This window comes from Thermoanaerobaculum aquaticum (assembly GCF_000687145.1).
GTDB lineage: Bacteria > Acidobacteriota > Thermoanaerobaculia > Thermoanaerobaculales > Thermoanaerobaculaceae > Thermoanaerobaculum > Thermoanaerobaculum aquaticum.
Genome location: NZ_JMFG01000009.1, coordinates 1 through 43,784, shown reverse-complemented (window position 1 = coordinate 43,784; position 43,784 = coordinate 1). Strand labels below are relative to the sequence as shown.

The following is a 43,784-nucleotide window of genomic DNA, read 5'->3' as shown; positions in this document are numbered from 1 at the left end:
CGCTCCTGCGGCGGCGGGGGTGGGCAAGAAAAGCGAGCATCCGGCTTTGCTGGTGCGAGCGGTGGGGGTTGCGGGGGGCCAAGCGAGCGGAGCTGTGGGCGGAGCGCGAGCGGCCCCCCGCGTGAGATATTGGGCCGCCGCTCCGCGGCGGCGGGGGTGGGCAAGAAAAGCGAGTATCCGGCTTTGCCGGTGCGAGCGGTGGGGGTTGCGGGGGGCCAAGCGAGCGGAGCTGTGGGCGGAGTGCGAGCGGCCCCCCGCGTGGGATGTGGGGCCGGCGCTCCCGCGCCGGCGAAAAAAGACCCGCGCAGGAGCGCGGGTCCCACATTCAAAAAAAGAGGAAGTGCTTAGCCCGGTACGCCTGCGTTAGAAGAACAGGCCAGGAAAGAACACGCTCGCGGCTGGTTAAACCTCCACGCCCAGGAGCTTTCGGGCCACAAAGCCGATGCCGAAAGATATGGCCGCCACCGAAAAGGAAAGCAGCGCCATTTCCGCAAAGCGGCGGCCAAAGGGCTCGTCCTTGGCCACCGAAATGTAAAAGTTGAAAACCGCAATGATGAGCACCGCCACCGAAAGGGTCAAGGCCAAATCCAGGTAGTAGTTGGCAAAAAGCAAGTACGGCAGAACCAGCAAAAGCACCGTCACGATATAAGCGATGCCGGTGTACACGGCGGCCCGAAGCGGGTGTTTCTCGGTGCCCTCCGAACGGGTGGACAGGTACTCAGAGGCCGCCATGGAAAGGGAAGCGGCAATGCCGGTGATAAGGCCAGAAAGGGCAATGAGCTTGGTGTTCTGCAGGGCGAGAGTGAGACCGGCCAGGGCACCGGTCAGTTCCACCAAAGCGTCGTTGAGCCCCAGGACCACCGAGCCGGCGTAGTGCAGCCGTTCCTCTTCCAGCATGCCCAAGAGCTGGTGTTCGTGGTCTTCTTCGTCCTGCAGCCAAGCTTCCACGTTGGGGATCACCCCCAAGAGCTCTTTGTAACCCCCTTGCGCCCGTTCCTCGCCTCGCTCCATGAGCTTTAAGCCAAAGGTAAGGCCAAAGATGCGGGCAACCCAGGTGTACAGGACCACCCACAGCCGTTTGGGTTTTACCTCCTGGCCGGTTAAAGCTTGCCAATCGCGGGCGTGGCGCAGCTCATCGGCGGCAATGCGCTCCAAAATGCGGCGGTTCTCCCCTTCGGGAAGACCTTGGGCCAAACGGGCGTAAATTTCGTGCTCGGTGAGCTCCAACTGCTGAAAGGTCAACAGGCGCTCACGAAGGCTTGGGCTTAGTTCCATGGGCACCTCCGCACGCGGAAAGGCTAGCTCTTTTGGTCCGCCAAAGCCGCGGCCAAAACGCGAGCCAGCTTTTCCATGGTAAAGGGCTTTTGCAAGAAATGAACCTGTCCCCGGCTCACCTGCTCTTTGAACGCTTGATCTTCGGCATAGCCGGACATAACGATTACCTTCAGGTTTGGCCAGCGCTCCACCAGGCCCGCCGCCAGTTGCGCGCCGCTGGCGCCGGGGAGCAGGAAATCCGTAAGCAGCACATCAAAAGCTGGATCTGCGGGTAGCTTCCCCGCTTCTTCCGCGCTTCCCACTGCCACCACCTGGTAGCCCAAAGCCTGTAGTACATCTGCCAGGGTTTGGCGGGCGGCCTCTTCATCTTCCACCACCAGCACCCGCTGACCGCTCCCCACCGGCGGAACCGAACCGGAAATGACCTTTGTTTGGGGAGCTAACGGCGCTGAAGCGGTAGGTAGAACCACCGTAAACGTGCTTCCCCTGCCCACGGTGCTTGTCACCTCCACGCGGCCCCCGTGCTGGGTGACGATGCCGTGTACCACCGCCAAGCCCAAACCGGTGCCCTTTTCGGGGCCTTTGGTGGAGAAAAACGGCTCAAAAATCCGGGGAAGAACGTCTTCGGGAATGCCGCAGCCGTTGTCGCTGACAGCCAAAAGAGCCTCATCCCCCCGCTGCTCGACGCGAAGCTCCAGCTTGCCGCCCTCCGGCATGGCGTCTTTGGCGTTCACCACCAAGTTCAGGAGCACCTGGTTCAACTGGTTGGGGTCGGCTTCCACCACCACCGGATCCGCAGCAAGTTTGAGTTCCAGGGAAATGTTGGCGGGCAAGAGGCGGCGGAGCAGCTCCTCCATTTGTTTTACGAGCTCGTTGAGGTCGAGTGCTTCGCGCCGGGAAATTTCCCTGCGGGCAAACAACAGGAGTTGGCGGGCCAGGGAAGCACCCCGCTGCACCAGGCCTTCTAGGGTCTGCAGCTCTTGACCCACGGAAGCGCCAGCTAGCTTGCCTTTCAGCGAAAAAAGCAGTGCGGAAAACGCTTGGAGCAGGTTATTAAAATCGTGGGCAATGCCCCCGGCCAGGGCGCCGATGGCCTCCATCTTTTGAGCTTCCCGCAAGAGAGCCTCGGTTTTTTCCCGTTCGGAAACATCGCGAATTACCACTTCGATGGCCGGCCGACCTTGGAATGTGATGGGGGTGGCCGATGCCTCACCCCGAAAAGTGGTGCCGTCAACCCGCAGAAACTCCTCCACCAACGGCGGGGCCATTTGGCCGCTCTCAAGGCTCCTCCGCACTCTTTCCTTGACGGTTTCCCGAAAGCTGGGCGCCACCAGATCCAACGCGGGACGCCCCACAAGGTCAGCAGGGTCCTTGGCACCCCACAGCCGAGCGGCCGCCCGGTTGGCAAACTTAATGACACCATCCTGGTGAATGAGGATGGCATCGGGGGAAAGATCCACCAGCGTTTGGAACTTGGCCGCGGTTTCTGCCAGCTGTTGCTGAAGCTCGAAGCGATGAAGCACCTGCGCCACCTCCCTGGCGGCCAAGGAAAGCACCTCCAGGTCCTCCGGAAAGTACCGCACGTTCGGGTCGTAGGACTGCACCACCATGCAACCCAGGGTCTTTCCGGCCACCTGCAACGGCGCCCCCATCCACGAAACTGCCGGGCTGCCAATGAGCTCCACCTCACCGGCGGCCACCAGCTGGGAGTCCTCTTCCGGCCCCAAAAGCAACGGCTTTCCAGTGCGGATCACGTATTCGGTAAGCCCCCGCCCGGGAGGTCCAGGTGCGGGCGGCGCATCCTTTTGATCTGCGAAATAAGGAAACCGAACCACCGGCCCGATGCCATCCCAAAGCGCCACGTAAAAGTTTTCTGCCGGCAGCAGAACCCGGAGCTCGCGGTGGACCTGAGCCAGCAGCGCTTCCACGCTTTCCGCTTCTCCCACGGCCTGGGTCACGCGCACAAAAAACTGCTGGAGGAGCTCCCCCCGCCGGCGGGTGGTCACGTCGTGAGCAACACCCTGGATCCCTTCAAAACCTCTCGGCCCGTGGAGAGGGGCTTCAAACGCCTCCAGCAAGACCCGCCGACCCGAGGGGTGCAGGATCTCCACCAGGATCGGCTTGCCATCGAACTCTCCCGCCAGATGCTTGCGGGTTTTCCGCCGAGCCTCCTCGTTGATGGGGTTATCGGTGGTCCACCAATGAGTGTGCTTGAGCCACTCGGAAACCGGCCGACCGGTAATGGCCTCCACACTTGGGGACACGTAGGTGACGTTACCCTCCCGGTCTTGGGTGTAGAAGAAAAAGTGCGGGTTTGCCTCCACCAGCAGCTTCAAGCGCTCATGGACACGGAGGAGTTCCTCAGAAACCTGCCTCTCTTTTCCGGTTGCACGGACCACCATCCGCAAGATGGCGTACAGGGCCACCGCCGTAAGCAAGACAAAAACCCAACCCTTGAGGATTTCCAGGCGGTGGAGAAGGGCCGCATCCTGCCCCGAAATCGCCTTGACCGCATGCCCGGAAACCCATATGTACGCGCCCGCTAACACCAGGTAAACGACGGCAAGCAAAAAAGCGCCCCTTTTTCGCAGGAGGATGCGCGTTAACAACGTTGGTACGCCCCGGTTCTCGACGTTCACCGAACCTATTCTACAGCCGCGCCTGCGGCCCCCCTTTCCGGTCCAGCTAAACCCCGAGGGGCCTCGAGCTGGGGGCTGTCACTGGCTCGTTTTGGTTAATTCAGCCGACAAGCAGGTCTTGCAGGGCAGCGGGTCGTAGCGTCTTTAAAAAACTAGCCCACCAGGAAGGGTGCTTTCCCGCTGAAGGCCAACGCGACTTACGACGGGTTGACGCCCGCAAACTCCCGCTGGAACTGGCTGAAGGCCGCTTCGTCCAGGGCCAGGGCTGCACCCACCACCGGCCGGGCACCGTCGGCCAACGCCACACCTAAAGCCTTCGGTGTCAAGCGGGCCGCCAGGAACTCGCTGAACCTCTGCATTTCTCCTTTCAGCCACTGCACTGCGCGGTCCCCAACCTTCAGGGACGCCAGGGCCTCGGTGTGCTCCATGGGCACAGCGGTTACGAACCAAAAAGCCCCGTACGGGTCGGCATCCAGCGGGACAGGACCGCGGGCCACGGTCTCATTGACCGCGACCACCGTGCCGTCCACCGGGGAAGGTACAGTAAGGGTGCGGGACAGGCGGTGGATTTTGGCCATGGGCTCCCCTTTCCGCAGGGTCGTTCCCGGCTTGGGCAGCTCGACCCGGTCGGCCCCGCCCAACGCTTGGGCCAGCAGCTCGTCCACTCCCAGCCGTAGCTCTCCGGTTTGCGTAAGGAACGCCCAGCTGTGCCCTGGACTCAAGAACACACCCTTGGGTGCATGCACCGGTGCAAAAGCCCGGATTTTCTCGGTTGCCGTTTCCACCCGACGACGGCGCAGCAGCACACCGATGGCCTCAATGGAGACAAACAAGAGGATCGAAATGGCAACGATGATGACGGTCATGGCTTCCTCCCTGGAGGCGGAGAGGGTTTGTGCAGCAACGGGCCTTTTCGCTTACGGCCTTTTTTGCTGCTCCTGCCGCCGTTTGCTGCTTCATCTTCGCCTCCGCCTTTCGCACTTGCATCGTTCGTGCCAAGCAGTTAAAAAGTGCGTAACTGACTGATTAATAATGAGATAGGTATACGCTTCATAACGCACACTAAAAGCGCATGTAAAAAGGCTCAACAGGTTCCACACCTAACGGCCGGCTAACTCGCCGAAAACATGCTTAAAACAGTTGGCTTTGCGGCTCACTGCTGTAAACCTCAACAGCAGACCAAACCTTCAACACTACCCGCGGGCCTCTGCCATTGAAAAAAGAAGCAACCCCAAGGGGTTGCCTCCCAGGAGCCACCTAGCCGGCGTTGGCAGCTCAGGGGAACTGCTTTTTTCCGTTGCTGTTTCCAGGCCTTTGCAGCTTGCTCACGAACAAAACCAAGGTAATGAGAAAGCAAATAACCAGGATGTACTCCAGCCCCTTGGTTTCAAAGATATTGACGTAGTGGTAGTACTCCATGGCCCTTTCCTCCTCAGTGGGTCGCCGATGACAACACCGGCATACGGTTCACCACCCAACGGAACACCAGGATTTCCATAAACACCACCATGAGCGAAACCCACACCTCCCAAACCGTGGGGTAGTAGGTGGCGGGGCTGTTCCAGTTAAAGGCAATGACCGACACGTTAAGGCGGTTGAGAAGAATGCCCACCAGCGTCATCCCCGCGGCAATGCGCACCAGGTCCAAACGCTGCTGCCGGTACCCGTGGGTAAACAGGGCGCAGGGGATCAGGGTAAATACCACCACCTCCACCAAAAACCACGCCCCCCATTTTGTGGCCACGTAGTTCCAATGTTGACCGTGAACGAAGATCAAGAACTTCATGAACAAGTACACGTACATGCTCACCGCAGCCCCTTTGGAGAGGGAAAAAACAATGTCCTCAAAAGAAGCGTGGTGTTGGGGGTCAATCCTGTCGCGAAAGACCCGGTGGCTGATGGTGCCCTCAAAGATGATCATGGCAATGCCGGCAAACACACTGGAAGCCAAAAACAACACCGGAAGGAACTCCGAGTACCAAAGAGGATGTAATTTGGGCTTGGCAAAAAGGTACAAAGCACCTAAACCCGACTGATGTAACGTGGACAAGGTTACCCCAAAGATAACCGCGCCCAGGGTCAGCCGGGAAAGCCATCGCTTGGCTTTTTCGGCGTTGAGCCATTCCGCCACCACCGGGGAAAACTCCAAAAGCTCGGCCAACATGTAAAGCAAAAAGTGCCAAGAAACCAAGAACAGCACCGAGTTGTAGCCAAACTTGTTGCCAATGATGGGGTTGGCGATATGCCAGGGACGCCCCAAGTCCAAGACCAAAGCACCGGCATAAAAGACGTAGCTTAGAAAGCCGTTGAGCACCGTGGGCCGGACAATGGGATGGAATTTTTCGGCGTGGAGCACGTAAACCGAAAGCGTCACCAGGTAAGCGCCGCCAGCAAAAGCAACGCCGGTGATGACGTCAAACCCAATCCACAAGCCCCAAGGGTAGGTTTGGTTGAGGTTGGTGACCGCCCCCAAACCTTTGGCAAAGCGGATGGCGGTGATGATGAGGCCACCAACAATCACAAAGGCGGCCAGCATGTTAAACGGGGTCCACAACGGACCTTTGGGCTTAAGCTCTTGCTTTATGAACTGCCACCGCGATGGTGCCGACCACGTTTGCGCCCCCAGCATGTCACTCCCCTCCCTTCTTTTTGGTCATTTCCGAAAGGCCGTAAAGCAACGTGGGAAGGCCCAAAAGGACCAACGGGACGGCGTAAAGGAACTCGCGGGTGTAGTCCGGGAAGGTCATGGTGCCTAAATCGGTGCGAAAGCCCAGTTGCTCAAAGGGAACGCTGGAAAGGTAAAGCCAGCCCGTTCCGCCCGCTTCAAACTCCCCGTAAATGTGGTGCACATAGCTGTCGGGGTTTTGATAAATGCGGCTGCGGGCAATCTCCATGAGCTCGCGCTTCTTGCCGAACTGCAGCGCATCCATGGGACAAGCGGCCACGCAGGCGGGAATTTTGCCTTCCTCCAATCGCGAAAAGCACATGGTGCACTTGCGAATTCGCGGGTTGGCGCTGAAGTACTCAAACCTTGGGATTTCAAACGGGCAAGCCAACATGCAGTAGCGGCAACCCAAGCAGCGATCGGGGTGCCAAATGACCGGCCCCTGCGGGGTTTTTTCCATGGCGTTGGTGGGACAGGCCGCCGCACAGGCGGGCTGCCAACAGTGGAGGCATTGCTTCTTAACGAACACCTTGCCCTTTTCAGTTTCGTAAGCGTTGACCACCGTAAACCGATCGGGTGTTGTGTCGCGGCGCTCAGCCAGGCCGTTGTCTTCCGCTGGCTTGGGGACCGGCAAATCGTTGACCTCGGCGCACGCAACCTCGCACTGCCGGCAGCCAATGCAGCGCGTGGTGTCCATCAAAACCCCGACGAATTCTTGCTCTTCCCTTTCTTCCCGTTGAAAGGTCACCGCTCCGGCAGTCCTGCTGGCCGCTGCGGCCGCAGCAGAAGCAGCAAGCGTCAGAAACGTTCTTCGGTTCATGCTCCCTCCCTTGGTCACCAGGGCGCCTTTTCCCCGGCGTGGCAGCTCACACAGGCCTTGCTGGCATCCTTCCCTTGGCCCATCTCGTGGCAGAGGCCACAGGCCAGGTGGATCGCCACCTTGCGGCTGGGGATCACCGTGTGGCCGGCAGGCAGCGTTTGGCTGTGACAGCCACCGCACCCGTAACTTTTGCCCAAGGTTTCCTTTTTTCCGTGGCACGCCAGGCACTGATGGCCTGCCTTGGGAAGCCACTGCGGGTGGGGAGTGTTGAGCGCCGGAGCAGCCGCAGGGTGGTGGCAGTCCGTGCAGGCCGCTCCCAGGTCACTCACATGCAGGGCATGCGGAAAGCTGACGGTCCCAACAGGGGAGCGAAACAGCAACTCCTCGGGGGGTGCGTGGTTGGGCTGCTGGGTCTGGCCTTGCGCCAGGCTCCAGCCAGGGCTTAGCCCAAGCAAGAGCAAAAGCGCGGCCTCTAACAGTTTCACCAAGCGATTGTGTGTTCTTTCGCTCATAACCTCCCTCCTTTCCGCCCACATCCTCACGAAGCGCTCACGAAAGCAGCTCCATCACCAGATCTCGGGGAACCGGTATTACCCCCAGCTGCTTTGCACAGGTGGGACAAAACCAGGCGTCCTTGAGGTCCACCTCTTCAGCGTTGCGGGACGAAGCCATAACGCACCAAGGCACGGGACAATGCGTCAAACCAAACAGGTGCCCCAGCTCGTGGAGTGCTTCTTTGGCCAGGCGCAACCGTAGAAGCTGGGGATCCGGACGGCTGCCGTTGTTTTCGGGAAGCAAGCGGTACATGGAAACGATCCCGGCACCTCCGGAAGCCGAAGCCAAGCCAAAAAGGTACGTAAAGACCGGAAGAAAGATGTCCACATCGGTGATGCCCAAATACAAAAGCGGCTCTTCCGCGGGAGGGGGCTGGAGCAAATCCAGCAAGGCCAGGGCATCGTACTGGCGGCGAGCGGGGTTAAAGGCCGGGCTAGGGTCGAGCCTGCGGGGCACGATAGAAACCGAATGATGCAGCAGCCGATGTAAGTCCTCACGGAGGGTTCGCACAACGCTTAGCGGCACCGCACCCACGAGCACCAGCTCTAAGGCCCAAGACCTGGCCACCGCTACCGCTCCCGCTGATGCCAGTTGATGCCGTACCGCCGCATGCGGTTGTAAAGGGTCACCCGGTCAATGCCTAAAAGCTTGGCCGCCTGGGTGATGTTGTAGGAGCAGCGCTCCAGCACGTACTCGATATGGCGACGCTCCACCGCCTCCAGGGAAAGGTCATCGTCTTTGGGGAGAGAAACCGGCTTACTCGGGGTAATCGGCAAATGCTCGGGGAGCACAGGGCCTTCCCGGCAAACCACCAACGCCCGCTCCACAGCGTTGATGAGCTCGCGAATATTTCCCGGCCAGGGATAGGAAAGCAACAGCTCCTGCGCCTTGGGCGAGAAGCCGGTGACCTTACGGCCCATGGCGTCGGCAAACTTCTTAAGGTAGTGGTTGGCAATGGGCAAGATATCTTCCTTGCGCTCGCGCAGCGGCGGCAGGTCAATTCGGAAAACCGCAAGCCGGTAGTAGAGGTCCTCCCGGAACGTGCCTTCCCGCACCGCTTGCTCGAGATCGCGGTTGGTGGCGCACACCACGCGAAAATCCACCCGCACTGGCTGGGTGCCGCCCACCCGCACCAGCTGTTTTTCCTCCAGAACCCGAAGGAGCTCCACTTGGACTTTGGGAGAAATTTCCCCCACTTCGTCCAGGAAAAGCGTGCCGCCGTCTGCCAGCTCCAGCTTGCCCTTTCGCCGGGCCACAGCGCCGGTAAAGGCGCCCCTTTCGTGGCCAAAGAGCTCCGACTCCAAAACCCCCTCGGGAAGCGCCCCGCAGTTCACCGCCACCAGGGGGCCAAAGGCCCGGGGGCTGTTGGCGTGGATGAGGCGGGCAATAAGCTCCTTGCCGGTACCGGATTCGCCGCGAATCATGACCGTGGTTTCTGTGGGCGCCACCGTTTCCACGAGGCTCATGACCCGCTTCATGGCTTCGCTTTCGCCCACCACCAGCTCCCGGCCGGCGGCGGCCAGGCGCTCTTTCAAGGCAATGTTTTCCTGCTGTAAGCGGGCCCGCTCGCAGGCCCGCTCCACCACCCGCGAAAGCTCCTCCGGGTCGAAGGGCTTCACCAAGTAGTCGTAAGCGCCGGCCTTAAGCGCTTCCACCGCGGAAGCCACCGAAGCGTAAGCGGTGATGAGGATGATGGTGGCGTGGGGGTTTACCTCCTTAATTTGCTTCAAAAGCTCCAAGCCATCCATCCCCGGCATGCGAATGTCGGTGATGATGGCATCAAAGGTTTGCCGCCCCAGCAACGCGAGAGCTGCTTTGGCGTCGCCGGCGGTTTCCACCTCGTAGCCGTCTTCTAGAAACCAGCGGGCCAACGACTCCCGCATGTGGAGCTCGTCATCCACGATGAGCAAACGCGCATTTCTCGTGTTCATGACCCCTCCTTTCCCTCGTGGGAGGCCGGCACCAGCGGGAAGAACATGGTGACCCGGCACCCCTGGCCCGGGGCGGTTTGCAAATCAATGCGCCCGCCGTGCCGTTCCACAATCCCGTACACCACCGAAAGCCCAAGGCCCACACCACCTTGGGACTTGGTGGTAAAAAACGGCTCGAAAGCGCGGGCGGCCACCTCGGGGGTCATCCCGGGTCCGGTATCTTCCACGGTAACGAGAACCCCTCCGTCAGCTCGGGCGGTTATGACCTTCACTTGCCCGCCCGTGCTGGCCATGGCCTCGGCGGCGTTGATAAGCAAAGCCATAAGGGCTTGCTGGATCTGCCCGGCATCGGCGATCACCGATGGAAGGTCCGGCGCCAGCTCCATGACGGCCTTCACGTTGCTCAAGTCGAGCTTGTGCTGAACCAGAAAAACTGCCTTTTCCGCCACTTCGTTGAGGTTTGTGGGGCTAAAATCGCCATCCTTTTTGCGGGCAAAGGAAAGGAGCTGGTTGACAATGCGCCCACAGCGACTTGCCTCAGAAACAATGGCATCCAAATAGCGCAAGTTTTCCTTGCACTCTTCGCTGAGCTGATGGGTTTGCAGCCTGCGGATGAGAACCTTGGCGTAGGTCACCACGCTGGAAAGAGGGTTGTTGATTTCGTGAGCCACCACCGCTGCCAGCTTGCCCAGCGAGGCCATTTTTTCCACCTGCAAGATGTGATCCTTGGCCTTTTCCAGCTCCCGGGCTTTTTCCTCCACCCGCATTTCTAGCGTTCTGCCCCATTCCAAAAGCTCTTCCCGGGCGGCCTCCAAATCCCGGGCCATGCGGTTAAAATGCCTTGCCAAATCCGTTAGCTCGTCGTTTCCCACCTCCGGAACCCGAGCGGAAAGATCCCCAGAGGCAATCTTTTGCGTGTGGTCAATGAGCTTGCGCACCCGGAGGTGCACCAGCCGGCGCACCGCCAAGGCCGTAGCCCCAATGCCCAAAACGATGCCGAGGATGCTCACCAGCGTCATCCCCGCCGCGCTTTTGGTGCGGATTTCCTCATGGGGCGTCAGCCACACGTTCACATCCAGAATTCCCAAGAGCGTTTCGGTTTCCTGGTGGACGTGACAAGCGGCCTGGGCGCACTCCTTTTCGTTGAGGATGGTTTGGATTACCCCAAGAGCCCTTCCACCGCTTCCATGGAGCATGCGGGTTCGCTGCTCCGGCGGCAGTTCCCGCGGCGGGACCGAGCCGGTATGGCAAACCACGCACTGCTCGTCGTTGAGGCTCAGCCGCTGCCCAATTTCCCCGGGGAGGCTGGAGTACATGATCGTGCCGTCTTTCCGCATGATGCGGATGACGCCCATTTCCCCGCGGTGGGCGAGTGCCTCCACCGTTGCTTGAATCCGTTCGCGATCGTTATGGAGCATCCCGTCCCGCGTTGCCGCCACCACCATGTCGCCCAACTGCATGCCATTGAGCTGCAAGATCTTCAAAGTGGCACGTTCCTGCAGCCACAGGTTTAAGGCCGTCATGGTTCCAAAGACCACGATTAACCCCACCGCCACAATGGCTGTAAGCTTTGCCGCCAGCCTCACCTGTTGCTCCTCCTTGGGTCGCTCCCGCCCACCGCCCCTAACCCGCCCATACCCGTTCCCCCGACCCGTCCGCTGCAGAGGTTGTGCCATAAAGCACGCCTGTAGTACAAAGCAACAACCAAAGGCTCTGTTGCATAATTCAACGGTAACACAAGGGGGAAAAAGGGGGAAGCCCCAAAGCCCGATCCAACGTTCAAAAGCTGAGGGTCTTACCAGACGTTATGGGCTGACCGGGGCGCCGTTGAAGGCCTCAACGGCCCCCGTTGAAAACCACAACATCCAGCGTCGCCAAAGCCGCCATCTCCGCTGAGGGGTTATACACCGGCAAAAGCAGATGCCCCCCGCAAACGGGGGTTTCAGCGCCGTTGTCGCTGGCGATCTTCCCAGTTTGCAGCTAGCGAAGCTGGGGCGTTCTTTCCAGGGCAACCACCGGGGCGATGGGAAACCAATGCCTGGTTGCCAGACAGAACCGGCACACCGAGAGCATCACCGGTACCTCCACCAGCACCCCCACCACCGTGGCCAACGCCGCACCCGAGCCAGGCCCGTAGAGGGCAATGGCGGTAGCCACCGCTAGCTCAAAGAAATTGGACGCGCCAATCAGCGCCCCCGGAGCTGCTACCGGGTACTGCACCCGAAAGAGCTTCATAAGACCGTAGGTCAGAGACGAGTTGAAGTACACCTGGATGATCAAGGGCACCGCAATAAGCAGCACGTGAAACCAGCGGGTCGTGATGTTCTCGGCCTGAAACGCAAAAATCAGCACCAAGGTAGCCAACAGCGCTAAAACCGTGATGGGATGGAAAAACGCCACAAACTTTTCGGCAAACCATTCCGGCCCTTTGCTGCGAATGAACCACCAGCGGGTAAGCGAGCCGGCAGCCAGGGGAATCACCACAAAAACCAAAACCGAATAGAGCAACACCTTAAAGGGAACCTGCAGGTCTGTAGCTCCCGATACCAACAGCTTCACAATGGGCGCAAAGGCAACCAGCATGATGAGGTCGTTGACCGACACCTGGACCAGCGTGTATGCAGGATCTCCATCGGAAAGGTAGGACCACACAAAAACCATGGCAGTGCACGGCGCGGCCGCCAGGATAATGACCCCGGCGATGTACTGGCTCGCCAATTCGGGGCCAATAAGTGGTAAAAACACCTTTTTGAAGAACAGCCAGCCAATGACCGCCATGGAAAAAGGCTTCACCAACCAATTCACCACCATTGTGATCAAAAGGCCCCTGGGCTTGCGGCTTACCCGAGCTATGGAGCCGAAATCAATCTTCAACATCATCGGGTAAATCATGAGCCAAATCAGCACAGCAATGGGCACGTTAATTTGCGATCCCTCGCCGAATTCCAACCCCCGCAGCGAAGACGTCAAGCCCGGGAACAACTTGCCCAGGGCAACCCCCACCACCATGCACAGGGCCACCCAAAGGGTCAAATACCGTTCGAATACGTTCATCGTTTTGGTTTCCTGGCTCATAAGCCCCCCAGCACCTCCTGACCCTGCAATCCGCGTCGGCTCCACCCATGCTCTTCGCGAGTTCCCCGTGAACCGCTCCAGCGATTTCCCCGGGTCTAGACCCCCTTTGGGCAAACACTCGGGAGCCCGGTTAAAAGCGCTAGCGGCGAAGCAGTGAGGGAATGAAACAGCAAAAAAAGGCCACTTGCACGTTTTGTCCCCGCGCGAAATATAGACACATAGCTCTCTCGTGTCAACGGCCAAACTAACCTGTGGGATCAAACGGGGCGTAGGAGTCCGCGGAGCAAATCCCGACCATCTTGGTAGAATGCACCTGCGGATAAGGAAGGAGAAAAAACCATGGGGTGGGAAGGGCTTGTTTTCCTTTTCTTTGCAGTGTTGATCCTCGGTATACCGGTAACGGCGCTCATTGTGGCCTTGCAGGCTGCTGGCCGGGCCCGCCAAGCCATCCAGCACGTGCAACAGCTCAGCGAGCAGCTGGCCCGGTTGCAGCAAATGGGGCTTCCGGCGGAAAAGCCAAAACCAACCCCCAAGCCGGAAGAAGCGCCGGCTCCCTCCCAGCCCCCAGCTCCCGCGCCGGCGGTTTCCCCGACCACCCCATCGGCGCCCACGGTCACCCCGGCAACCCCGGTCACCCCATCGTCGCCACTACCGGCGCCACCGGAAACGCCGGGACCTAAGCCCAGCTTGGAGGAGCGCATCGGCGTGACCTGGTTTACCCGCTTAGGGGCGGCGGTTTTAATCTTGGGGGCCATGTACTTCTTCAAGTACGCGGTGGACAACAACTGGATTGGCCCCTGGGGCCGGGTGGCCCTGGGGGCAGGGCTGGGCGCGGCCGTTCTGATTTTTGCGGAAAAGCTCTCTGACCGCGTCCATCGTGGCTACCTCCAGGGCCTCTTGGGGGTTGGGCTTTCCCTGCTTTACGTGTCCTCTTTTGCAGCGTACGGCTTTTACCGGTTGGTCCCGGTGCTGGTGGCGTTCGTGGCGCTGACGGTGGTGGCCGGCTTGGGTGGGCTTTTGGCCTACCGGTACCGCTCCCAGGTCACCCTGGTGATGGCGCTTTTGGCGGCCTTGGCCAACCCGGTTTTGCTCTCCACCGGTGAGGACCGGCCCCTGGGGCTGGCGGCGTACCTTCTGCTGGTCACCACCGCGGCGTTCTTTGTGGCGGTGCCCTTGCGCTTTCGCTGGGCCGTTTGGCTTGCGGTCTTCGGGAGCGTGGTTCTGGGTGTGGCGTGGTTTGCCCGGTTTTTTGACGTTTCCCCACCAGCCCTGGATGCGGTAACCGGAATGCCTGTCCCCGGTTCCGCCGGGGCGTACTGGACGCTTTCCGCCCGCGCAGTGCCGCTTTTGGCGGTGGCGGCCTTTTGTGCCCAGTGGGTGATGGTGGCGGGCGCCGCTCGCCGGCGGGAGTGGACGTCTTTGGCGCCGCAGGCCCTGCTGTTGGCCGGCGTGGTTTACCTCCACTGGGGATGGGGGGCGCTTTTGGCGGACCGGCCACCGGCGCTAGCGGCGGCCATGGTGGTGGCGGCGGGTGTGGCGGTGAGCGTGCTGCGCGGCGGCGAAAACTTGCCTCTCTTAGGGCTCCCTTTGGCCGTTTCTTTCCTGATCCTCGCGGTTCGCACCAGCGGCGCCCGCAAGGAGCCCCTCATCATGCTGGTGCTGGCCGGTGCCTGGCTTTCGGTTTACGCCGTAAACCTCGTCCTTGCGGCACGCCGCACCGCTGGGAGCGCCACCGTCGGGGTGGCGTGGAAGATCCTGGCTGTGGCGGGGGGGCTTGCGCTGGCGGTCATGGTCCTGGTGAGCTTGCCGCACCACCCAGAATTGCTGGCGGGGGCCGCGGTGCTCACCTGTCTTGCTCTGGTGCTTTTGGGGGAGTGGGCAGAAAAAACGTGGTTGGCTTGGCCCGCAGGTCTAGTGGCCGCTTTCGGGTGGTTTTTGGGAGCGCCCAAGACCAAGCCGCCGGAGCCGGTGTTTCTGGCTTTGGCTGCCCTCTGGGCCGGCGTTTACCTGGCCGCTGCCGGCCGGGAGCTGCTGCGCCGGGGAGAGGAAGCGGCACGGGGGGTTGTTGTTGCGGCCGTAGCTGCCCCGGCGGCCTTTGTGGCGGTGCTGCTGCGGGCTACCCCGGCGGAAGCGGGAACAACCCGGGCCCTGGTGAGCGCCGCTGCTGCCCTGGCGGTGTTTGCAGTTGGCGTTTTCACCCTGCGCCGTCATCCCGAGGCCCGGGGCGCTGCCAGCGCGCTTTTGGGGGAAGGGGTGGCCCTGGCCGCCTTGGCGGTGGTGCTGGCCTTTAGCGGGGTCACGGTGACGCTGCTGTGGGCCCTGCTGGCGGCAGCGGTGGCGGTGCTGGCAGCCCGCGCCCGCGACCGACGCTGGCTTTTGGGGGCGGGGGTGCTGTTCCTTTTAAGCTTGGGCCGAGTGGTGTTCGTGGACGCTCAGGCCCCCCGCCGGGAGCTGGCTCGTTTTCTGGCCACAGCCGGCCGCGAAGGAGCGCTGCAGCCCACGCCGCTTTTGAACCCGAAAGCTTTGGCCCTGGCCGGGGTGGCTGTGGCGCTGCTGGTGGCTGCCCGCAGCCTGGGACGAGAGGAAGCGAGCGGTCCCTGGCGCTTGAGCGCCGGGATCTGTTTGGTGATTGCCCACGGGTTGCTTTTGGGGCTGGTCATCCGCGAAAGCCAGCGTTTGGTGACCCAGCTGCCCCGCTTGCCGGCCAAAGACGTGACTCGCGACGAGTTCGGGGTTTTCTGGGCGCAGGCCCAGAAAAGCCTGGCTGCCCAACGCACCAAGTTGGCGGTGACCGCCACCCTGGCCATGGGTGGGTATGGGGCGGTGCTCCTGGGTTTAGGCTTTGCCCTGCGGGAGCTGCTCCACCGCTGGTTGGGCCTGACCGTGCTGAGCTTGACCCTGGGCAAGCTGGTTTTCTGGGACATCTGGCGGCTGCCCCGCCTTTCCCAGGTTCTTGTGCTGGTGGCGGTGGGGGTGCTGCTTCTGGGAGCGGGCTTTTTGTACGCTCGGTTTGGCCCACGCCTCTTTGGCTTTTTGCGTACCGGGGCCGGGCTTTGGGTGCTTTTAGCGTGGCCGGCCGACCCCGGGGGCGCGGTGGAGGTCAGGCAGTTCGCCTTTAAGGCCACCGCCGTGGTGGCGGCACCGGGTCTCGCCACCGTTCCGGTGCCTCCGGAGCTATACCGGGCCAGCCGTTCCCCGGGGGACTTTGCAGACCTGCGCATCCTGGGGGCCGGTGGGCAAGAGGTGCCCTGGGTCCTGCGGAACATTCCGGCACCCCAGGCTGCCACTGACCTGCCGGTGGAGCTTTTGGACCCCGTGGTCTTCCCCGATGGAAGCAGCCAGGCCACCTTTGATGTGGGCGAAAGCCCCGCCCCCCACAACCAGTTGACCCTGCAGCTGGAGGGTAACGAGTTTCTCCGCCACTGGGTGGTGGAGGTCAGCGAGGACCGCCGCCAGTGGGGAAAGCTTTCGGAAGGCGTGGTGTTCCGGGTGACCAGCGATGGTGTGGTTTCCCAGCGGGTGGAGGTCGCATACCCCCGTTCTGCAGCCCGCTACCTGCGGGTAACCCTGAAAGGCGAAGCCGGCAAACCGCCGGTTCCGGTAACCGGCGGCGCACTCCATTTCCGCCCCCCGGAAAGCTCCGAGCCTTTGGGGCGCATCCCGCTGGTTTTGGTGCGAAGGGAGGAAAACCCCTCTTCCCGGCTCACCGCTTTTTACCTGGACGCCGGGGCAAGCGGCGTACCGCTCCACCAGCTCACCCTGGAGGTGGCCGACGCCCGCTTTGAGCGCCGGGTCACGGTGCAGGGCTCCGAGGGAGGCTCCCTCTGGGTGCCGGTGGGGGGCGGGGTTTTGTACCGGGCGGGAGGAGCCGAGGGGCTCCAGTTGCCCGTGACCACCTCCAAGCGCTACCTGCGGCTAATGGTGGAAAACGGGGACAACCCACCTTTGACCCTGCAGGCGGCGTGGGGGGAATACCGCCTCCAGCAGCTGCTCTTTGAAGCCAAGACCCCGGGCTCTTATGCCCTGTACCTGGGCGCCCCCGACCTGCAAGCGCCCAGCTACGACCTTGCCGCCAGCCTGTCCCGAATGCCAACGGTGGACTCCCACGAAGCGCCCCTGGGGCCGGTATTGCCCAACCCGGCCTTTGCTCCTGAGGCTCCCCTGCCTTTCCGGCCTTTCAGCGAGCGGTACCGGATGGTGAATGCCGGTGCCTTGCTGCTGCTGTTGGCTGGCCTGGCCTTTTGGGCCTGGCGCCTCCTCCGCCAGGTCCGGCCTGACGCGCAAGAGAGATAGTCACTCTCCAGACTTGCCCGGCGGGCGACCGGCAGAGGGGCGAAAGCCGACCTCCAGGGCGTGGGAGGGGCAGCCCTCCACGCAGCGCAAACAGTTGGTGCAGCCGTCAAAACGGCCCATGGAGCGGGGATCGATGCCCCAGGGGCAGTGGAGGTGACAGGGAGCGACCTTGGGGTCCACGCACAGGGAAGGGTCAAACCGCACTGCTAGTGTCCAGGGTGTGCGCAGGAAGTTCCACAGCGTCCCCACCGGGCAGAGGGCCCGGCAAACCCAGCGCCGGGGCAACAAAAGCTCGGCGACCAGCCAGAGCACCAGCAGGCTGCCGGTCACCCACGGCCGTACGCCCAGGTAAAAAAGCTCCTGCGGTAGCGCGGTGAGCAAGCGGGGGGGTGCCAGCAACGCAACGAGGGGGCTGGCCAAAAGGAAGGAAGCCAGCAGAAAGACAAATAGCCCTACCACCCGCAGCGGCCGCAGCTTGCGGTAACCCTCGGCGGTCCAGGTTCGGTGCAGGTGGAGCGTGCGGATCTTCAGGTTGTCCAACCCTTCCGACAGGAAGCCCCAGGGGCACACCCAGGAGCAAAACACCGGGCCCATCACCAGCGCCAGGGCCAACACCGGAAGCGCCGCCAGCAGGATTTGTCCGGTGACCTTCCCGGCAGCCAGGACCACCGAAAGGGCACTGGCGGGCTCGGCCAAATCCACCGGCCCTACCTTGAGGGAAGCCAGGTTGCCCATCAAGCCCCGAAAGCCCCAGCGGTTCAGCCAGGGCAAGGCAAAGTAAAAGAGGGCTACGAGAGCTTGAACGGTGCGCCGCAGAGGGGTCCACCGGTAGGGCCTTTTCATGCCCCCTCTCCCTCACCTCGCGGCCGCACCACGATGGCCACCTCGGGAGCTGGACAGACCTTTTCGCAAACCCCGCACCCCACGCATTTGTCGGTCACCACCGGCTTGAGCTCGCCGTTTTGGTAAATGGCCTCGCCTTCCAGGGGGCATTCGTCAACGCAGGTGCGGCAGAGGATACCCTGGTGGGCAAAGCAGGTTTGCGGGTCTACCACGGCCACGCCCATGCGCACGGCGCGTTTGTCGGTTATGGGCTCTAAGGCGCCGGTGGGACAAACCGGCGGGCAGGCCATGCACAGGTAGCAGGGGACCTCCCGCGCCACTACCAACGGCGTGCCAGCCCGCTCTCCGTAAATCCAGCCGGCTGGCTTGAGGGTCTTGTAGGGGCAGGCCGCCACGCAGCGGTTACAGCGGATGCAAAGCGCCGCAAACTCTTCCTCGGGCCTGGCGCCGGGGGGGCGAAGCGGTGGGCGAGCGAAGACGAAGGCAATAAGACCCCGACGGCTGCGCCTCATGCCCGATCGTCGCCTACAAAGGTGGGGTAGACCCCCAGGATGCGCTCGTCTTCGGCTAAAAGCTCTTCAGCCCAAGTTTCCAGGGCTTCTCCAGTTTCTCCGCTTACTACCGCGGCAATTTTTTCGTGACCATCCCCACCTACCAGCTTCAGGTTTGGCGAGGCGGCCAAAGCTGCGGCCACCAAAGGTGCTTGCCCAGGCTTGGTGGTAATGAGCACTCCGGCAATGACCATGGCTACCTCCTTGGGGCCCCGGGGAGGGGTGGCCTCCGCCGGGGCCCGATGTTTGCAGGTTAAGCCTTGTCCACTTTGACGCCGCAAATCTTGAACTCTGGCTGTTTGGAAATGGGGTCCAAGGCATCAATGGTGATGAGGTTGCACAGGTGCTGGTCGTCATGCATGTGGACGAACACCAGGTTTTCCCTGGAGGTGTCTGTGACCTTCACCTTAAACACCTCGCTGCCGCGACGGGAGCTGATCTTGACCTTGTCCCCGGTCTTGACCCCCAGCTTGGCGGCATCGGCGGGGTGCATTTCCGCCACCGCTTCAGCGTTGGCGTGCACCAACTCCTTGCAGGTACGGGTCATGGTGCCGGTGTGCCAGTGTTCGATAACCCGGCCCGTGGTGTAGTACATGGGGTAGTCGGCGTCGGGAGCCTCTTCCGGCCCCTTAAACGGACGCATCCACACCACTGCCCTGCTATCCGGGCGCCCGTAAAACTTGATGCGGTGGGGCCAGTCAGCGGGCACGAAAGGATCCTCGCCTTTCACGTAGCGGCGCTTAGTTCCCGGGTGATCGGCAGTGGGCGCTGGCCAAAGGATGCCGTGGGCTTGCCGCAACCGTTCCCGGGTCATGCCAGAAAAGTCATAAACGGTGCCCTTGCAAATGGTGAGGATTTCGTTCCAAACGTCGGTTGGAGTCTTAAACGGCACCAGGTGACCCAAGCCCAAACGACGGCCCAAATCACAGAGGATCTCGAAGTCAGGGCGAGACTCGCCGGAAGGCGGGATGGCTTGCTCCAAAAGCTGATAGCGTCGCTCCGAGCAGCCGTAAACACCTTCTTTTTCCGCCCAAGCGGCAGCGGGGAGCACCACATCCGCCAGCTCCGTGGTGCGGGTGGGGTGGAAGGCTTCCGCCACCACCACGAACACGTCTTCCCGCTGGAGGGCCTTGCGGTAGCGGCCCACGTTGGGCAGGGATTGGCCAGGGTTGGTGCACATGATGTAAACGCACTTGATTTCGCCAGCTTCGATCTTTTGGAACATTTCCACGGTAGAAGGGCCCGGTTTGGGCTTGAGGGTCCCCTCAGGGACGCCCCAAAGCTTTTCCATTTCCTTGCGATGGGCTTCGTTGGCAATGAGGCGACCGTAGGGCAAGAGGTGTGAGAGGGCGCCACCGTCGCGAACGCCGCCGCAGGCGTTAGGTTGGCCGGTGAGGGAGAAGGGGGTGGAACCAGGTGTGCCGATTTTGCCGGTAATGAGGTGGAGGTTGTGCACCAGGTTGTTGGCCCAAACACCCTTGGTGCGCTGGTTTAAGCCCATGGTCCACATGGACATGGATGCTTTTCCTTTTTCCCCAAACCAGCGCGCCGCCGTGACAATGTCTTCCGCTTTGCAACCAGCAATTTCCGCGGCTTTTTCCGGGGTGTATTGGGCAAGGAAAGCCTTGTAGTCCTCGAAGCTCTTGTTGGCTTCAGTACCTTCCCCAAAGGTCACGTGGTTTTTGATGAACTCCTCGTCAATGAGGCCTTCCTGCACCAACACGTACGCCATGGCGTTGAGGATGGCCAAGTCGGTGCCGGGTTTGAAAGAAATGTGCAAATCGGCAATACGGGCGGTGGGGGTGCGGCGCGGGTCCAAAACGATGACCTTAGTCCCCGGGGCCTTTTCCTTACGGCGTACGATGCGCTGGAAAAGGATAGGGTGGCACTCCGCGGTGTTGGAACCTACCAGCAGGAACACATCGGCGTGGTCAATGTCCTCGTAGCAGCCCATGGGTTCGTCTTTGCCGTAGGTGGTGACGTAGCCCCCCACCGCCGAAGCCATGCACAGCCGGGGGTTGCCATCCACGTTGTTGGTGCGGATGCCGGCCTTGAAGAGCTTGTTGGCTACGTAGGTTTCTTCGGTCAAGCCCTGGCCGGAGCCGTAAAACGCCACAGAATCAGGCCCGTACTTTTCGATAGCCTCCTTGAACCTGGCGGCCACCAGGCTCATGGCTTCGTCCCAGGTGGCGCGAACGAGCTTGCCGTCCTTGCGGATCATGGGGTACAGGCAGCGGGTGGGCGCGGTGAGGATTTGCGGCAAAAGGAAGCCCTTCAAGCACAAAAAGCCCTGGTTGTGGTTTTCTTTGTCGCCCTTTACCGCAAAGACCTTGCCGTCCCGGACCCCAATGTAAAGCCCGCAGCCGGTGCCGCAGTACCGGCACACCGATTTAACCCACTTCTCGCCACCCGCCGCTTGCGCCGGGCGCGGCAAACCCGAGAGGGCGGCCAGCGCCGAAGCGGCAGCTGCTGATTCCAGAAACTCCCTTCGAGAAATGCTCATTGCCCACCTCCAATCTTATGGGGGTTGAGCTCATGCCCCGCATGGCAGGAAAAGCAATCCTTCCCCTTGAAAAAGGGGTTGGAAAGCGATTCCACCTTGTCCTTGTGGCAACCCACGCAGCGGGATACCGGGGCCCGCCGCATAAACTCAGGGCCAATGGTGCCGTGGCACACGAAGCACTTGACGTTCATCAGCCCATGGCGGCTCTTGTACCAGGCATCCACCAGTTCCGGGGTCACCTCGCGGTGGCAAACGTCGCAGGCTTCCTCGGTGTCCACGTCCGGGTGGACCACCTTGCTCTTCTTGGCCGGTGCTGCTCCTAGGACAAAGGGCAACAGCACCAAAAGGCCTATCAGCAGCCTTCCTTTCATAACCGCCTCCTTTACATGACCTTCAGCCCACCAAAGGTAAAGGTAAGCTGGGTCCGCAGCTCCCAAGCTTCCTTGTCGTGGCGGGCGTTGCCGTTCACCAGGTACAGCGCCGCATCACCCGGCCAGAAGTAGCCTCCCCTGAGCGTCCACACCAGGTTGTCCATCACCGTCCAGTCGAGCTTGAAGTCAATTTCCTTGCCCAGGTCGCGGGAAGAGGCCGCACCAAACTCGCCGGGATCAATGGCGTTGTTGCCGTTGGCATCGGCCCAGGGGTGCAGGGCTTCGGTGGCGCGGATGTAGGTGCCAGAGAGGAAAAGCTTGAGGTCTTGGCGCAGCGGGAAGGTAGCGTTGAGCTGCAGGAGCGTGGTGTTTTCAAATTCCCTGTAGCCACGGGAGGCGGGAGAACCCAGGCCCTGGGGGGTAATGCCTTCCTCATCGGGCATGATGGAATCTTCCCAAATTTCCGTTACGTAGAAGAAGCCGTTGGTGCGGATCTTGTTGATGTTGCCCTTGCCGGACATGGGATCGTCGTCACCGGAACCCATGCCAAACACCGCCCCCAGCGTGGTCTTGCCCACCGGCAGCTTGGCATCCAGGTAGAGGTTGTAGCCCTCCAGATCGCCGTTGTTCACATCCAAAAGCTGGTTGGGCCCGGAGTTGGTGTTGCGCACCTTGTCTTTGCCCCAGAGGTAGTCCACCTCGCCTTTGAGGCTCAGGTTCCCCACCTTTCCGTTGAACGCCAAGCCCGCCACTTGCGCGGTGGTGATGTTGGGGCGGAAGCGAGCGTTGAAGTACTGCAGCTCGTTGGGGAGGTACGTGGTGTTGTCGCGATAACCGCGATCGGTGTAGTACGCCAGGTAGGGCTGGAGGTCAAAGTTGCCCACTTTACCTGCAAAGTTCACGTAAAAGAGATCGGCGTCTTTGCCGTTGGTGGCGCCCACAGCGTTGTCGGTGAGGCTATCGGCACCTTCGTACATCTTGGTCCAGTTAAGGGTGGCAGCCCAGTTCCCCAGCTTTTTCGACACCTGCACGCTGTCGCCGTCCTGATCCAACACCAGCAGGTTACCCAGGGCGTTTTTCATGCGACCGATGCGGAAGGTGGTGTTCCCGAGCTTAGCCGCGTTGAATTCGACGTAAGCCCAGTCCACGTGCACCGTGGAGTTGGTGTCCTTGTTGTTGTAGAGGTTGGAAAATCCCGGACGGAAGTTATCCCGGTACTGGTCGTCAATGCCCCAGATACCCTGGGCGTAGTCCACCCGCATCACCGCTTTCACGTTGGGGCCGTAAGCCAGCTCGCTTTGCAAGCGCAAGAGCTGAATGGCGTAATCGTCGTGGTCGGTGACCAGGCCAGATGGACGGGCACCGAAGAAGAAGTTGTTCTGGGTGTACCCGTTGAACTCGTAAAACCCCGACAAACTCAAGGAAAGCTTGGGCTTTTCCGGGGAAGCTTGGGCTTGTGGGTTTTGCGCCCAGGCAAAGCCCACGACCACCATGACCATCACAATAACCATCCACCGTTTCATCACCGTCTCCTCCTTTCTTTGGCCTTGTTTTCACAAGGCCGGGGGGTTAAAGGGGGCCCCCGGAGGGGCCCCGCCGTTTACTGCACCCGTTGTTGGTACCTCTTTTGGTAGAAGTCCAGCATCTGCTGAATTTGCTCCTTGGTAAGCCCCTGCCGCCAGGCATGCTCGGGGAGCTGGTTGATGCCAGCGGTGACCCCAGGCAAGAGGTGCTCCGCTTCCGGTAAGAACTTGGTGTAGAAGTGCTTGGCCACCTCGTAGAAGCCATGCCACTGGGTGAAGTCGGGCCCCATCATGGAAGCACCGTGGCGGGCGCGACGGCCTTCGTGGTGCCACAGCTCGTAGAAGGTCCACTCGATGGGATCGTCAAAAGGCGTAGGCGTAACCTTGCCGGCGGCCTTGAGCTTTTCCATGATGTCGTTGGCGGGCTTGGCGAACTTGTTGTTCCAGAGCTCCACGGCGTCATCAAACATCACGAAGTAGTTGTCCACCCAGTTCTTGCCGTGGCATTCCAGGCAAACCTTCTTCATGCGATCACGCTTTTCCTGCCAGTTTTCCAGTCGCTTGGAGAAAAGCGGCCGCAAGGTCCAGGAAATGCGGGCGCCCACGTCGTGGGTGCCTTTCATGGTGGGTGTGGCGCCCATATGGCAGGTGGCGCAGGTGGGTGCGGCGGTGTAGGTCTTGCCCACGATCCACTCGTCGGCATCCAAACGCATCTTGTCGCGCCAGGCGGCAAACATGATCCCGTGTTTGGACTCCTCGTAAATCTCGATTTGCGGGTGGTCGGGGCCCATGTGGCAACGACCGCAGGTGCGGGGTTCGCGCGCCTGCTGTTTGGAGAACATATGCCTGGTGTGGCATGCCGTGCAGGTGCCCAGGGAACCATCGGGGTTCACCCGGCCAATGCCGGTGTTGGGCCAGGACCCGGGTAAGGGAAGACCGTCGGTTTTGGGATCACCGGTGCGCTGGATTTGCACCGTGGAACCGTGGCACTGCTTGCACCCCAGGTTGGCCGCCGGTGTTCCTTCAGCAATTTCACCCAGGATGTTGTCGAGAGAACCGATAAACTGCGCCGCCTTGGCGTGGTGGGACTCGGTGAACTCCTTGAACTGCTGCTCGTGGCAGGACTTGCAATCCAGAGGCGACGGGACCGTAGCAATCTTGTAGCCCTCGTGCAGCCACAGGTCTTTGTCACCGTCCTTGGCCTCATGGCAGGCCATGCAGCCAATACCCTTCTGCGCGTGGCGGGACTGCTCCCACTGCCGGCTCCAGTCCACCGCCACGTGCTTCTCGTCATGGCAGGTAATGCACGCCTTGGTGGCCTCATCGGCGTACGCCGCGGCGGCTTTTTCCGGCTTGGCCCGCTCCTTTTCGATAAGCCCAACGATGATTACGGCAGCCGTAAAGGCCACGGCAAATATCGCGACGATGATCTTCTTGAACTGAAGGCTCATAAACCCTCCCCTCGTGTTAGTGCGTGGCTAATGCTTCCCAAAGCAAGAAAGTCACCAACAGCAAAGCCGCCACCGCGCCAACGGCAGTTCCCAATTCACTGCGCGGTTTGACCCTGCGGATCCAGCCGTCAATAAAAGGCCACAGCACGAAGGCCAAGCCGCCAACCAGCAGGCCACCCATGGCCAGCCACAGTGGCACCAGCTTCAACCAGCGAAACACCGGGTAGAAGTACCACTCGGGCTTGATGTGGAGCGGGGTCTCGTCGGGGTTGGCCGGTGGCCCCAAGTGGGCTGGAAAGACAATAGCTAGCATGGTCAGGAGCGTCAACAGGAACATCCCCACCAGAAGCTCGGTGGTCACGTGATCGGGGAAAAAGGCAAAGAAACGGTTGGGATCGAAGCGCCTCTTGCCTTCCCGGTCTTCTTCCACGGTCAATGGGGTTTGCTGCACCTCCTCCGGGGCTTCCAGCTCCATAACGCCGTGCACCCGCAAGAGGAAAATGTGCATGCCCAGGAGAATCACCATCAGCGTGGGCATCGCCCCCACGTGAAACACGAAAAACCGCGTGAGGGTGGTGGGGTTGACGGCTTCGCCGCCACGAAGAAGTCTGGCGATCCACGGACCGATGACCGGGAACTGCTCCGCCACGTTGGTGCCCACGGTGGCTGCCCAGTAGGAGAGCTGGTCATAAACCAGGGCATAGCCGGTAAAGGCAAAACCCAGCGTGGTAAACAGCAAACCCGTGCCCACCACCCAATTGAGCTCTCGCGGCTTGCGGTAAGCTCCGGTGAAAAACACACGAATCATGTGCAGGCCCACCGCCAGCACCATGAGATTGGCGGCCCAGTGATGCACCGAGCGGATCCACCAGCCAAAGGGGATTTCCTCGGTAATCATGCGCACCGAGTTGTAAGCGTCTTCGGGGGACGGGCGGTAGTAAAAGGTCAAAAGGATGCCGGTCACCACCTGTACGGCCAGCAGCATGAGGGGCGTTCCACCCAGGCAGTACCACCAGTTCTTCATGTGGTGGGGGATGGGCTCCTTGGAAAGCTCCTCAAAAACCTCGATGTTGACCGGGACCCTCTCCCGCAAAAAGCGTAGCCACTTCGGGATTTCCGGACGGCTTGCCATGCCCTACCCCTCCTTTACCGGAACCGTCACGTACACGTCATTGCCGCTGACTCGCACCGCGAACGAAGGCAAGGGAGTGGGAGGAGGACCGGCGAGCACCTTGCCCTCTGTGTCAAACCGCCCCAGATGGCACGGACACAAGAAGTTCCCCGCCACCTGATCCCACTGGATGTGGCACCCCAGGTGCGTGCAAATGGAGGAAAAGACCCTGACGTCCCCGGAGGGCAGGCGTGCGGCAATTAGGTCGTTGCCCAACACCCCCTTGAACTCCCGGCCGCTGCCTACCGGCAAATCCGAAAGGCGCGTGAGGAGCACCTCGGTGGTGCGTTGGCTCTTGGGTGGCACCAGGTACCGCAGCACGTGCCGCGCTGCCCAGGCAAAACCGGGGATTACCGAAAGGCCCAAAATGAGGTTGACCAAAAACTCCCGGCGGTTGCTCTCGGCCATACCACCTCCCCGGGGAAGGCAGAGCAAGTTGCGTGCCAACTGCAGACGCAAAAGCTTTGTCAAGCTATGGCAAGACTTTAGCCGATTTTCAAAAGGACGACCGACGCCCGAGATTCGGCATTACATTGCCGAGGATTTTGTAACTCATAGTAACTAGTTGGAGGTCAGTGGGTTAGCGACAGCAAGCAGCGGCAAAACCGTGCCGGGTTCCACTCTAAGGCCGGGTTTTGGCCTACTCGCTTTTCTCCTGATGTAAGCCGTGCTTCCTCAAGAGGTTGTAAAGGTGCCTGGGGGAGATCCCCGAGCGGCGGGAAAGCTCGGCCAGGTTACCCTGGACCATCTGCAGCGCCTGGCGCAGGTACTCCTTTTCAAAAGCCGCCAGTACCCGCTCTTTTTCCTCATAAAACGGATGGAGAAGCCCCCCACCTCCGGCGGGGACCCGCAACACACCATCGGAGGACAACACCACCAGCCGCTCCAGGGTGTTTTCCAGCTCCCGCACGTTGCCCGGCCAGTCCTGGGCCGAAAGCCACGCGTAAAGCTCCGGCTGGACATCGCGGATGGGCTTGCCATGGCGGGCAGCAATGCGGGGCAGGAGGTACTGCACCAGGGGTTCAATGTCCTCCCGCCTTTCCCGCAGCGGGGGAAGGTGGATGGGCACCACGTTGAGGCGGAAGTAAAGGTCAGGGCGAAACCTGCCCTCTTTGACCAGAGCCTCAAGGTCCCGATTGGTGGCCGCCACCAGGCGCACATCCACCGCCACCGGCCGATCGGAACCCAGCGGCGTAACTTCCTTCTCTTCTAAGGCCCGCAACAGCTTGGGTTGCAGCGAAAGGGGAAGCTCCCCCACCTCATCCAAAAACAGCGTTCCCCCGGAGGCGGCCACAAACTTCCCCTCCCGCCGCGCCTCGGCGCCTGTGAAGGCTCCCTTCACGTAGCCGAAAAGCTCCGCTTCCAGCAGGGTTTCGGGAATGGCCGCGCAGTTGACGGCCACAAAACGGCCCCGGGCACGGCGAGAGGCGCGATGGATGGCCCGGGCCACCAGCTCCTTCCCGGTGCCGGTTTCCCCCAGGATGAGCACCGTGACCTCCGTGGGTGCGATGTCGGCGATGAGCTGGCGCACCTGCGCCAAAGCCTGGGAGCGACCCACCAGCTCTTCGGTGACGCTGGCAAGCCGCGCCTGGCGGCTTTCCTCCCGCAGCCTCTTGAGCTCCACCGCCCGGCGGAGGACCAAGGCCAGCTCCTCGAAATCCAAGGGCTTGGGGAGGTAGGAGTAGGCCCCCAGCTTAAGCGCCTCCACCGCCAGCTTCTCGCTTCCGTGGCCGGTGATGAGCACCACCGGCACATCGGGAGCTCGGCGGATCACGTACCGCAAAAGCTCAAGCCCGGAAAGCCCGGGCAGCAGGTAGTCGGCCAGCACCACGTCCGGGTGCACTTCGTCAAAGCGGCGCAGGGCGGAGGAGGCATCTTCGCACGCCACCACCTCAAAACCGGCCCGTTCCAAAGCCAACTGCGTGACCCGCACGGCAGCGGGCTCGTCTTCCACCAGGAAAACCCGGCCTTGGTGGCTCATCGGGTGGCCAACCGCCCGGTGACCAGCGCCCCGCCTTCGGGGTGGTTTGCCACCTGCAGGTCCCCACCGTGCAGCACGCAAACCTCCCGCATGATCGTGAGGCCCAAACCCAGCCCATCCGGACGGGTGGAAACGAAAGGCTCAAAGAGACGGTCCAAAACCTCCTGGGGGAAGCCCGGCCCAAAGTCCCGCACCGTCACCGAAAGCCACTCCCCCTCCGGTTCCGTGGCTACCCCGAGGGAAAGCACAACCGTGGGGCTGTGGTGGAGGGCGTTGGCCAGGGCGTTGTCGAGGAAGCGCACCAGAAGGTCGGGGTCCAAACGCGCCTGCAGTTCCTCGGCCAGGGGAATCAGCTCCACCCGCTCCCGCACCTCCGGCGGTTGCTTGCCAAGGTACTCGCTGAAGAGCTCGTTGACCGCCACTTGCCCAAAACGGGGTTTGAGGGGGCGGGTCAACTCCCGCAGTTGCGCCAGAAGATCCTCCACCCGCCGCACCTGATCCTCAACGAGCCCTACCATTTCCCGAGCCACCGAATCGCTCACCAGCTCCTTGAGGTTGTGGGCCGCGCCGGCGATGATGTTTAAGGGGTTTTTGATGTCGTGGGCCAGCCGGGCCGCCATGCTCCCCAGCCCTGCCATGCGCTCGTGGTGCAAAAGTTGTTGCTGTAAAAGCTTGTGCCGGGAAATGTCGTGGGCCAGCCAAACCACCCCGCGGAAGCGGCCGTCCTCGCCGGTAATGCGCTGGTAAAGCACCTCCCACTTACCACCCCGTTCCACCACTAGCGGGTGGTCACGGTCAGCGGGAGCGTGGCGGAAACGCTCCAAAAGCCTGTCCAAAGCCGGCAAAGCGCGGGGGGGATGGCACTCGGCCACCGGGTGACCCACCCGCTCGCCCACCCCGCGGATGGCATCCGCCAGGGGATTGCAAAAGGCAATGCGCCCGTCCTCGCTCACCACGATAAGACCCGCGGGAAGGCAACGCACCGCGTCGTAAAGGAGCTGAAGTGCTTCCTCGTCCACCGGCACCACCGCGTCGTTCTTCCTCATCAAGCCCATCTTAGACATCAGACACGCGGCGGGCAAACCCCTTTAAACGCCTCCCGCGGCAGCCCTTAAGCTCTTCCGGGCCAGAGCATCCGCCAGCCGCAACGGCTCGGGGAAACGGTAAACGCTTGCCGCGTGCACCAGGCCCACCGCTTCCTCTAACGTCAACCCGTGTCCCACCGAAACCACCAACGGCTTTACTCCAGCCCTCGTGCGGAGAAAGGCCCCCACTCGCTTTCCCTGCCACCACACCGGGCTCCAGCTCCCCTTTTCTTCCCCCGGCTCGCCCCCGCGGCCGCAGAGAAGCGAGCCCGCACAGCCCACTGTGGGGCGTCCCAAAAGCACCCCCACCACCGAAGCCAAACCCGCACCCAATGGGTGGGCCATCCCGTGCCCATGGAGTAACGCAACCCAACCATCCAAGGGCACCCTAGAAAGAAGCGGGAGGACCAACGGCGCTTCCCGCAGGAAGAAAAGCCCCGGCCGGTACTCGGCGGCCACAGGGCCCTCCCGGGTCTCTTCCCAAACCACCTTGCCTTCCCGAAGGTCCCAAACTACCACCGCCGCCACCGCCTGCCTTTCCCCGTACGCCACATCCGCCCCTACCAGCAAGCTCGGCACAAATGGCAGCGGCACCTCCCGAACTCGCTGGGCCACGCTGCGAAGAAACGCTTCAGCTTCCCCTCTCGCCATGGTGCCGGCCAAAATTTCCTCACCACAAGTACCCCACCGGAGGTGTGACATGGCTCTCACTTGCAGTTGCGCTGTGTCATGCTAGCATAGGCACGAAGGGAGGGTTTGCGATGAAAGGTTCCCACCGTCACCTTTGGCTTTGGGCCGTAACGATCCTGGCTGCTGTGGCCGTGGCCGCCGTGCAGGTCCCGGAGACCGTAACTTTGGACAAGGCCAAGAACAAGCAAGCTCCGGTGGTCATGCCGCACAAGGTCCACGCCGACAAATACGCCTGCGACACCTGCCACCACACCCAAAAGGGCCTGACTGCGGAAGCCACCGAGGTGAAGCCGTGCGCTTCGTGCCACCTGGACCCGGAAAAGCCGGAAACCCCGTCCATGCGCGAAATGAGCCTCAGCAAGAACCCGTTCCACAAGCTGTGCATTGACTGCCACAAGAAAGAAGCCAAAGGCCCCACCAAGTGCGCCGAGTGCCACAAGAAGTAACAAGGAAGGAAAGCGAAAAAAGCGGGCCGGGCTGCGGCCCGCTTTTTTTGTTGCCAACAAAAACGCCACCTGCTACCCTCAAGCTTGGGATGAAAAAGCCGTTGCCCCCACCAAAGCCTCAACCCCCGGCTGACAGTTCCCGTGTTTGCCCCAACTGCGGCTTCCTGTTGCAATACCGCTCCTGCAAGCTGCTTTGTCCCAACCGCCAGTGCGGCTTCTTCATTTCCTGCTCGGACCTGCCTTGAACCACCCGCCGGCCGCCGGCTCCCGCTTCTTCCGAACCCGCCAGCGCCTCAAGCGGGCCCTCCGGGCCCTGGCCTTGGCGCTGGGTCGTCGCCCCCCGTTTGTGGTTTTTGACCCCAGCTACCGGGAGCAGCTGCGAGGCGCGCCCCTGGATCCCCTGCGGGGAGAAAAGATCCTGGCCTTTTTGAGCATGGAGCACCTGCTGGCCGGCGAACAGCTCACCCGCCCGCTGCCGGCAGCCATGAAGAACCTGCTCCTGGCCCACGATCCCGCGTACCTGGAGTCCATCCAGCAAAACGAGGTGCTCACCCAAATCCTGGGGACTCCGGTGGCTCCAGGGCAAGAGGAAGCCATCCTGCAGCTCCAACGCCTCATGGTTGGCGGCACCATTCAAGCCACCCGCCTGGTCATGGCGGGAGCCCCCTTTGCGGTGCATCTGGGAGGGGGGTTCCACCACGCCGGTCGTAACCGCGGCGCCGGTTTTTGCGTTCTCAACGATGTGGCGGTGGCCATCCTGCGCTTGCGCCAGCGGGGTTTTACCGGCAACGTTTTGGTGGTGGACCTGGACCTCCACGACGGCAACGGCACCCGCGAGATCTTTGCCCATGACCCCACGGTGTTCACGCTCTCCATTCACAACCGCCACTGGGGCGAGACTGAAGCACAAGCCTCCCTTTCGGTAGCCCTGGGGGATGGGGTCAGCGATGAGGCCTATTTGCAGGCGGTAGAGGACGCCTTGAACAAGGTTTTGTCCACCTTTTCCCCCAGCCTTGCCTTTTTCCTCGCCGGTGCCGACGTAGCCGCCGACGATCCGCTGGGAAACTGGAACGTGAGCCCACAAGGGGTCTTGCAGCGCGACCGCCTGGTGCTTTCCCGGCTGCGGGAGCTTGGGGTCCCGGTGGTGATGGTGCTGGCGGGTGGGTACGGTGATCGCGCCTGGCGCTATCCCGCCCGCACCCTGGCCTGGTACCTCACGGGCGAGCCTCTGGAGCCACCCTCCGACGAGGTGGTGGCTCTCGCCCGCATGCGGCAAATGGCCCACATTTTCGGAGAAGCAGCGGAAGACGAAGCCGACTGGGGGCTTACGGAGGAGGACCTGTTCGGCGCCCTTCCGAGCCTGCCGGTGCAAACCCGGTTTTTGGGGAGCTTTTCGCCAGTACGGGTGGAGCTCATGCTCGAGCGCATGGGCTTGCTCCAGCAAATCCGCGCCAAGGGCTTCCCCTGCCCCACCGTGACCCTGGAGCTTGACCACCCCCTGGGCCACACCCTGCGCATCTTTGGCGATCCGCAAAAGAGCGAGCTGCTCTTGGAGCTGCGCCTGGCCCGCTCCTCCCGGGTGTTACCGGGCTTTGAGGTGCTCTCGGTGGAGTGGCTCCTGCTGCAAAACCCCCGTGCCCAGTTCACCCCCGAACGCCCCCGTCTCCCGGGGCAGCAGCACCCCGGACTGGGGCTTCTCGCCGACGTCTTCGCCTGGCTGGTGGTGCTGTGCGAGGAGCTGGCCTTGGACGGGCTTGCCTTCCGCCCCTCCCACTACCACCTGGCGGCCTTGGCCCGTCGCCACGCCACTTTCCTTTACCCCGAGCACGCTGCGCTGTTTTCCGCAGTAAGCGAGCTTTTGGCCCCCTTTTCGTTGCCCGAGGCTTCCCACCTGGTGCACGAAGGGCACGTGGTTCACCGAGAAACCGGACAGCCTGTGGTTTGGGAGGCCTTCCCCATGGTGGTTCCGGTCTCCCAGCGCCTGCGGGAGCAGGTCGAAGGGGAAAGCTACCAGCGCCAGGCTCAGGCCGCCAAGGCCGCTCTCCGCCTGGCCTTGAGATCAGAACCTCGCTAAAACCGTTCGGCCCCCGGAAAGGGGTTGGCGGCCACAAACTCCCGGAAACGACGCTCCCGCTCGCTCACATCGGCAGCCTCACCCCAACCCGCCATATGGCCGCTGGCAATCTCGCTCAGGGCCTGCAGGTGATCCGGCCGATCGTTGAGGGCGGGGATGTAGCGAAAGCGACCGCCGCCAGCGTGGAGGAAGGCCTCCCGGTTGGTCATGGCGATTTCCTCCAGGGTCTCCAGGCAATCGGCGGCAAAGCCCGGACAGAGCACGTCCAGGCTGGAAAGGCCCTGTCGCCCCCATTGGCTGACCAACTCGATGGTGGCAGGCTCCAGCCAGGGGTCCCGGCCAAACTTGGACTGAAACGCCACCTCCCAACGGTCCCTGGGAAGCTCCAGCTCCTCGGCCACCAAGCGGGCCGTCTTTTGACAGTGGCAGAAGTAGGGATCGCCGGCTAAAAAAGCGGCCAGCGGGATGCCGTGAAAGGAAAACAGTAGCTTCTCTCCGGGTGCTTCCCGCTGCCAGCTTTCCCGTACCGAATTGGCCAGAGCCTTAACGTACGCCGGGTGATCGTGGTAGGAGGCCACCACCCTCACTTCCGGCACCCACCGCCAGCGCGCGAGCTCCCGGAAGGCCACCTCCAGGCTGGAACCGGTGGTGGCCGAGGCGTACTGCGGGTACAGGGGAAAAAGCAGCACCCGGCGGCACCCCAAAGAGGAAAGCTCCCGCAGGCCCTGGCGGATGGAGGGGTTGCCGTACCTCATGGCCAGGCGCACCCAAACCTGGGGGCCCCAGCGCTCCCGCAGGAGGGCTTGAAGCCCCTGGGCTTGCCTGCGGCCAATGACCAGCAGGGGGGAACCCTCCTCCCACCAAATGCGGCGGTAAAGCGCCGCCGAGCGACGGGGGCGGGTGGTCAAAACGAAGAGGTGGAGGATCGGCCACCACCTCCAGCGGGGCAGCTCCACCACCCGACGATCGGAAAGGAACTCCCGGAGGTAACGACGGAGGGCCGAAGGGGTGGGAGCCTCGGGGGTACCCAGGTTGATGAGGAGCACACCGAGCCCTTCAGGCTGGCTATGGGTAAAACCCCCAGGGCCGTTACTCAAGGCCCCTCCTCTAGGTCCCGACGGAACCGCCGCAGCCGCATACCCTCCCACACAAAGCCAAACACCAGGCCCAAAAGCCCCAGCGCAGCCACCGCCCCAAAGTGCCAGAGCAACACGTGGCGGAGGTCAGAAACCGGGCAAATCAAATGCTGCACCGCATCGGCCATCACCCCCGAGCCTACCCCGCCCAAAAGCCCGGCCCGCGGGGGCGAGAGCGGGTACGCCCGCACCACCAGAAAAAGCGTCAACAGCAGCGCGGGAATTCCCAAAAGCGTTTCGGAAGCAAAGCAGGCCATGTGGTCCATGGCGCCGCTGGCCGGACAGGGGCAGCGGGCATGGGTAAAAAGCGCCACCCCCAGCTGCAACACCCAGGCCCCCAAAAGCGCAGAAACGAGCGTCCCCCGGGGGGCCCCCAGAGCAGGGATGCCCTCCCGCAGCGCCAGAAACACCAGGGCAAGCCCCGCCACCGCTTCGGCACCGGTAGCGCCCCAAAGCAGCCAAAACCCCAGGTCCGGGGCGTTGAAGCGCAACCCCACCAAAGCGGGCACCGCCACCAACGCCGCACACGTCCAAAGCACGATCAGCAACAGGCGCACCGATGGCGCAGCCACCGGCTTCACCGGGCGCAGGTCCTGCGCCACTTTGGTGCGGAGCTTCTCCGGAAGCTGCTGGCTCATCCCCCCTCCCCGCGAACGACCCGCCGTAGCTGTTCCATGGCCCGATGGGCTCGCACCTTGGCCGCTCCTTCCGAAAGCCCCAGCACCTCGCCCACCTCCTTGAAGCTTAAGCCCGCCACATGGTGGAGCATCAGCACCTCCCGGGTCTTTTCCGGCAGCCCCGAGAGCAAGTGACGGAGGTCCTTTTGCCCTTCCCAGGCGGTTACCTCGGAGGCCACCGGCAGCTCCGGTAGCGCCTCGTCGGCTAGCTGCTCGTGGGCTTGCCGGCGACGGCGGGCCCGCTCGCTCATCAAGAAAACGTTGCGGGCAATGGCGTAAACCCAGGGGCGCACCGGCTTGCCCGGCAAATAGGTATGCCGCGCCCGATGGATCTGCAGGAACGTTTCCTGCAAGAGGTCCTCGGCCCGGTGGTGGTCCCGCACCAGGTTACGGAGGTAGCCCCCCACTTCGCCGGCCAGGCAACTGTAGAGCTTCTCAAAGGCCTCCAGCTGGCCTTGCTGGTAGGCCTCCATGAGCGCTTCCAGCTCCTGGTCCGTAGGGCCCTTCACCTGCACCCGGGAAGTGTAACCCGCAATCCAGGCGGAAAATGCCAGCCGCCCTCGGCGAAGGCCAGAAGGATGGTGTAGAATACCTACCCCGCCCGTGGGGCGGAATGAGGGAAAGCCCATGACGCAACAGGATCACCAAGAACAAAACGGAAGCTTCCTCGAGGCCTTGGCGGAGAGCTTTTCCAGCGAGGAACTGCAGGTCGGCCAACTGGTTTCGGGGCAAATTGTGGCGGTTTCCGGCGATGTGGCTCTCATTGCCGTGGGTGGCAAGACCGAGGCCCTCATGGACCGGGCGGAGTTGGGCGAGCTGCGCCCCGGCGACAACCTTGAGGCCATCGTGGTGGCCACCGCCCCCGAGCTCAGGGTTTCTCACCGCCTGGCCATTGAACGGCGGGAGCGGGAAGCGCTCAAAGGACCCTTTGCCAACCGCATCCCGGTGCAGGGCAAGGTCACCGGCCGCAACAAGGGCGGCTATGACGTTTCCATTGCCGGCATCCGCGCCTTTTGCCCTTACTCGCAAATGGAGCTGGGCTATCCCAAAAACGTGGACGCCTATTTGGGCAAGAACTTCATGTTCTTGATCACCGAAATGGCCGATGACCTCTCCACCATGGTGGTCTCCCGGGCGGCCGTACTTTTGGAAGAAAAGGAAGAAGCCAAGCGCCAGGCTTGGGAGAAGATCCAGGTGGGGGCGGTTCTCGAGGGCACCGTCAAAACCATCCGCGACTTTGGGGTGTTCGTGGACTTGGGTGGCGTGGATGGCATGATTCACCTCACCGAGCTTTCCCACAAGCAGCCGGTAAAGCCTTCCCAGGTGGTCAAGGTGGGGGAAAAGATCCAGGTCAAGGTCATCGAGGCCGATCGCGAAAAGGAGAGGATTGCCCTGTCCCTCAAGGCCCTTCAACCGGATCCCTGGGAGCAGGTGGCCGGCCGTTACCAGGTGGGCGGCGAGTTTAGCGGCCGGGTGGCCCGCAAGACCGAGTTTGGCGTGTTCGTGGAGCTCCCTGAGGGGGTGGATGGGCTTTTGCACGTAACCCAGCTGCCGCCGGGGATGAGCTTGGACGACCCCTCCTTGGCTGTGGGGCAAGAAATCAAAGGCTTTGTGCGGGAAGTGGATGTGGAGCGCCGGCGTATTGGCTTGAGCTTGCGTCCGGTGGCCACCTCCGACCCCTGGGCCGACGCCCGGGAGCGCTACCCCGAGGGAACCCTGGTGGAAGGCACCGTGGACCGCATTGCGCCCTTCGGGGTGTTCGTGGAGCTGGAGCCCGGCCTGGAAGCCCTCATCCCCGCTTCCGAAAGCGACGTCCCCAAGGGCAAGTCGCTGGCCGAGACCTTCCTCCCGGGTACGCGGGTAGCCGCGGTGGTGCTAAGCGTGGACCCCTCCCAGCGGCGGCTTTCGCTTTCGGTCAAGAAGGCCAAGGAAAAGAAAGCCTCCAAGGAGTTCCGGCAGTGGGCGGAGGAAAAGAAGGCCAAGCCCGAGCCGCAGGTCACCGCCTTCGGCATGGCCCTGCTTAAGGCCTTGAAGGAGCGGGAAGCTCGCTAGAAGCTTTGGCCGGCAGCTCCACCGTCACCCGGGTTCCCTCCCCCAGCTTGGAAGCCAGGTGCACCCGGCCCCCAAGGCGGGCCACCAGGTGCTTGACGATGGCAAGCCCCAGCCCAGAGCCGGTGGCTTCGGCTTCCCCCCGGCGAACCCGGTAAAACCTCTGGAACACCAAGGGGATTTCGCTTTCCGGAATGCCTAAACCGGTGTCCTCCACCACCAGCTGGGCCCCTTCCTGGTGGGGGGCAACCCGGACGGTGGCGGACCCCCCTGGGCGGTTGTAGCGGATGGCGTTGTCCACCAGGTTGGAGACCACCTGGGCCAAGCGCAGGCGGTCGGTGGTGATCGTCACCGGCTCCCCTCCCACCGCCAGGCTCACCCCCCGGGCCTGGGCGTGCGGGGCAAAGTCCGCCGCCACCTCCCGGGCCAGGGCCAAAAGCTCCACCGGCGCCAGCTCCAGCTGCAGGCGGCCGGTTTCGATGCGCACCAGCTCTTCCAGGTCGGCGGCAAAGCGGGAGAGCCGCTTCACCTGGCGGCCCAGCATGTCGGCAAGCTCCGGAGCGACCCCCCGGTCCTTCAGCTCCTCCAGCACGCCGCCCAAAACCGTCACCGGCGTGCGCAGCTCGTGGGCGAGGTCCGCCACGAAGGCCCGCCGCGCCGCTTCAAACCGGGCTTGCGGCGAAATGTCCCGCACCAAAAGCCCCAGGGCCAGCACCGGGTGCTGCAGGGAGGTGAGCGTCACCGCCAGGGTTCGCCCCTGGTGGGTGACCTCGCCGTGCCGGCTTTCCGCTCCCGCCAGGCCCTCGCCCACCAGCGCCAAAAGCTGAGGGTTTTGGCAGTGCTCCCAAAGGGGCTCGCCTTCGGGGAGCTTGCCCAAAAGCTCCAGGGCAGCGGGGTTGGCAAAGCGCACCACCTGCTCCCGGTCCAAAAGCACCACCCCTTCCACCACCCGGGAAAGAGCTTGGCGGCACGCCTCCAGCTCCCGGGTGGCCTCTTCTTTGAGCTTGCGAAAACGACGGTCGGCTTCGTAGGCCACCGCTGGGGTTTCGGCGCTGGCGGGGAGCTCACACCAAGGGGCGAGGTGCTGGTAAATCTCCCGCTGCCAGGAGGCCAAGAGCCGCTGGGCCAACCACCCCACCCCTGCTGAAGCCGCGGCCAAGGGAAGAAGCCACAACCACGGAAAGGAAGGCGCGCCTTCTTCCTCCGCCACCCGAACCACCCAGGCCTGACCCTGCTCCTCCGTCCGTAAAGCCAGGTACCACGTGAAAACGCCAGTGGTCGCGGAACGGCGGTGGGCGGAACCCTCCCCCAGCTCCAGCGCCCGGCGCACCTCCGGACGCTGCCCGTGGTTTTCCAAAAGCGGGAGGTGGGCGTAAGGCACCCGGGAGTCGGCCACCACCGTGCCGTCGGCGGCCACCAGCGTCACCCGCAGCCCCATGAGCGCCCCCAGCTCCCCCGCCCGCCGGTGGCGGGTTTCCGGTGGCACACGCAAAAGCTCCGGCAGCTGCGCCACCAGCTGCCGGGCCGCGCTGCGAAGATGAGCTTCCTTTTCCCTGCGGTGCGCCCTCTCCCATTGGGAAGAAGCGCCAAACAGCACCACAAGGCCCACGCCAAAGGCCAAAACCGCCACGGAAAGGGCCAGCCGGAAGCGAAAGCTCACGGCCACCCTCGGAAACGGTAGCCCACGCCCAGCACCGTTTCGATGACCTCATCCCCCAGCTTTTTCCGCAAGGTGCGGATGTGGGCGTCCACGGTGCGGGCATCCACCGAGGAGGCCAACCCCCAAACCGCATCCAGGATGTGCTCCCGGCTGGCCACCCTCCCCTTCAAGTTGATGAGGTACCAGAGAAGCGAAAACTCCCGGCGGGTGAGGTGCACCGGCTGGCCGTCCAAGAGCACCTGGAAGCTGCCGGCATCCACCGCCAAGCGCCGATCCTGGTAGCGCTCCTCGGCGGTCCCCCGCTCCCAGCCCACCCGCCGCAAGAGGGCCTTCACCCGCGCCTCCAGCTCCGCCAAGGAAAAGGGCTTCACCAGGTAGTCATCGGCCCCCAAGGACAGGCCCGTCACCCGATCCGCCTCCCCGGAGCGGGCGGTGAGCATGAGGATGGGCAAGGTGCGGGTGGTGTCCCAACTGCGCAGCTCCCGGCAGAGGGTGAGGCCGTCGGTGTCGGGCAGGGCCAAATCCAGGATCACCACATCGGGAAGCTCCTCCTCAAAGGCCTGCAGGAACTCGCTGCCGCGGGCAAAAACCCGCACCGAAAACTCCCCGCTTTTTTCCAGGCGGGAGCGCACCAGCTGGGCAATGTCCGGGTCGTCTTCCACCAGGAAAACCCTTTTGCTCACGAAACCCTCCCCAAGAGGTACGCCTCGGTTTCCGGGCGTTGGGGGTTGGTGAAGAGATCCACGGTGCGGTTGAACTCGATAAGCTCCCCGCGCAGGAAAAACGCGGTACGGTCCGCCACCCGGCTGGCCTGGGCCAGGTTGTGGGTCACGATCACCACCGTCATTTGGCGCCCCAGCTCCATCACCAACTCCTCCACCTTGGCGGTGGCCACCGGATCCAAGGCGGAGGCCGGCTCATCGAAGAGCATGACCTCGGGTTTCACCGCCAGGGCCCGGGCCAGGCAGAGGCGCTGCTGTTGCCCCCCGGAAAGCCTCATGGCCGGGGTGTGCAGGCGGTCCTTCACCTCGTCCCAAAGCGCTGCTGCCCGCAGAGCCTGCTCCACCTCCAGCTCCAGCTCCGCGCGGGTGAGCTTGAAGTGCAGCTTTAGGCCGTAGGCCACGTTGTTGAAGATGGAAGTGGGAAAAGGGTTGGAGCGCTGGAACACCATCCCCACCCGCCGGCGTATGAGCACCGGGTCCTGGGAGTCGCCGTAGAGGTCCTCCCCATCCAGGAGCACCCGGCCGCTTAAGGAAAAGCCAGGAACCACATCGTTCATGCGGTTGAGGCAGCGCAGGATCGTGGATTTGCCGCACCCGGAAGGGCCAATAAACGCCGTTACCCCGGAAGCGGGAATGTCCAGGCTGACCCCCCGCACCACCACCTTCCCGCTGTAGGCACAGGTGAGGTTTTGCAGCGAAAAGCGCACCGCCTCAGGCACCGGCCCCCTCACCTCCATGAACGTGGCGGATGTCCTGCCCCTCCACCAGGTACACCACTTGCTCGGCAATGTTGGTGGCTTGGTCGGCAATGCGCTCCAAGGAACGGGTGATCAGGATCAAAGCCAGGGCACGGGGGATGGTTTGCGGATCCCCCAGCATGTAAGTTAAAAGCTCGCGGAAAACCTCCTCGTGGAGGGCATCCACCACATCGTCGCGGGCGATGACCTGACGGGCCAGAGAAGCGTCGTGCTCCACGTAAGCGGTGAGCGCCTGCCGCAGCATTTCCTTGGCAATGTCGGCCATGCGCGGCAAGGTCACAAAGGGCTTCAGGGGAGGCATGCGGTTCAACACCAGCGCTTGCTCGGCAATGTTCACCGCATGGTCCCCCACCCGCTCCAAATCGGGGGCAATCTTGGTGGCGGTGATGACGAGCCGCAGGTCCGAGGCCAGCGGCCTTTCCCGCACGATGATTTCCACCGCCGTGCGGTCCACCTCCTTTTCCCGCCGGTCCACCCGTTCGTCGGCAGCAATCACCTCCTGCGCCGCTGGTGAGTCCCTCTCCACCAGCGAGCGCACCGCAAGAGAAAGCTGCTGCTCCACTTCCCCCGCCATGGTGAGCAGCTGCTCTTTGAGCTTTTTGAGTTCCAGGTCAATGGGCCGCTCCATCACTACCTCCTAGCCGAACCTCCCGGTGAGGTAACGCTCGGTGAGCTCGTTTCGGGGGTTGGCAAAAACCTCTGCGGTAGGCCCCTCCTCCACCAGCTCGCCCATGTACAAGAATGCCACGTGTTGCGAAACCCGCGCCGCCTGCTGGAGGTCGTGGGTCACCCACAGCACGGTGATGCGGGAGGCAAGGTCCAGAACCGTTTCTTCCAAACGGGCGGTGGCAATGGGGTCCAAAGCTGAGGAAGGCTCGTCCAAAAGCAAGACCTGCGGCTTGCAGGCCAGCGCCCGGGCAATGCACAAGCGCTGCTGCTGCCCTCCCGAAAGCTTAAGCGCCGATGCGTGGAGGGCATCCTTCACCTCGTCCCAGAGGTGCGCAGCCCGCAACGAGCTTTCCAGGATCTCCGAAAGCTCCTGACGCTGGCGAATGCCCAAAAGCCGGGGGCCAAAGAGCACGTTGTCGGCAATGCTCATGGGGAAGGGGTTGGGTTTTTGGAACACCATCCCCACGGCAAAGCGCAAGCTGTCCACCGGCCAGGAAGGGTCGTAAACGTCCCGGCCCAGGGCCCGCACCTCCCCTTGATGGAAAAACCCCGGCAGGTGGTCGTTCATGCGGTTAAAGCAGCGCAAAAGGGTGGACTTACCGCAACCGGAAGGACCCATAACAGCGGTCACCCCGCCGCTGGGAACCGAAAGCGTGACCCCCCGCAGCACCGTATGCTCGCCAAACCCGGCCCGCAGGTCCCGACACTCCAGGGCGGCGCTCATAAGGTTTGGCTCATGACCCGGGTCCGCGCCCGGTTGCGCAGGATCAACGCCAGGAGGTTAAGCAAAACCACCAGCAGCAAAAGCACCAAGGTGGTGGCAAAAACCACCGGACGGGCTGCCTCCACGTTGGGGGACTGGAAGCCCACGTCGTAAATGTGGAAGCCCAAGTGCATGAACTTGCGCTCCAAGTGGAAAAACGGCGGGGAGCTATCCAGGGGCAGGGCGGGAGCCAGCTTGACCACGCCGGTGAGCATGAGCGGCGCCACCTCCCCGGCGGCCCGGGCCACTGCCAAAATCATCCCCGTGTAAATCCCCGGCTTGGCGTAAGGCAGGACCACGTGCCACAGGGTTTCCCAGCGGGTGGCCCCCAACGCCTGGGCCCCCTCCCGCACCTCCACCGGCGCGGCGGCCAGGCCCTCCTCGGTGGCCACCACCACCACCGGCAGCGTGAGCAAAGCCAGGGTGGCGGAAGCCCAGAGGATGCCCCCAGTGCCAAAGGTTGGGGTGGGCAGGGAGCCGGCGAAGAACAGCTTGTCCACGGTGCCCCCCACCGTGTAAACGAAAAACGCCAGCCCAAAGGCGCCAAAGACGATGGAGGGAACGCCGGCCAGGGTAGAAACGGCCAGCCTCACGGCGCGGGTGAAGCGGTTGTCCCGGGCGTACTCCCGCAGGTAAATGGCGGTGAGAACCCCCAGGGGCACCACCCCCACGGTCATGAGCAAAACCAAAAGCGAGGTGCCAAAGAGGGCCGGGAAGATCCCCCCCTCGGTGTTGGACTCCCGGGGCTCGGCGCTCACAAACTCCAGCCACCGCCCGGCAAAAACCTTCAGCCTCCCCCAAAAGCCCAGGCGGTTGACGGCTCGGGCGTGCACCACCTGGGCGCAGGGGATGTGCTTGCGCTCACCGCTGGCGGCAGCCAAAAGCAGGCTACATCCCTGCTGCGCCTCCTGAAGGCGGGAAAGCCTCAAAAGCTCCTCCTCGGAAGCCTGGGCTTGCCTTGCCAGCCTGGCGGCTAAGCGGTCGGCTTGCTTTTTGAGGGCTGCTACCTCCCGGAGCTTCGCGTGCAGCTCCCGCTCCAGGCCTGGATCCTGGGCATCCAAGGTCTTGCCGTCCACCTCCAGACCCAGCAAAAAGCCGTAAAAGTCCCCGTACTCCCAGCGCTCCAATGCCCAGGCGTCCGCCGGTTTTTCCACCTTCACCACCTGGGCTTTCCGCACCACGCGAAAATCGCTGCCCCAGAGGTCCCGGTTGCCCACCTTCAGCCGAAAGCGGAAACCTCCCCCCGCAGGGTCCGGTTCCCGATCCCACCGCTCCCCCAGGAGCTTGCTGCCATCGGCCAGAGTGAAAAGCTCCAGGGGCTTAGGCCAGAAGCCCCAGCCAGCTCCCCACGCCACCAGCAGCGCCAGACCAAGCATGAGCCCCAGCGACAGGACCAGGGCGGCCGCGGAGAGGAAACGCCCGGGAAGGTCCTCCCCCACCACCAGACGCGGCGCCTTCATGGCGTCACCCCAAAGCGGCGGCGTAGGCTCCGCGCCACCCGTTGCCCCAAAAGGTTGGTGGCCAAGGTAAAGGCAAAGAGCAGCAGCGCCACCAGCAGCAAAACGCGGTACAGGGTTTCACCGTACGCCGCTTCCGGCAGCTCCACGGCAATGCAGGCTGCCATGGTGCGCATGCCGGAAAACGGCGAAAAGGAAAGCACCGGCGCGTTACCCGAAGCCATGAGCACGATCATGGTTTCCCCCACCGCCCGCCCAAACCCCAGGAGCAAGGCGGCCACCAGGCCGGGAGCCGCCGCCGGCACCACCACGGTCCAGGCCGCCCGCGCCCGGGAGGCCCCCAGGCTGAGGGCGGCGTTCACCAAGCTTTCCGGTACGTTGCTCAAGGCGTCCTCGGCCAGGGTGAAGATCACCGGCAGCACCGCAAAGCCCAGGGCAAAGCCGGTGACCAAAGCGTTCCTCTGGTCGTAGGAAACCCCCAGTTTGCTGTGCAAGAACTCCAGAAGCCCACCCGGAAACAGCAGCTGCTCCACCGCCGGCGCCAAAAACCAAACGAGAACCAGCGCCACTGCCAAAAGCCCCAGGGTGAAGAGGCGCTCCCAGCGCTGTTGCACGCGTAGCTGCCAGGGGCGGGGGCGCAGCTCGCACAGCCAGCCGGCGGTCAGCAAGGTCACGGGAATGACCAAAAGCGCCAGCATCACCGACGCCAAATGCCGGGAAAGCCAGGGGGCCAACACCAGGGCCGCCACAAACCCCACCACCACCGAAGGCACCCCCGCCAAGAGCTCCACCATGGGCTTCACCCACTGGCGAAGCCGGAGCGGGGCAAACTGGCTGGTGTACAACGCTGCCAAAAAACCCAAGGGTGCGGAAAAGAGCATGGCGTAAAAGGCCCCTTTGAAGGAGCCAAAGATCAAAGGCACCAGCGAGAGCTTGGGCTCAAAGGCGTTGCTGCCACCGGTGGATTGCCAGGTCCAGGAAGCGTGTCGGTAGCCCTCGTAGCGCACCTTGCCAAAGAGCGTCCCCAGGGTGGCCTCGGGGTGGCCAAGATCGGCGGTTAACACGTGGATGCGCCCGGAGGTTTCGGCCACAAACAGCCGCTCCCCCCGGGGGGAAAAGGCCAGGCCAGCCCGTGCCGCTTCCGGAACCGCCCTTTGCGCTAACACCTTGCCGCTGGTGAGGTAGTCCACCTGGATAAGACCCGGACGCAGCACGGCAAAGGCCTTGGTACGGGGAGAAGGGGCAAGCCCCAACACCGGCCCCGGGCCGGGGAAGAAAGCAAAGGGCTCCAAAAGAAAGCCGCTGGCTTCCTGATAGAGACCAAAGGCCCGCACAGTCCCTTGCCCATCCCCCACGAGACAGGTGCTATCACCCAAAAGCAAGCTCATGGCGGTGACCGCCGCCGGCAGCGGAGCGGTGGCCAGAAGGGTTCCGTTGCCATCCCATACGGAAAGCTCCCGGTCGGTGGCTAACCACACCCGGTCCCCCGCTTCGCTTACCGCCGCCGCTTGCCCTTCGCGGGGGGCCAAAGTCTTAGCCTCCAGCGCCTCCCCGGTTCCCTGCCAAAGGAAAGTCGTGCCTCCCTGAACCCCCACCACCGCCGGAGCCCCATCCCCGCCCACCGAAAGCAACCTGACATCCCTGGCCTGAGAGACCTGCGGCGAACCCACGCGCAGCTTGAGCTTGCGCTCCTGGCCCACAAAGGTAGGGCGAAGGGAAAGACGGTAAACCTTAAGCCCTTCCCCATCCCCCACCGCCAGCCACCGCCCCCACCGGTCGGTGAGGGCAACGGTTACCGGCGGGACCACCTGGGGAAGCGTGACCGCATCGTCCTGGGGCAGGATGCGGATGACTCCCTCCCGGCTTAAGCTCCAGTAGGAATCGGGGAGCTCGCCGGGAAAGGTCAACACCGAGCCTTCCGCAGCCACCGGCCCCGCCGCTTGCAGGCGGG

Annotated in this window: 37 protein-coding genes; 4 read left to right on the top strand and 33 right to left on the bottom strand. The window is 62.8% G+C overall.

Annotated features, from left to right (window positions below; genetic code table 11):
- Positions 1-402: 402 nt before the first annotated feature.
- The 11 genes from EG19_RS04395 to arsB form a co-directional block, all read right to left on the bottom strand.
- Positions 403-1,275: a VIT1/CCC1 transporter family protein gene (locus EG19_RS04395; RefSeq protein WP_038047983.1), complete on the bottom strand. Its 873-nt coding sequence runs from the start codon at positions 1,273-1,275 to the stop codon at positions 403-405.
- A 23-nt stretch (positions 1,276-1,298) separates the two neighbouring features.
- On the bottom strand, positions 1,299-3,914 hold the full coding sequence (locus EG19_RS12385; protein ID WP_053334880.1) for an ATP-binding protein: 2,616 nt from the start codon (positions 3,912-3,914) through the stop codon (positions 1,299-1,301).
- Between the two features lie 197 nt (positions 3,915-4,111).
- Positions 4,112-4,780 carry a glycine cleavage system protein H gene (locus tag EG19_RS04385; RefSeq protein ID WP_038047982.1) on the bottom strand — a complete coding sequence of 223 codons (669 nt, stop codon included), beginning with the start codon at positions 4,778-4,780 and terminating at the stop codon, positions 4,112-4,114.
- A gap of 409 nt (positions 4,781-5,189) precedes the next feature.
- Positions 5,190-5,333, bottom strand: coding sequence for a hypothetical protein (locus tag EG19_RS13605; RefSeq protein WP_161685373.1), 144 nt, complete (start codon positions 5,331-5,333; stop codon positions 5,190-5,192).
- A gap of 13 nt (positions 5,334-5,346) precedes the next feature.
- Positions 5,347-6,543 carry an NrfD/PsrC family molybdoenzyme membrane anchor subunit gene (gene nrfD / locus EG19_RS04380; protein ID WP_053334879.1) on the bottom strand — a complete coding sequence of 399 codons (1,197 nt, stop codon included), beginning with the start codon at positions 6,541-6,543 and terminating at the stop codon, positions 5,347-5,349.
- Between the two features lies 1 nt (position 6,544).
- Entirely contained in the window at positions 6,545-7,399 is an 855-nt protein-coding gene (locus tag EG19_RS04375) for a 4Fe-4S dicluster domain-containing protein (protein ID WP_053334878.1), read from the bottom strand.
- Between the two features lie 14 nt (positions 7,400-7,413).
- Positions 7,414-7,884, bottom strand: coding sequence for a cytochrome c3 family protein (locus EG19_RS04370; RefSeq protein WP_161685370.1), 471 nt, complete (start codon positions 7,882-7,884; stop codon positions 7,414-7,416).
- A gap of 64 nt (positions 7,885-7,948) precedes the next feature.
- Entirely contained in the window at positions 7,949-8,521 is a 573-nt protein-coding gene (locus EG19_RS12380) for an archaemetzincin family Zn-dependent metalloprotease (RefSeq protein WP_053334877.1), read from the bottom strand.
- Positions 8,522-8,523: 2 nt separating this feature from the next.
- A complete protein-coding gene (locus EG19_RS04360) occupies positions 8,524-9,885 on the bottom strand; it encodes a sigma-54-dependent transcriptional regulator (RefSeq protein ID WP_038047980.1) in 1,362 nt (453 codons plus the stop codon).
- Positions 9,882-11,471, bottom strand: a complete 1,590-nt coding sequence (locus EG19_RS04355) for a sensor histidine kinase (RefSeq protein WP_038047978.1) — start codon at positions 11,469-11,471, stop codon at positions 9,882-9,884. Before EG19_RS04355 ends, EG19_RS04360 begins: the two co-directional genes overlap by 4 nt.
- 394 nt (positions 11,472-11,865) lie before the next feature.
- A complete protein-coding gene (gene arsB / locus EG19_RS04350; RefSeq protein ID WP_038047976.1) occupies positions 11,866-12,960 on the bottom strand; it encodes an ACR3 family arsenite efflux transporter in 1,095 nt (364 codons plus the stop codon).
- Positions 12,961-13,299: 339 nt separating this feature from the next.
- Between arsB and EG19_RS04345 the strand changes: the two genes are divergently transcribed.
- Entirely contained in the window at positions 13,300-17,253 is a 3,954-nt protein-coding gene (locus tag EG19_RS04345) for a DUF2339 domain-containing protein (protein ID WP_038047974.1), read from the top strand.
- Here EG19_RS04345 and EG19_RS04340 read toward each other — a convergent pair whose 3' ends face one another.
- The 12 genes from EG19_RS04340 to EG19_RS04285 all read right to left on the bottom strand — a co-directional run bounded on the left by EG19_RS04340 (position 17,254) and on the right by EG19_RS04285 (position 29,383).
- On the bottom strand, positions 17,254-18,096 hold the full coding sequence (locus EG19_RS04340; RefSeq protein WP_038047973.1) for a 4Fe-4S binding protein: 843 nt from the start codon (positions 18,094-18,096) through the stop codon (positions 17,254-17,256).
- Entirely contained in the window at positions 18,093-18,608 is a 516-nt protein-coding gene (locus EG19_RS04335) for a 4Fe-4S dicluster domain-containing protein (protein ID WP_053334876.1), read from the bottom strand. Before EG19_RS04335 ends, EG19_RS04340 begins: the two co-directional genes overlap by 4 nt.
- On the bottom strand, positions 18,605-18,841 hold the full coding sequence (locus EG19_RS04330; protein WP_038047972.1) for a hypothetical protein: 237 nt from the start codon (positions 18,839-18,841) through the stop codon (positions 18,605-18,607). The genes EG19_RS04335 and EG19_RS04330 overlap by 4 nt, the downstream gene beginning before the upstream one ends.
- A gap of 59 nt (positions 18,842-18,900) precedes the next feature.
- Positions 18,901-21,150 (bottom strand): molybdopterin oxidoreductase family protein, encoded by a 2,250-nt coding sequence (locus EG19_RS04325; protein WP_038047969.1) that lies wholly within the window; start codon positions 21,148-21,150, stop codon positions 18,901-18,903.
- Positions 21,147-21,521, bottom strand: coding sequence for a cytochrome c3 family protein (locus EG19_RS12375; RefSeq protein WP_053334875.1), 375 nt, complete (start codon positions 21,519-21,521; stop codon positions 21,147-21,149). The genes EG19_RS04325 and EG19_RS12375 overlap by 4 nt, the downstream gene beginning before the upstream one ends.
- A gap of 11 nt (positions 21,522-21,532) precedes the next feature.
- On the bottom strand, positions 21,533-23,044 hold the full coding sequence (locus EG19_RS04315; protein ID WP_038047966.1) for an alginate export family protein: 1,512 nt from the start codon (positions 23,042-23,044) through the stop codon (positions 21,533-21,535).
- Positions 23,045-23,121: 77 nt separating this feature from the next.
- Positions 23,122-24,495 (bottom strand): multiheme c-type cytochrome, encoded by a 1,374-nt coding sequence (locus EG19_RS04310; protein ID WP_038047964.1) that lies wholly within the window; start codon positions 24,493-24,495, stop codon positions 23,122-23,124.
- A 16-nt stretch (positions 24,496-24,511) separates the two neighbouring features.
- A complete protein-coding gene (locus tag EG19_RS12370) occupies positions 24,512-25,627 on the bottom strand; it encodes a cytochrome b (protein WP_053334874.1) in 1,116 nt (371 codons plus the stop codon).
- A gap of 3 nt (positions 25,628-25,630) precedes the next feature.
- Positions 25,631-26,074: a QcrA and Rieske domain-containing protein gene (locus EG19_RS12365; RefSeq protein ID WP_053334873.1), complete on the bottom strand. Its 444-nt coding sequence runs from the start codon at positions 26,072-26,074 to the stop codon at positions 25,631-25,633.
- 232 nt (positions 26,075-26,306) lie between these two features.
- On the bottom strand, positions 26,307-27,647 hold the full coding sequence (locus EG19_RS04295; protein ID WP_038047962.1) for a sigma-54-dependent transcriptional regulator: 1,341 nt from the start codon (positions 27,645-27,647) through the stop codon (positions 26,307-26,309).
- Positions 27,644-28,693 (bottom strand): sensor histidine kinase, encoded by a 1,050-nt coding sequence (locus EG19_RS04290; protein WP_161685367.1) that lies wholly within the window; start codon positions 28,691-28,693, stop codon positions 27,644-27,646. The genes EG19_RS04295 and EG19_RS04290 overlap by 4 nt, the downstream gene beginning before the upstream one ends.
- A 42-nt stretch (positions 28,694-28,735) precedes the next feature.
- The gene (locus EG19_RS04285) at positions 28,736-29,383 is read right to left on the bottom strand and encodes an endonuclease V (RefSeq protein WP_235208696.1); all 648 of its coding nucleotides are present in this window, start codon (positions 29,381-29,383) and stop codon (positions 28,736-28,738) included.
- 110 nt (positions 29,384-29,493) lie between these two features.
- Here EG19_RS04285 and EG19_RS04280 point away from each other — a divergent pair, with 110 nt between their 5' ends.
- Together EG19_RS04280 and EG19_RS12360 are read left to right on the top strand one after the other, a co-directional pair.
- Positions 29,494-29,868 carry a cytochrome c3 family protein gene (locus tag EG19_RS04280; RefSeq protein ID WP_038047959.1) on the top strand — a complete coding sequence of 125 codons (375 nt, stop codon included), beginning with the start codon at positions 29,494-29,496 and terminating at the stop codon, positions 29,866-29,868.
- Between the two features lie 241 nt (positions 29,869-30,109).
- Entirely contained in the window at positions 30,110-31,942 is a 1,833-nt protein-coding gene (locus tag EG19_RS12360) for a histone deacetylase family protein (protein ID WP_152543907.1), read from the top strand.
- On the opposite strand, the gene hemH is transcribed toward EG19_RS12360, so the two are convergent.
- From hemH to EG19_RS04260, 3 genes are read right to left on the bottom strand one after another with little or no spacing between them, the layout of a single operon-like run.
- Complete coding sequence (hemH, locus tag EG19_RS04270; RefSeq protein ID WP_053334870.1) at positions 31,939-33,039, bottom strand: ferrochelatase; 1,101 nt, start codon at positions 33,037-33,039, stop codon at positions 31,939-31,941. The two genes, EG19_RS12360 and hemH, sit on opposite strands and share 4 nt — an antisense overlap.
- Positions 33,036-33,716: an NrsF family protein gene (locus tag EG19_RS04265; RefSeq protein WP_038047956.1), complete on the bottom strand. Its 681-nt coding sequence runs from the start codon at positions 33,714-33,716 to the stop codon at positions 33,036-33,038. Before EG19_RS04265 ends, hemH begins: the two co-directional genes overlap by 4 nt.
- Entirely contained in the window at positions 33,713-34,270 is a 558-nt protein-coding gene (locus EG19_RS04260) for an RNA polymerase sigma factor (RefSeq protein ID WP_161685364.1), read from the bottom strand. The genes EG19_RS04265 and EG19_RS04260 overlap by 4 nt, the downstream gene beginning before the upstream one ends.
- A gap of 112 nt (positions 34,271-34,382) precedes the next feature.
- On the opposite strand from EG19_RS04260, the gene EG19_RS04255 reads away from it, so the two are divergent.
- Complete coding sequence (locus EG19_RS04255) at positions 34,383-35,807, top strand: S1 RNA-binding domain-containing protein (RefSeq protein WP_038047954.1); 1,425 nt, start codon at positions 34,383-34,385, stop codon at positions 35,805-35,807.
- On the opposite strand, the gene EG19_RS14250 is transcribed toward EG19_RS04255, so the two are convergent.
- The 7 genes from EG19_RS14250 to EG19_RS04220 form a co-directional block, all read right to left on the bottom strand.
- Positions 35,776-37,464 (bottom strand): ATP-binding protein, encoded by a 1,689-nt coding sequence (locus tag EG19_RS14250; RefSeq protein ID WP_152543906.1) that lies wholly within the window; start codon positions 37,462-37,464, stop codon positions 35,776-35,778. The two genes, EG19_RS04255 and EG19_RS14250, sit on opposite strands and share 32 nt — an antisense overlap.
- On the bottom strand, positions 37,461-38,147 hold the full coding sequence (locus EG19_RS04245; protein ID WP_038047950.1) for a response regulator transcription factor: 687 nt from the start codon (positions 38,145-38,147) through the stop codon (positions 37,461-37,463). Before EG19_RS04245 ends, EG19_RS14250 begins: the two co-directional genes overlap by 4 nt.
- Positions 38,144-38,923 carry a phosphate ABC transporter ATP-binding protein PstB gene (pstB, locus tag EG19_RS04240; protein ID WP_038047947.1) on the bottom strand — a complete coding sequence of 260 codons (780 nt, stop codon included), beginning with the start codon at positions 38,921-38,923 and terminating at the stop codon, positions 38,144-38,146. Before pstB (EG19_RS04240) ends, EG19_RS04245 begins: the two co-directional genes overlap by 4 nt.
- A complete protein-coding gene (phoU, locus tag EG19_RS04235; protein ID WP_038047945.1) occupies positions 38,898-39,572 on the bottom strand; it encodes a phosphate signaling complex protein PhoU in 675 nt (224 codons plus the stop codon). Before phoU ends, pstB (EG19_RS04240) begins: the two co-directional genes overlap by 26 nt.
- Positions 39,573-39,581: 9 nt before the next feature.
- Entirely contained in the window at positions 39,582-40,337 is a 756-nt protein-coding gene (gene pstB, locus EG19_RS04230) for a phosphate ABC transporter ATP-binding protein PstB (protein WP_038047942.1), read from the bottom strand.
- Entirely contained in the window at positions 40,334-41,836 is a 1,503-nt protein-coding gene (gene pstA, locus EG19_RS04225; protein WP_053334868.1) for a phosphate ABC transporter permease PstA, read from the bottom strand. Before pstA ends, pstB (EG19_RS04230) begins: the two co-directional genes overlap by 4 nt.
- Positions 41,833-43,784 (bottom strand): ABC transporter permease subunit (locus EG19_RS04220; RefSeq protein WP_152543905.1); only part of this gene is annotated, 1,952 nt, incomplete at its 5' end. The genes EG19_RS04220 and pstA, both read right to left, overlap by 4 nt.

Bases quoted from the DNA above. Each gene is read 5' to 3' on its own strand.
- EG19_RS04395 (WP_038047983.1), bottom strand. From the start codon at position 1,275: ATGGAACTAAGCCCAAGCCTTCGTGAGCGCCTGTTGACCTTTCAGCAG.
- EG19_RS04385 (WP_038047982.1), bottom strand. From the start codon at position 4,780: ATGACCGTCATCATCGTTGCCATTTCGATCCTCTTGTTTGTCTCCATT.
- EG19_RS13605 (WP_161685373.1), bottom strand. From the start codon at position 5,333: ATGGAGTACTACCACTACGTCAATATCTTTGAAACCAAGGGGCTGGAG.
- nrfD (WP_053334879.1), bottom strand. From the start codon at position 6,543: ATGCTGGGGGCGCAAACGTGGTCGGCACCATCGCGGTGGCAGTTCATA.
- EG19_RS04375 (WP_053334878.1), bottom strand. From the start codon at position 7,399: ATGAACCGAAGAACGTTTCTGACGCTTGCTGCTTCTGCTGCGGCCGCA.
- EG19_RS04360 (WP_038047980.1), bottom strand. From the start codon at position 9,885: ATGAACACGAGAAATGCGCGTTTGCTCATCGTGGATGACGAGCTCCAC.
- arsB (WP_038047976.1), bottom strand. From the start codon at position 12,960: ATGAGCCAGGAAACCAAAACGATGAACGTATTCGAACGGTATTTGACC.
- EG19_RS04345 (WP_038047974.1), top strand. From the start codon at position 13,300: ATGGGGTGGGAAGGGCTTGTTTTCCTTTTCTTTGCAGTGTTGATCCTC.
- EG19_RS04340 (WP_038047973.1), bottom strand. From the start codon at position 18,096: ATGAAAAGGCCCTACCGGTGGACCCCTCTGCGGCGCACCGTTCAAGCT.
- EG19_RS04335 (WP_053334876.1), bottom strand. From the start codon at position 18,608: ATGAGGCGCAGCCGTCGGGGTCTTATTGCCTTCGTCTTCGCTCGCCCA.
- EG19_RS04330 (WP_038047972.1), bottom strand. From the start codon at position 18,841: ATGGTCATTGCCGGAGTGCTCATTACCACCAAGCCTGGGCAAGCACCT.
- EG19_RS04325 (WP_038047969.1), bottom strand. From the start codon at position 21,150: ATGAGCATTTCTCGAAGGGAGTTTCTGGAATCAGCAGCTGCCGCTTCG.
- EG19_RS12375 (WP_053334875.1), bottom strand. From the start codon at position 21,521: ATGAAAGGAAGGCTGCTGATAGGCCTTTTGGTGCTGTTGCCCTTTGTC.
- EG19_RS04315 (WP_038047966.1), bottom strand. From the start codon at position 23,044: ATGAAACGGTGGATGGTTATTGTGATGGTCATGGTGGTCGTGGGCTTT.
- EG19_RS04310 (WP_038047964.1), bottom strand. From the start codon at position 24,495: ATGAGCCTTCAGTTCAAGAAGATCATCGTCGCGATATTTGCCGTGGCC.
- EG19_RS12370 (WP_053334874.1), bottom strand. From the start codon at position 25,627: ATGGCAAGCCGTCCGGAAATCCCGAAGTGGCTACGCTTTTTGCGGGAG.
- EG19_RS12365 (WP_053334873.1), bottom strand. From the start codon at position 26,074: ATGGCCGAGAGCAACCGCCGGGAGTTTTTGGTCAACCTCATTTTGGGC.
- EG19_RS04295 (WP_038047962.1), bottom strand. From the start codon at position 27,647: ATGAGCCACCAAGGCCGGGTTTTCCTGGTGGAAGACGAGCCCGCTGCC.
- EG19_RS04290 (WP_161685367.1), bottom strand. From the start codon at position 28,693: ATGAGGAAGAACGACGCGGTGGTGCCGGTGGACGAGGAAGCACTTCAG.
- EG19_RS04285 (WP_235208696.1), bottom strand. From the start codon at position 29,383: ATGGCGAGAGGGGAAGCTGAAGCGTTTCTTCGCAGCGTGGCCCAGCGA.
- EG19_RS04280 (WP_038047959.1), top strand. From the start codon at position 29,494: ATGAAAGGTTCCCACCGTCACCTTTGGCTTTGGGCCGTAACGATCCTG.
- EG19_RS04265 (WP_038047956.1), bottom strand. From the start codon at position 33,716: ATGAGCCAGCAGCTTCCGGAGAAGCTCCGCACCAAAGTGGCGCAGGAC.
- EG19_RS04255 (WP_038047954.1), top strand. From the start codon at position 34,383: ATGACGCAACAGGATCACCAAGAACAAAACGGAAGCTTCCTCGAGGCC.
- pstB (WP_038047947.1), bottom strand. From the start codon at position 38,923: ATGGAGGTGAGGGGGCCGGTGCCTGAGGCGGTGCGCTTTTCGCTGCAA.
- phoU (WP_038047945.1), bottom strand. From the start codon at position 39,572: ATGGAGCGGCCCATTGACCTGGAACTCAAAAAGCTCAAAGAGCAGCTG.
- pstB (WP_038047942.1), bottom strand. From the start codon at position 40,337: ATGAGCGCCGCCCTGGAGTGTCGGGACCTGCGGGCCGGGTTTGGCGAG.
- pstA (WP_053334868.1), bottom strand. From the start codon at position 41,836: ATGAAGGCGCCGCGTCTGGTGGTGGGGGAGGACCTTCCCGGGCGTTTC.